Source organism: bacterium, from assembly GCA_021372615.1.
Taxonomy (GTDB): Bacteria; Armatimonadota; Zipacnadia; order Zipacnadales; family UBA11051; genus JAJFUB01.
Genome location: JAJFUB010000075.1, coordinates 1 through 57671, shown reverse-complemented (window position 1 = coordinate 57671; position 57671 = coordinate 1). Strand labels below are relative to the sequence as shown.

Below are 57671 nucleotides of genomic sequence, written 5' to 3'. Positions count from 1 at the left end.
TCGCGCTCAACTACAACCTGACGACCGGCTCCAGCCCGACCTACAGCGGCTACGGCTCCAGCCAGAAGATGTGGATCGTGCCCAACGACCTGTCCGACATACAGGCGCGCGTGGCGTACACGCTGAGCGACACCTCCGAGGTGTCCTTCACGGGGCAACTGGCGGACTACGTGGGCTCCTCCAACTACACCCGGCAGCAGATCGAGGTCGGCTACACCCACCGGCTGGCCAGTTTTGCTGACCTGACCTTTGCCTACCGCTATGCTCGCAACGTCAGCCAGGGCGCCACGGACCCGCGTTGGGGCGACATCAGTCTCACCCCCGGGGATGACAACTACCTGGTCAACACATTCATGCTCAAGCTCGACACCCAGTTCAACACCGGGGTGGGCGGCCGGGGCAGCGGCATGAGCGGCGGCAGTAGCAGCATGCGCAGCTTCACCGGGTACCGCGCCGGCACGAGCCTGACGAGCTTTGGCAGGAGCCGCTATGGCTCATCCCTGGGCTCGTCGCTCAGCAGCGGCTACCGGGACCCCTTCAGTAGCCTGGCCAGAGACCAGGCCACCAGCCAGCCGCAGGGCTACGAGGTGTTCGGGAGCGGGTTCAGCGGCAAGACCGGCTTCAACCAGGGCCTGGGCAACATCAGCGGCCAGCGCCAGCGGACCGAGGACGAGAGCGCCGGGCTGCCGAGCACGCTCGGCGAGGAGTTGCTGAGGGTGGAGGACTGGCAGGCTCTGGACGACCTGTATTCGACGTGGTGGTAGGAGCCGTCGCGTCTTCGGACCATGCCACCGGAGGCGCCGACGGACAATGCGGGCGGGGGCGTGAGCCTCAGCCCATGGGGGTACCGAGAGACCATGCATAGCAGACACCCACTGCTCATCGCTCTGATGGCGCTGTTGCTGGGCAGCGGAGCCGGCCATGCCGGCTTCCGCAACACGGACAACACGCGCTTCGCGACCCGCGCCAACGGGCCCATGGGCCCGATCGTCATTCCCCATCGGTCCGGGGTGACCAACCCCGCGGGCACCCAGGGCCTGCTGACGTACCGCCAGCACAACCCCAACCTGCTCCACCGCGCCGCAGTCACCTACAGCCACATCCAGGACCTGAACCTGACCAAGCACAAGGGGGAGGTGCGCTTCCCGCGGACCCTGGTTCATACGCTCGACGGCAAGCTCGTACAGACAGACCTCGCCAAGCGCCAAAGCGCCAGCTACACCAGCAGCAAGTCGTCGCGCCTGCGCGGCCGCCGTTCGGCCCGGTCGCTGTGGGCGACGGGGGCCACCGTCTCGACCGCCGCCATCGGCGACCCCGCCAACAACCTGACCTTCCAGTTCGAGGGGTGGACCAGCGCGGAGCAGGCTTCGCTCCAGAGCTACCTCACCACGGCCTACGCCAAGGCCAAGTCCATCTACGGGCCGCCGGCCTTCAGCAACACGGTCAAGATCATCCAGGACACCACGATCTCCGACATCCAGGGGGGCGTCTACGACACCAGCGCCAATGAGATCCGCCTCCCGGCCCTGACCGACAACTTCGCCGAAGACACCTACGTGCTGCTCATGCTGGTGCTCAACGCCTTCCACGATGACGCCATCTTCTACTACGACGCGTGGGAGCAAGGCTTCATCGGGGCGGCCGCCTACGTCATCCAGACCACGCCCGGGGTCTCCCCCGGCTACGACCCGATTGACCCGGGGCCCTTCTACTGCCTGTCGGTCTACGAAGCTGAGAACCAGGAGCAACTGGGCAACAACACCTTCTACCCGGCCTCCGGCGCCACCAACATGCTGGCCTGGCGCATCGCCATGGCGCGCGCGGCGTGGCTGAAGTGCTACATCGAGAACGAGGACTTCTTCAAGGACTTCAACACGGCGTACTACGCGGCCTATACCTCCGACCTCGCCGGTGACATCCCGTCGCTCAAGGAGATCGCCGCCAGCGTCGTGCCCACGGTGGAAGGCACGCCCTTCGTGGAGTGGTACGAGCAGCAGTACGTGCTGGATACCAGCGTGCAGGTGGGCAAAAAGCTCTACACCTGGAACGTCCCGCTGGAAGACAGCGTGGCGCTGATCTGCGAGCTGTACCAGACCTCCGGCGCCGGCGACGAGACGCCGCTGGGCGGCACGGCCGCCACGGTCTACTGGGACTACACCAACGGTGTTGAGCTGTACGCCGAAGAGGGCAACGCGATCGCCATCTCCTCCAGCGGCGCCACGCCCGGCGAAGGCTACCTCATCCCGACCTTCTACAATGTCGGCGGCGCCCAACGGATTACGGTGCAGATTGACGTCGAAGGGCTGCGGGGCGAGTACGCGTACCCCTACGCCAAACGGGGCTTTGACTCCAGCAGCAACAACCTCTACGGCGCGATCGTCGGCGACGGAACCGGTTCGGTGGACGTGACCGGCGGCGACGGCCTGGCGGGGGTGAGCGTGAACCGCGGCGTGTGGGGCAGCCGCATCACCAGTACCGACCTCAGCCCCATGCAGGTGGAGATCACCTTCACCAACGAGGCAGGGCAGTCGGTCACCGCCATCCGCAACATCGGCTGGGACTCGTACATGTGCCTCCTGCAGTCCGGCAGCCATGCCACGGCCAGCCACACGTTCGCCTACGATGTCAATGGCCTGTACCTGATGTCACTGCCGCTCAAGCCGCTGTCTTCCGACCTGACTCAGGTGCTGGGCGTGCCGCTGGAGAAGCTGCTGCTGGCCTGGTGGAACCCCCTGCTGGCCGGCGACAACAAGTGGGAGCTGTGGCCGCAGTTCGAGTTCCACAGCCCCGGGCAAGGCTACTGGTGGCGTGTCCCGGCCGACACGACGGTGAACCTGGAGGGTCTCCAGCCCGACACCGCGCAGACCTTTGAGATGGACGTGAAGGCCGGCTGGAACCTCGTGGGCTGCCCGCGGCTCTCGATTGTGACGCTGGACAGCCTGCAGGTGCGGCAGGGAGCCAACGACCCCGTCACCTGGGACGCGGCGGTGGCCGCGCATCTGGTGCAAGACGGAATCTATGCCTACGATCAGACGGTCGGCTACCAGCTAGCCGAAGCCTGCCAGCCCTGGGAGGCCTACTGGCTGCGGTGCCTGGTCTCCGACGGTGTCACGCTCATCTTCCCGGCCGTGACCGAATAGGAGACCCAGTGCCCACGCCTGCCCGATCATCTGCCAGGGACGCACTCATGATACGACGCTCCCTCATCCTGTGCCTGCTGGCCGCCCTTGTCCTGAGCGGCTGCTCCAGTGTGCCCACATCGTCCACGCCTACCTCGGCCGTCGTGGTGGTGGAGGCTGTGGACACCTCCACCGACGAGAACATCACTGTCGAGGCGACCGCCATCGTGGGCGGCGTGCGGGGCACCGTCACGGTCGAGGAGCAGAGCGTGGTCCTACGCGGCGTGCCGTTTGGCACCGGCTCCCCGCCTACCCAGCCGGTCACCGTCACCGCACCCGGCTATGCCACGATCACCGAGTGGATCCAACTCAGCATGACTGTGGTGACGTTCTACACGGCCCAACTGGACCCGGTGGACACGACCGAGACCGGGACGGTGCGTGGCACGGTCACCAGCTCCACGGGTGCGCCGATCACGTCGGCGCTGGTGAAGTTCACGCATGTCGCCACCGGCGGCACCACGCAGCTCTCCGGGTACACCGACAGCTCGGGCCAGTACGTCATCGGCGGCATCCCCATCGGCGTCAGCACCGTGACCGCCGAGGCGGACGGCTTCGTCACCTCGGGCTCCGTCGAGACCACGGTCGTGCAGGACGCCGGCGGCGGCGTGAGCCCGGATGTGAACCTGTCACTCATCCCCGGGACCGCGACCGTAGACGTGTCGGGGGTGGTGGTCAACACCTTCACCGATGCCAGGATCCCCGGGGCCCTGGTCCACTTCGGCGACGTGGCGGACGTGACCACCGACAGCACGGGCTCCTTCACGGTCAGCGCCGTGCCGGTGGGCACGCACGAGGTGACCGTCACGGCCGATGGCTACGACGACTACGAGACCAGCGTCAGTGTGCTGCCGGGCATGGCCAGGCTGCGTTTCACCATGTCGCCCGCCGCGCCAGACCCGCCGACCAGCCCGTACAACCTGATGGGCACAGTCACCCTCGTGGGCGCGGAGGACAACTCCGGGGCGGTCGTCACGGCGGTGGACACGGCTTCGGGCACGACCTGGGCCACCGTCACGACCCCGGCCTCCGGCGTGTACACCATGTTCCTGACACCCGGCGAGTACCGCATCACCGCCACCTACGGCGCCAAGTCGGTGCGGCGGACGGTGACGGTGCCCTACGGTGGGCGCATCCTCACCGGTGTGGACTTCGTGATAACGGTGGGATAGAGCGGACGGCACGAATGGGCGCCGGCGCAGCGTCGCCCAATTGCGGCCGGTCCCTATTCCCTAACGCCGGGCTTTTTGGTACACTTGTGCCATCCGCATCTCCGGAAGGGGAGATCCTAACTTGCGCTCTTACGTGGTCTTCATCGTCATGCTCACCTTCGCGCTGGCCCTGCTGAGTGGCTGCGGCGGCGGAGGCGCCCAGGCCGTGGTACGGATCGTAGGAACGCTGCTGGACAACGGTTCGCTCCAGCCGATCGAGGACGCTCGCGTCGTCGCCTCCGGGGTGAGTGGCACCACGGACGCCAACGGCGCCTTCGACGTAGCCGAGGTCCCGGCCGGGGGCAACGTGACGTTCGCGGCCGCGGGCTACCAGAACCTGGTGGTCACGCTGACCGGTCGGACCGGCGAGGTGGACCTGGGCGACTTGTACATGACGCCGACCGCCATCGCCGGCACGGGTACCGTCACCGGCACGGTATCGGAGGTGGGAGGCGAGGCGGCGGACGAGGCCACCGTGACCTCAGGCGACTGCACGGCTCTCACACGGGAGGATGGCTCCTACACACTCTACAATGTACCATCGGGTTACCAGAGGGTGCGTGCCCTCAGCCACGATCGCAGCACCCGGGCCACCGTGTACGTTACTGTGGTCGCCGGGGACGAGGCGACAGCGGACCTCCAACTTGGCATCTACCCACCCGACGAGCCCTGGTAGGGCCGGCGGACGCAGCGCTGCCGCAAAACGCTTGGGAAATCTGACGGGGCAGGCAGCCAGCCTGCCCCGCGCCGCCTGTGCAGGGCGAGGCGCACCCGGAACGCCACATGCACCGCTTCCGTGTCCCGATTGCTGTCGTCATCATCCTCCTGGCTGGCGTGGGCCTGGGCTACTGGGCGACGCTCTGGTGGAACTACTTCCATGCCCGCTCGGTCCAACCAGCAGGGCCCCCCTCAGCCGTGACGAATGCTCCCTCGCGTCCCCGCGAGGAGGTCGTCGTCCAGAACCCCACGCTGCGCCGCACCGAGCGCGGGCGGCTGGCGTGGCAGGTCCAACTGAATGAGCTGAAGATTGCCGCCGGTAGCCAGGCGGTCGCCGCTGCCGGCATGCGCGAAGCCCTGATCTACGACCAGAACGGGGCGCCGATCATCCGCCTGACGGCCCGCACCGCGCGGGGCAACACGGCCCAGCGCGACCTGGAGGTCGCCGGGGATGTGCGCGCCGTCTCCCAACGCGGGGCGCTCATCACCACCGAGAAAGTCCGCTGGGTGGAGAAGGAGCGGCGGCTCGTCTGCCCGCAGAAGGTCACCTTCCGCAGCGCCAACGCAGCGGTCACCACCGTGGGCCTGAGCTACTATGTGGACCAGGACCTGGTCAAGGCGCCCGGGGTGGTGCGCATGTATAGTGGCACGAACAAGCTGGTCGGGCGCGAACTCGTCTACAACGTCAAGACGCAGGATTTCCAGATGCGCAACGCCCAGGCGGTCTTCAATCCCGAGCAAGCGCGCCAACTCGTCGCTCCCGCGGGGGGACGGCCATGACAACACCGCGCCTGCGCCATCCTGCTTGGTTCCTCGCCGTCCTCGCCCTCCTCCTGGGGCCGAGCCTCGGCCCCGCCGAGAACCAGGTAGCCCCCGAGCCGACCCGGAGCGACAAGCCCAAGGCCGAGCCGAAGCCCGCGGCCAGCCAGCCCCAGAAGAAGAAGCAGGAGCGCCTGGTCGTCGAGTGGGTGGACGCGCTGAGTCGGGAGGGGGACATCTACCACCTGCGCGGCCATGTCGTCTTCGCGCGCGAGGACATGAAGCTGTACTGCGACGAAGCCGACTATGACGAGAAGGCCGACACCGCGCGGGCGCGCGGCCACCTGCGCATCACCGACCCCAACAGCGTCATCACGGGCGACTTGCTGGACGCGGATTTCGGCAAGGAGATCGCCGTCATCACCGGCAACGTCACCGTCGTTACCCAGAAGAAGATCAACAGCGCGCAGGGCAGGGCGCCCACACCGTCGCTGGAGAAGCCGGGCAAGGGCGGCGCCCGGGGCAAGAACGGCGGAGCCAATCCGGCCGCCGGCCAACTCGCCTCGGCCATTACCGACAAGTACAAGCGGACCAGCAAGGAGCCCGAGCATTTCGAGGACTACTGGGAGAAGAAGAGCACCACGACCTGCGAGCGGCTGGAGTACTACTACGCCGACGACGTCAAGAAGATGATCGCCACGCCGCGCGTCAAGACCGTGCAGGAGGACCGGACGGCGTGGGCCGACACCGCCGTCTATGAGGACCTCCCGCGCCTGCTCACCCTCACCGGCAATGTCGTGGTCACGACCGAGAAGGGTGACGAGATGCGGTGCGCCAAAGCGGTCATCTGGGTGGATGAGGACCGCTTCGAGGCGCAGGGCGTATCGGGGGTGACGCTGCGCAAGAAGAAGGGCGAGGAGAGCAAGCAGCCGGCGCCGCCAGCGAAGCCCCAGGAGCAGCCGGCGCCCCCGTCCCAGCCACAGTCCGCCCCGGCCCCGCCCCCTGCGAACGGTCGGTAGGTGTGCCGTCCCCATCACCCATGCGCTATCTCCGCCTGCTGCTGCTCGTGAGTGCGTCTCTGGCTCTGGCGCTGCCCGCCGGGGCGGCGCTCCGCGTCGGCCGCCTGAAGTACGGCGGCGGGGGCGACTGGTACGCCAACCCCTCCTCGGTTCCCAATCTCCTGAAGTTCGCCCGCGAGCAGACGACCCTCGACCTGCCCGAGCAACCCGACGTCGTCACCCTCGCCGATGACAAGCTGATGGACTACGCGCTCCTGTTCGCCACCGGGCACGGGAGGATCGCCTTCACTGCGGCGGAGGCGGCGCGGCTGCGGCGCTACTTGCTGTCGGGGGGCTTCCTGCATGTGGATGACAACTACGGCCTGGACGAGACCCTCCGCCCGGCGCTCAAGGCGGTCTTCCCCGACCAGGCCCTGACGGAGATCCCCTTCTCCCACCCGCTCTACCATGGCGTGTTCGACTTCCCCCAGGGGCTGCCGAAGATCCACGAGCACCATGGCGGTCCGCCGCATGGCTATGGGATCATCCATGAGAACCGCGTCGTGCTCTTCTACAGCTACAACACCGACTTGTCGGACGGGTGGGAGAGCCCCGAGGTGCACAACGATCCGCCCGACCGGCGCCTGGCGGCCCTGCGCATGGGCCTGAACCTCGTCGTCTATGCGTTGACCCACTGAGCCGGCCGTGGGGCCCGCCGCGCGCGGGCGAGGCCGCCCGCGCTACGGGACGATCGGGTACGCTGCCAGGGCGACACGCCAGATCGCGCCTGCGTCACACCAGCCGTCGGAAATGCTGCCCCCACAGGCCACCCTCGCAGCGTCGCTGCAGATCCCCCGCCGCCAGGCCCTGCTTGATGACCCCGAAAGCCTCGTCCGCCGCCTGCAGGTACGCGTCAATGTCCTCGGGCGTGTGCGAGTAGCTCAGGTACGCCCCCATCAGGCACAGGATGCCCCGCTTGACCAACTCCTGCAGGTACACTGTGGTCATGACGACGCGCTGATGCTCGTCGGGCTCGTCGAAGCCCATGTGCAGCACCGGCGGGAAGCCGTCGCAGTGGAAGGCCAATCCGTGCCGGGCCGCGAGCGCGCGGAGCCCCTCCTGCAGCCTCTCCCCCATCGCCCACAGGTGCGGGATGACGGGCCGGTCGCGCAGTTCCGTCAGTGTGGCCACGCCGGCCGCCAGACCGATCGTGTCGCTGAAGTACGTGCTGGAGATGAACATCGTGGCGGCGCTGGCCATGATGTCGCGCCGCCCGCAGACCGCCCCGAGGGGGATGCCGTTCGAGAGTGCCTTGGCGAAGGTGCACAGGTCGGGTGTGACGCCGAAGTACTCCTGCGCGCCCCCGAGCGCCAGTCGGAAGCCGGTCACGACCTCATCGAAGATCAGGACCGCCCCGTACTCGTCGGCCAGTGCCCGCACGCCCTCCAGGAAGCCCGGTGCGGGGCGCTTGCTGCGGGCGGCCTCCAGCATGATGCAGCCGACGCGCCCGCGGTTTTGCTCCAGGGCAGCCCGCAGGGAATCGAGGTTGTTGTACTCGAAGGGGATCGTCGTGCCCTGCAGGGCCTGCGGGACGCCGCGCGTGTCCAGCCCCGGCAGCAGGTGGCCGTTGAGCGTGTCCGGCCCGAGGAGATTGGCGGCCAGGTACCAGTCGTGCCAGCCGTGGTAGCCGCAGAACAGCACGACGTCGCGGCCTGTGTACCCACGGGCGATGCGGACGGCGGCCGCGTTCGTCTCGCCCCCGCACTTGAGGAACCGCACCATCTCGGCGCAGGGCACCAGGTCGATCAGCAGTTCCGCCAGCTCGATCTCGAGCGGGCTGTTGACAGTCAGGCAGTTCCCGCGTTGGGCCTGCGCGATGACGGCCTCGGTGACGGCGGGATAGGCATGGCCCAGGATGACCGGGCCGCAGCCCATGCCGAAGTCGAGGTACTCGTTGCCATCCACGTCCCACAGGTGCACGCCCTCGGCCCGCTCCAGGTACATGGGCGTCACGCCCGGCACGAAGCGGTCGGCGCGACGTGAGAAGAGCTGCGTGCCGCCGGGGAGTATCTCCAGCGCCCGGTCGTAGAGCGCGTTGGACTTGGGGACGCCGTGGTAGGCCATCATGGACCTCCAGAGGAAGGCCGCGTGGGCGCGCCATGGGACACGCGCGCCCACGCGAAGGGCTGGCGGCTACAGCTTCGCCAGCTTGGTCAGCATCTCCAGCACTTCCACCCGCACCTCGTCCATCACGCCACGGTCCTTGGCTACCGACCAGCTCAGGTTGTCGGCGGCGATGGTGGCCAGGACGCGGTCCGGGCCCTCCGTCAGCAGCTTCTGCGCCTCGCGCAGCAGCGGGCTCTTGACGCCCTTGTGCTCCAGCGCGGCGATACGGTTGCGCAGCATGACGAAGTACTCGACGTCCTGTACGCCCTCGCGGATGGCGGCCATGTGCTTGGCGTCGGTGACGCTGTCGGGCGTGAGGAAGAGCGGGCTGTACCCGGTCCGCTTCTGCATGTAGGCGTTCCAGGAGCTGCCGCCGCCCTCATCGCCGAAGGCCCAGTAGAAGGAGCCCTGGGCGCCCATCTTGATGTTCCACCAGAACTGGCTGCGGTGGTAAGTGATCGGGTCGAGCAGCTTGGCCGGCCCGGAGCACGAGTAGAACCACAGCTCCTTGCCGCTTTGCTTGAGGCCGGCGAAGAAGTCGCGGAAGGAGGGCGGCGCGCCCAGCAGCATCGGCAGGTTCGGGCACAGGATGTCCAGCTCCGGCCAGACCGTTGGGTCCACTTGGGTCGGGTCGCTGCTGGTCGGGTCCTCGAACAGCTTCACGCGCGGCTGGGCGGCGTTGATCGCCTGGGCCCACGTCTTGATGATCTCGTAGCCCTTCGGCTCGTGGGGCTCATCGTACAGGAGCAGCACGAGCTGCTCGGGCTTGAGCTCCTGGTCGCCCAGGTGCTTCACCCAGGCGGTGATCCACTCGCTCACCATGCGCGTGAAGCGGGGTGTCCCCATCTTCTCGCCGGCGAAGCTGTCACCTACCGACAGGAATACGGCGTACAGATTGGCGCCGGGCCACTTGGCGACCCATTCATCCCAGTTGGTGAACTGTGCCTCGGTGGTCAGGTTGCCGTCGGCATCGAACTTCACGTTGGCCGGCTGGACGGCGGAGTTGGCCCACGGGGTATCCACGTAGTTGGCGGTGAGCGTGCGGATCAGCGCCGCCTGGTTCCCCGGCGTGGCATCATAGGTGCCGGGTCCGTTGTTGTAGTCCCAGCCGCCGACATGGGTGCTGGGGCGGGCCGGGAAGTCGAACGGGTAGACCTGCAGCGTGAAGGGCATCGTGATCTGGCCCGCCATGCGGCTGCCGCTGACGGTCACCTTGCCTGTGTACTTGCCCGCCTTCAGGTCCAGCGAGTTGACGTTCAGCCAGACCTGCCGCGTCATGCCCGGCAACACGGTGATGCGGTAGCTGCCGTCAATCCTCTGGGCTTCGGGGAGCGCATCGGCGATGGGCTTGCGCTCCAGCGTGTCGGTGCAGGGCACCTCACGCACGCTGACATAGGCGGGGTTGTCGCCGCCCGGCAGGCCGGTGATCTGCAGGTCGAGGGTCATGCGGGCGGGCGAGGAGTTGGTCAGGTTGAAGGCCTCACCCCGGATCTCATTCCGCATCATCTGCACCCGCAGGTGCGGCGGCGCCTTCGGGTTGTCGGGCGGGACCGCGGTCGGCCCCAGCGGGTCCCAGCGGTTGCCCTGCCAGGCCGTCAGGAACGGCAGGCCCAGGGCCTTGTGCACCGATGCCTGCAGAGCATAGATGTGGGCGTGCAGATCGTTCAGCGGCAGGATGGTCTTGAAGTCCGCAGGCAGCTCCTCGGGCAGCTTCTCAATCTGCGCCGCCAGGGTGTCGGCCTGCTGCAGCAGGTTCTCCTTGGCCTCGGCGGTCAGGTTGGAGTGCTGGATCGCCTCGCGGGTATCTGCCAGGTCGGACCGCAGCCGCCAGACGACGGCCGTGTGCACGCGCTTGCTGGCGAAGATCACCATCGGGTCGTTCGTGATCTTGGTGTAAGGCAATTGCACGAAGGCTGCAGGGCCCTGGTAGACCTCGATCTCATCCACGAACGTGTACGGCATCTGGTCCACGTACAGCTTCACGTAGCGTCCGTGCGTCTTGAGGGCGTCGGTGGCGAAGCGGAAGGTGGAGTAGGGCTCGGTCGGGGGCGCGCCGTTCACCGTGCCGAGAGCGGCAAGATCGCCCGGCGAGGCCCACGTCTTGCCGTCATCGCTGACCAGCACGAGGATGCTGTTGGGCCAGGCGACGCCGGCCACGCCCGCAGCGGTGCTGAAGGACAGCCCGGCGATGGGCTGCACCTGCTGCAGGTCGAGGCTGATGATGACCGGGTTGGCGTGCTGCCAGCCCACGGTCGTCTTCTGGGTCCAGAAGTAGCCGACCGTGTAGACCCCGTCGGTGAGCTGCGTCTTGTCGCCGGGGTCGGTGCAGTAGCCGTAGTGGGGGGCCGGCGACAGTGTGTACGGCTTGTTCAGGGCGACATTCGGACCGGGCGGGGTGAAGGTGGCCTTGACGCCGACCGCGGTCGGGACCTCGCCGGGCAGGTAGACGTTGACACCGTCTATGGCGGCGGCCCCAGCGGCGGCGGGCTGGCTCTTGAGGGCCTGGGCATCGCCCCAAAGCTCCAGCGTGCCGCGGCTGGCGACGCCGCTGTTGAAGCGTGCGCTCACCGTCTGCCACGTCTTGGCGCCCGCGGAGACGACCATGGCCAACTGGCCGTCAGGCCCCATCAGGCGCACGACGGGCTTGAGGGCGCCGTCGCTCTTGAAGGAGGCGACGAGGACATAGTCGGTCTGGGGCTTGAGGGTGAGGCTCTGGGTGACCGGCCCGAGGGCCTGGCCGGCCTCACCCGCGTAGTGCAGGCAGTCCTTGTCGGTGCAGCCATCGTCGTTGACGGCGGCATACAGGGGCGCCACGGCGGGGGCGGCGGCCCAGTCGGCGGGCCAGCTATCCTTGCCGGCGGCGCGGTCCACGAACTCGGGGTTCTTTACGAGCCCCGCCGCACCGGCGAACGAGATCAGCAACGGCAGCAAGACAACGGCAACGAGCAGACGACGCATTCCCATCCGGCACCACTCCTAGCTTGGCGAAAGGCTGGGGCCTGTTCGCCAGGCACGGGTGCGAGACCTGCCGAAGGTGGGGCGGCATGGGAGTGCGTCCCGGAGGGGGACAACGGGGAGCGCGACGGGCCTCGCGACAGGCTACTCGGCCTCGCCCACCACGGCCTGTGCCAGGCTCACCACTTCGCCGATGGTGAAGGGCTTGCTCAGGATGGCGTAGGGCTTCTCCTCGCCGAGGGCTTCGAGGGCCACCTGCGTGGCGTAGCCGGTCATCAGCACGACCGGCAGGCCGGGAGCGTACTTCCTGGCCTCCTTCATGACCTCCACGCCCGTGACGCGGGGCATGGACAGGTCCACAAAGGCGAGAGCCGGGCGATGGAGGCGGATGTGCTCCACCGCGGCGCGGCCGTCGTTGGCCTCGACGGTCTCGTAGCCCACCGACTTCAGCACATCCACCAGTAGCCCGCGCATGGCGGCATCGTCGTCCACCACCAGCACGTGCTTGGCGGTCGGGGCTGCGGCGAGGGCGGGGGCGGGCGCGGCTTCCGGCTCCGCCTCGCCCTCGGGGACCTTGACTTGCAGGTCGAAGTCGCCGGTGGAGGGCTGCAGTGTCTCCACCAGGTCCGAGGCCTGGTCGCTCAGCTCGATAGACCGGGTCAGGGCTTCGCGCAGGTGCTCGGGGTCCTCGTATTGCGCGGCCATCTCGGCGTAGCCGCGGATGACGTTCAGGGTGTTCTTGAGCTGGTTGGTGACCTCGGCCGCCAGCGCCGGCTCCAGGGGACCCGCGGTGCGGCCGCGGCCCGCCGCGGCGGCCTCCAGGGCCTCCGTCTCCTCCACGTGGGCCGGACCGGCCACGGGCATCTCGAAGATCACGCGGCGGAAGTGCGAGCAGTCCGGCAGGCACTCCCAGCGCCCATGGTGCTCCTCGATGACCCGGAAGATCGGCAGATCGGCCAGCTCCCCAAACTGGGCCACTTCCTCGGGGGTCAGCGGCGCGGGCGGGGCGTCCGGGTCGGTCTTGTTGACCAGTTCGAGGGTGAAGACCACGGTGCCATTGCCGGAGCGGACGTCAATGACGAGCTTGTCCTCGTCCTTGCCGACGGCAATCAGGGCGCGGCAGAGCTGCAGCAGGCACTGGCCCAGGCGCGCGCGGTCGGCGTTGACCTCAGGCAGCCCCTGCTGGATGAAGATCTCCATGGCCAGGCTGCGCGCCCCGGGCTGGATCTCCAGCAGGCGGCGCGTGTTGGCGAGCAGGCTGGAGATGTCCACAAAGCCCAGGTCCAGGCCCTCTTCATGCTCCTCGCCCCCGTGGAGCATGTCCGCCAGCAGCGACTGGAGGGCCAGGGTGTGCTTCTCGATGAGTTCGATGGCCTGCCAGCGCTTGCGGTCATCCAGATACTCCGCCATGCCGTAGAGCGCCTCGGAGAGGGCGCGCAGGTTGGACAGGGGGGCCAGCTTGTCGCACGTCTGGCGGCGCGCGGACTTGGGGTCGGTGTTGAGGTCGCGGAGGTCCTTGCACACCAGCAGCCAGCCGCCGGTCTCGTCATCCACGCCGCAGGGGATGGTGGTGCACTCGACCAGGGGTAGGTCGGCTTCCGGGAAGCAGCCGATCCGGGTCTTGATGCCGCCCTCGCGGTGGCCGACATCGCCCAGCAGCCAGCTCAGGACGTTACTCCTGGCGACCAGGTCGCCGCGCCCGTGGCCGATGACTTCGTCCTCCTCCAGGGCGATCATGTTCAGCATCGTGACATTGATCAGCGAGGCTCGCTCCTGCGCGTTGAACAGGATGACGCCCTCGGTCAGGTGGCGCAGTAACTGGTCGTTGGCGTCCTTCTCGCGGTGCAGGACGGAGGACAGGGCGTAGGCGTACCAGGCCACCAGGACCAGCGCCATGAGGCGGGCGGAGAGGTACCAGATGTAGGAGAGGCCCAGGGTGGCCACGTCGCCCCACGAGGCGCCGATGTACAGGACAGTGGCCAGAGCGGTGAGCAGGGCCAGCTCCAGCCCGCGGAAGAAGGCGGCCGCGAAGATGAGGGAGACGACATAGAAGGCGAAGAAGGGGCTGTGCAGGCCGCCGGTGCCGCGGAGCAGCAGAGTGACGGCGGCGAGGTCAATGAGCGCCAGCGCCACGGCGCTGATCTGGAACTGCTGGACGCCCAGGTGGCGCGTCCGCATGCTGCTGAGCTGCGAGAGAACCAGGCCAACCACGAATAGTGCCACAGCCACGTAGACCGAGTACGCCGCCGCCGCGTCCTTGATGAGCTGGTGTCCTGTGACCAGGAACAGGAGCATGATGAGCACGACCGCCAGGCGGATCTTGTGCTCCTCACGCAGCAGGTTTCCCCCCTCCCGCACCAGACTCATAGACTGCTCGGACATGGTCATCGCCTCTCCTCAGCGCAGGCACGCGCCGCCCGCCACCTCAACGACAGATGCTGCCGACACCCCTCCGCCCCCTCTGCAGCAGCCCAGCATAGCCCATGTAGCTAAGCTTATGGTAAGCCGAGTTTCAAGACCGGGTCAACTCCAGCCCTCCCGCCTGCTAGTTCGACGGCGGCGGAGGGGGTGGCGTTCCCGGCGGCGGAGGCATCGTCGCCGGTGGCGGCGCGTATGTCGTCGGCGCAGGCGGCGGAGGGGTCGCGCCCGGCAGAGGGACAGACGGCGGCGGCACGTACGTCGCCCCCACCGGCGGGACGGTGCCCGGCCGCTGCCGCGGTGACGTGATACCCCGGATGGTGAGTACCAGGATCACCGCCACCACGATCGCGACGATCACCCAGAAGTACTGGACCGCGACGGTCGTCACCCCGACCACCACCAGCGACATGAAGAGGGCGCCGAAGGCCAACGCCCCGCTGAGACGCTGGCCCAGTAGAGGGACCCAGCCCACCAGGCTCATCAGGGGCCCGAAGAACGACAGCAGGCCCATCCACATGACCAGGACGGCCCCACCCTTGAGCACCCAGTACATGATCTTGTACTCCAGGCGCAGGGCGGCCGCCGTGCCGGCCTCGTCCAGGGCGCTGACCACGAAGCTCGAGCCACCGCTGCAGCTCTTGCCGGTGACCTGCCCGAGCACGATCAGCTCCTGGTCCGCGTCAATGACCTGGACCGTCAGCCGCTGGTCCCCGACCTGCGGGGTCTGGTCCAGGCGGTCCGTGCGAAAGTCCTTGTCGGAGGGGCGTCGCACGCCCTTGAAGACCGTCTTCTCACCGACAGCATTCGCCTTGTCGGCGACAATCTGGATGCCGCTGATGCTGAAGCTGGCCCACTGGCTCGCGCTGGACTTCGTCTCCCAGTCGTAGTCCACATGCCCCTCGGAGTCGCGGTCCGCCTCATACTGCTCCAGCGACCTGTGCCAATACAAGACCGGCTTGCCGTAGCGCTCCGACCGGATGAAGTCGCCCGTGGGGCGGCCCTTGAACTTGACGAGCTGGCCTCCTGCCGAGGCCGCGGCGGCGTCAGCGGTGACCATGGCTGTGCGCGCGAACACCACGCCGTGGTTCACCAGCTTGGCTTCGCCGTAGTACACCATGAAGAAGCTCAGAGGAATGAGGACAATGCCGAAGAGCATGCCGAAGACAGAGCCGCACCCGCCCGCGGCGGCTCGTCCGGGGTTCACGCCTACCCCGCCCAGGTTGACGTTGAAGCTCATGAGCGCCGCTCCCTGTCCTCAATCTCGACGTCGCCAGAATAGGCACGAACCAGCGTCTTAGTGGGAGATTCGCCGTGTACCGCCTTCATACCTCCTTAGGAGCCACGATTCCGCGCCCCCAAAGCAAAGAGCCGCAGGCTCGGGTGAGTCTGCGGCTCTGGCGATGGCAGCATGGTCTAGTCTTCGGCGCGCGCGTCCGGGAGCCAGCGCTCGAGCACCCAGGCGGGATCGGTGCGCGGGTGCAGGTCGCGGTTGGTGGACAGGTAGCCCACGAAGCGCCCGTGCCAGAAGAGGCGCGGCGGCGTGGAAGTAGTCGGGTCCCAGCAGCTCAGCTCACCCTTGCCCGCGCCATAGTCGCTGCGTGGGTTGAGGATGCTCGTGGACGAGTAGAAGCTGCCGTACTGGCCGTCGGAGTTGCAGATGGAATCCTTGTTCTTGCGGTCCGGGTCAATCACGCCGAGGTAGGTGCCGTCGGCAGCCCAGATCTCGGCCCCCACGATGCGCCCCAGCAATTGCGGGTCCGGCGGGTAGGCGGTATCGTAGTTGTCCCAGTCGCCCCGGCTCTCGTCCTCGTCCTCGGCCCAGTTCGGGTAGTCCCAGTACCGGGGGTAGTACCAGTCGTAGTAGTAGTAGAAGTTGGGGTAGTATCCCGGCATGCTCCAGTAGTGCGGGCGGTGGTAGCGGCTCGGGCCCAGGTTCCAGCTCGGCCTGTCCGGTCCCCACCAACCATGTCCGCCGCCGTCACCATGGCCCGGCCCACCGTGGCCCGGCCCACCGTGGCCCGGGCCTCCCGGGGGCGGGCCGCCATTGTTGTGGTCATCGTGTGTGGGCGGTTTGTCGCGGCCGGGCTTGTCGCCGTCGGGCTTATCCCGGCCAGGCTTGTCGCCGTCGGGCCTGTCACGGTCAGGCTTGTCGCCCGGTGAGGGCACAGACCAGCCCTCGCCGTTGGAGTGGGGCCCGTGCAAGTTGGTGGCGGGCCGCCTGCCCCCCCGCGGCCCTTGGGACTGCACCTCGGCCGCGCTGTAGGCCCGAGCGGGGTCGCGACGCGGCTGCGAGGCCCCCGCCCCCTGGGCCGCCGCCTGGTACGCCATCAGCGCCCCCAGCGCAGACACCAGCAGTGTGAGCCACGCGTTGCGTTTCATGGTGATCTCTTCTCCAGCGGCCTCGGCCGCGCTTCGTCAGGTGCTTCCCGTCGTCGGGCTCAGGTTCCGCGCTACCGTGAGGGCACGCGACCCGTCTCCGGTTACCACCGAAGTACGTATACTACATATGGTAGTAAATGTCAAGATACCACTTCGCTGGCGGGCGGCCAGATAGGCCGCGAGCCGCAGGTCGGAGGGCCTGCGGCTCGCGCGGGAGAGACAGGGACGACAGGGGTCTAGCGATAGTCCAGGTAGTTGTACGGCCGCAGCCACCGGGCCAGCCACATCGGCCCCACGCGCGGCGCCAGATCGGTGTTGACCGTCAGGTAGCCGATGAAGTCGCCATCTCGGTACAGCCGCGGGGGTGTCCAGGTGTCCGGGTCCCAGGGGCTGAGCGAGTTGTAGTAGGAGCCATACGGGCAGTTGTGGTTCCAGATGCTGCGCGGGGACCAGCGGTTGCCATACGGCCCGTCGGGGTTGGCGATGGACTCGTAGACGCTGTAGCCCGGGGCGATGACACCCAGGAAGGTGCCGTCGGCCGCCCATATCTCTGCTCCCTCAAACTGGTACTCGTACAACTGGGGCGACCGGTACAGGCGGCAGTCGTCGGTGCTGAAGATGTCAATGAACAGCCGGAAGTCCACGAAGTGTGAGTGGTGGAAGCGGTACGGGTGCTCGGGCCGATACCCGAAGTCGGGTCGTCCGCAGCGGAAGCGACGATCGTCATCATGGTGCCCGCCGTAGCCGCCAGGTCCATCGTGCCGGTCGCGGTCGAACCCGCCAGGGCCGTCGTGGCCGCCGGGCCCACCGGGACGGTCACGGTCAGGACCACCGGGTCCGTCGTGGCCGCCAGGCCCACCGGGCCGGTCACGGTCGGCGCTGCCGGGCCCAGAAGGCGGCGTGGAGGGCGGAGCGGAGCGGTTCCACCGGTCGGCGCCGCTGCTCGGTCCGGGGTTGCGCCAGGGCGGAGTCGGGGCCGTGCGCCCGCTCTGGGGCTTGTCGCCGCTCGGGCCGCCGCTCCAGGACGAGCCGCTCTGCGGCCGCTGCGGCTGCGAAGGCTGCGGCGGTGTGGGAGTGCTCCACGACCACTGGGAGCGGGACGGAGCCTGCGATCCGGCCTGAGGCCGGCCGCCGGACGATGAACTGCCGCCCCACGACCAACCGCTCTGCGGGCGGTCAGGCTGGGTCGGCTGCGGCCGTGAGGGGGCGCCCCACGACCAGGAGGGGGCCGACGGAGGCCGCGATCCGGCTTGGGGCTGGCTACCGGACGACGAGCCGCCACCCCACGACCAGGGCTGGCTCTGGTGCGTCTGCGGCCGGCTCGGTGCGGACGAGCCCGAAGGCGACCAGGACGGCGAGCCGCCCGAGGGCCGGGAGTGACTCGGCGACTGCGCCTGAGGCGACGGCTGCGGCTTGGGGGCTTCCCTCGGCCGCTCGCTCTGCTGTGAGCCCCGGTCTGACTGCTGCGACTGGGCGCTGGAGTTGTCCGAGCTGTTGCCGCCGTGCCGCGCGCCTCTGTCCCCTCCCCTCGCCCACACTGGCGCAGTCAGCGCCACGGTCACGATCAGAACTGCTGTCAACCAGAGGGTGCGCTTCATGTTGATCCCTTCTTCCCGTGGGAACGGCACCCGAGTTGCGGTTCCTTCATACCTACTATGCTGCATAGTACTAATCATAGTAGTACTTGTCAAGGGGTATTTTGGCGAAAGATGACGTGACGACGGGTCACCGGGGACTCAGCGCAGCGCGACCTTGCGGACGATGGCGGCCAGGTCGTTCACATCCTGCTCGGTGAAGAACTCGTTGACGTGGAGGTTGGCCATCTGCTCGAGGGCCCGGTCGGCCTCGGGGCAGTAGCCCGCCTCATAGCGGATCTCGTGGCCGCTGCCGTACTTCGGGCAGTCGAACGGGCAGCGCGAGTTGCCATAGATCTGCTGCCGGCGGATGTACTCGTACATGTAGATCGGGTAGCCGATGTAGCCGGTGGCGATCCCCGCCCCCTCGGCCCGTACGGCCTCGGCGAACCGCTCCTTGCTCATCCCCAGCGCCGCTGCGTCAATCCGCAGGGGGTAGCTCCAGTAGGTGTGCACGCCGCCGGGCTGGGTGATCGCTGGCGTGACGCCGGGCAGGCCCTGCAGTTGCCCGGTCAGCAGATCGCCCGCCCAGTTGCGGGCCGCGCAGATGCGGTCCATCTTCGGGAGCTGTCCCAGCCCCACCGCCGCCGTCAGTTCGGTCATGTGGTAGTTGAGACCGAAGAACAGGTAGCTGCGCGCTCCGTCGGCCGAATAGCGCGGCCAGCCCTTGTCGGCAAACAGCCGCGCCCGTTCGCCCAGTGCGTCATCGTTGGTGATCGTCAGTCCCCCGTCGCCGGTGGTGATGTGCTTGCTGGCCTGCAGGCTGAAGCACCCCAAATGCCCGATGGTCCCGCACCGCCGCCCCTTGTACATGGTCCCATAGGCCTGCGAGCAGTCCTCGATGACATAGAGGTCATGCTCGCGCGCGATCTCCATGATCGGGTCCATGTCGCACGGGTTGCCGAACAGGTGGACCAGGATGATCCCCCGCGTGCGGTCGGTGATGCGCTCGCGGATGGAGGCGGGCGACATGTTGTACGTGACGGGATCGATGTCGGCGAAGACGGGCAGGCAGTTCTGGGCGAGGATGGGGATGATGGTCCCCATGTCGGTGATGGGGGCGGTGATGAACTCATCGCACGGCTCGGGGTTGAGCGCCCCGACGGCGACATGGATGGCGGAGGTCCCGGACATCGAGGCGGTGCAGTGGGCCACGCCATAGTGCTCGGCAAAGCGCAACTCAAAGTCGCGGGTCATGTGCCCCTGGGTGCGGTTGAGCAGCTTGCTCTGGATGACTTCCTGCACCAGCCGCAGCTCCTCCTCCCCGATGTCCTTACCGGAGGGAAAGGGCGTGGTGCGCAGGGGCGTGCCGCCGTCGAGGGCGAGGGTGGTCATGGTCATCTCCGTAGCCCGCGGGCGTGATCGGATGGTCATCCCCACGGCATGGCGCTGGGGGGCGGGGGGTAGCCGCGGACGCGTCGTAGCCAGGACAGCAGCACCGGCGGTATGAACCGTTTCAGCGACTGCGCCGCGCCCGGGCCGGCCGGGTAGAACCAGCGCCGCCGCCAGGGCTCCAGCGCCCCCCGCAGACGCTCCACCTCGTCCTTCGGGACGGGTGTCTTCCAGCCCACCCCCGCCACCAGGTGCGGGAAGGCGTCCTCACCGGCCCACGTCACCAGCCGCGTCCCGAAGGGCTCCAGCAGGAACTCGAAGGCCTGCGGCGTGTAGCGCCAGTAGTCCGCCGGGTAGTTGTGCACCCGGAAGTTCATCGTCGAGGTCATCAGCACGACCCCACCGGGGGCCAGCACCCGGTGCACCTCCGCCAGCGCCTGCCAGGGACGCTGCACGTGCTCGAGCGTGTCGCACAGGATGGCCGTGCCGACGGAGCCGTCGGGCAGGTCCAGGGCGTGCAGGTCCAGCAGCACGTCCACGCCGGGCCCGGCGCACACATCCGAGCCCACGTAGGTCTGCCCCGGGAAGAACCCGCGCAGGTCGGCGAACTGCTCTTGCCCGGGCACCTGCAGGGCGCCGAACTCGTGGATCGGCGGCGGCAGCGCCACGGCGCCGGCGACCAGGCCGACGAACTCCTTGACCGTCTCACGCATCAGGCATCCTCCAGGGCAGGCCTCCAGTTCGTCACAGCTCAACCCGCGTAGTGCTCGGCCACCTTCCGTATCGCCCTGGCCGTCTCCTGCACGTCCCGGGCGGTCCACCACTCGTTGAGCTGCAGGCGCACCTGGGACTTCATGGCCTGCTGCACGCCCGGGTAGTTGGCCGGGGTGTAGTCCACCTTGCCCTGGTACAGCGGGCACGAGAACGAGCAGGCCCACGGGTCGGTGCGGCGCTCGGCAAACAGGGGCCAGTCCAGCACGTTGCGGTTGTCCAGCCAGCAGCCGACGCCCTCGGCCTGCAGCGCCCGGGCGAAGGTCGCCGTGTCGCACTGGATGACCTCCCGGTCCAGGCCGACCAGGTAGAACCAGTAGGTGCAGTGGGCCTGCGGCAGGACCCTGTGGGGGATGACACCCGGCACGCCGGACAACAGCTCCGTCAGTTTCGTGCCACGCGCGTGGCGCGTGTCGGTGATCTTTTTGATGCGCTTGGCCTGCTGCACGGCCACGGCAGCGGCCATGATGTTGAGGCGGTAGTTGTAGCCGACCATGAAGGGACTGCGGCCCCCGCCGGTGCGGTCGTAGCACTTGTCGGCGAACAGGTCGGCCAGGTCCGCCAGCTTGTCGCTGTTGGTGATGAGCATGCCGCCATCGCCGGCGGCCATGTGCTTGCTGTCGTTGAGCGAGAAGCACCCGAAGTCGCCGAAGGTGCCGCAGAGCCGGTCGCCGAGGGAGCACAGGTAGCTCTGGGCCAGGTCCTCGACCACGCTCAGCTTGTGCTTGCGGGCGATCTTCATCACGGCGGGCATGTCCACCGGGTTGCCGGCGAGATGGACCACCAGTATGCACCGGGTGCGCGGGGTGATCATCTTCTCGATGCTCGCCGGGGTCATGTTGCGCGACCATGGGTCCACATCGGCGAACACGGGCACCGCGTTCTGGGCCATGATGGCGATGAGCGTGCCCATGTCGGTGATGGGGCTGGTGATGATCTCATCGCCCCGGCCCAGGCCCAGGGCGCCGATGGCCGTGTGGATGGCGGCGGTGCCACTGGAGGTGGTGATGCAGTGCTTGGCGCCGTACATCGCCGCCCATTTCTCGCGCAGGGCCATGACCTCCGGCCCGCGCGCGAAGGGCAGCGTGCCACGGTCCAGGACGGCGCAGACGGCCTCCTTCTCCTGCGGGAGGTGCTTGGGCCCGGCGCCATAGGGTGTCGTCTTGGCCGGCCGGCCGCCGTCGAGAGCGAGCTGGGACTGGGTAGGCATGGTGGTCTCCTGTGCGCGGGAATCGGCTGTAGGTTCCCTCCGACGGCAGGCCGTCCCTCCTGAGCGTGCCAGGGGGGGTGTTGGCGAAGCCGACGCCGGGAGGCGTGAGTCTTGGCCGTCAGCTGGTGGCCTGGGGCACAGAGGTCTGGTGGGGCGCGAGTCGTGGCGTCCGCAGGACGCTCGGCGGTGCGCAGCACCGCCCCTCCGCCCGGCGTTTCAACGCCGGGAAGGAGCGCCACCCGCTCTGCTCAGAAGTGCCTTCCGTCCGCAGGACGGTTGGCCGCAGGCCCGGCGCGGGCGCAGACGTCCGCCGGGCGTTCCGCCGACCGTCCTGCGGACGGAACGGAACGACCGCAAGGAGAGACTAGGGGCGGACGGCGTCCCGGACGCTAAGCGTCCGGCTAGGGGGCGGTGCTGCGCACCGCCGACCGTCCTGCGGACGGAACGGCCGCCGTCGCACGCACTGCCAGCCGTCCTGCGGACGGAACGGCCACGATCTTGAGCGTCTTCAGCCGTCGTGCAGGCGGAACCGTCGCCATCCTTGGCACCACCGGCCGTCCTGCGGGCGGGAAGACTCCCGTGGCATCCGGCAGCGGCGCCGGCGACCGAAGACCACACCCGACGCCGGGAGGCGGTGGCCCTGTTGGTCGGGCCATGTTATACTGCGCGTACTCGTCCATGGACACCACACGGCGCACACAACTGGCCCTCGGCGCAATCTGGCTTCTGGCCCTGGCTCTGAACCTGACGTGCGCGGTGCTGCGCCCCGGCGGCAGCCCGGATACCGAGCGCTATGACCGCATCGGCTGGAACCTCGCTCTGGGAAATGGGTACTCCGCCAGCCTCCAGCCCCCCCACCAACCCGACGTCTTCCGCGCGCCGGGCTACCCGGCGTTCCTGGCCGCAGCCTACCGCGTGGTCGGGCATGACCTGCGGGCGGTGCGACTGCTCCAGGCGTTCCTGCTCAGCTTCATCGTGCCCCTGACATACTTCGTGGCCCGGGCGGCCTTCGACCGGCCGACGGCGCTGCTGAGCGCCCTCCTGGCGGCGCTGTACCCGTACTTCTGGGTCTACTCGGCGGCGGTGCTGTCGGACGGCCTGGCGGCCCTGCTGACGGCCGGGGCGATGGCCCTGCTCGTCCTCAGCCTCGAGGGGCGCGCCGGCTGGGCGTTGATCGCCGGGATTGGGTTGGGCATCCTGAGCCTGTTCAAGCCGGCCATGCTCCTGTTCCCGATCGTCGCAGCAGCGATCTACGCGGTGCGGGATCGTTGGTCACCGCCAGTGGTTGTTGTCACAGCCGGTGTCCTGCGGGGCCGGGGGGTCTGGATGGCGCGGGCGGTGGCGTGCCTGGCCGGGGCGATGCTCATCGTCTGCCCGTGGACGGCGCGCAACTACCGCGTCACGGGGCGGCTGCTGCCGGTGGCTTCAGGCGGGGGGCTGATGCTGTATGCGGGGGCCGTCGCGGGCGCCACAGACTATGACCTCAACGAGTTCCACCAGCGCGTCGAGCTGGGCGACTGGCGGATCCAGGCCGAGCAGCACGAGACCGATCCCTTCCGTGTGCTGGCCCTCGATGACCAGATGAAGGCGGACGGGCTGCGACTGATCGCGGCCCACCCGCTCGGCTACGTGCGCCACACAGTCACGGCGGCGTTCCGGGTGTGGATCAGCGCCTGGGTGTGGCGCGACGGTCGCTGGGCCCTGTCCTGGCCGCACGCACTACTCTCGGGCGGACTGCTGGTGGGAGCCCTGGCCGGGCTGATCGTGCAGCGGCGGCGCTGGCGTGAAGTGCTCATCCCCCTGACACTGGTCCTGTACATCTCCCTGGCCCACGCGCCGTTCACCACGGAAGCGCGGCAGAGCCTGCCGGGGCGCATCGGCCTCATGATGTTCGCTTCCGCCCTGGTCGTGGACGGCCTGCGCCGCCTACGCCGTCGCACCCGGCCCCTGCCGGAACCGGGTGATGAGACCGCACAGGAGCCCCCGGAGCGCCCCACATCACCTATGGGCGCGTCCACCCGTTCGTGCTATACTGCCTGTGATATGCCACTCCCCAGCGCTGCACGTCGCCATGCCGTCGGCGCGCTCGCCCGTGAGGGGGCGAGAGGCACATGAGGCCCACCGGCCGCGCCATGACCGGGCCGCTCGGCTTCATCGCAGCGGTCATCGCTGCCATCGGCATGTTCTTCATCGCCATGACACAGGGCCTGGCGATGGCCCTCGCCTTCGCCATCATGGTCGGCGCGCTGTTCTGGGCCTTCAACAGCGACGTAGGCGGGATCTACTGTCTGATCCTGGCGGCACTTTTTGAGGGCATCTACAAGAGCCTGTCGCCCAGCATGCTGACGATGCTGGTCAAGGACATCTTCCTGGTGATCCTGCTGCTCCGGTTGTTCTGGGTCAGTCAGCGCCAGCGGGATTTCACCTGGCTCCAGCAACCCTTCACCTCGGCAGCGGTGTGCTTCACGGCGTACTGCGTGGCCCTGATGTTCGCCCCCAGCACACGCAGCTTGCTGCTCGCCCTCGCCGGGCTGCGCGCGTGGCTGCTGTGGATGCCGACCTACTTCCCCTTCTACGCCTATTTCACGAACCTCAACAGAATCACGCACTTCCTGACCGTGCTCATCTACCTGATGCTGCCGGTGTCGATCTACGGCATCGTCCAGGGCAACATCGGCTACGAGCATACGCGGATCCTCCCCAACTTCTACCGTCTGGCGCAGTTCTACCAGAGCGACTATCACCCCGACAACGAGCAGAACGAGGGGCAGGGCAGCGCTGAGTTCGAATCCAGCTTCAACCCCATCATGAACGTGCGGGCCTGCTCGATCCACATTTCGCCGGGCAACTTCGGGGCCATGTGCGCCGTCATGGTGCTGCTCTCGGTGGGCTATGCCGGCTACACTGCCTCGGGCACGATGCGCGTGTGGGCGATCATCAGCGGCCTGGCGGCCGCGGGCGGACTGCTGGCCAGCGGTTCACGGGCGCCCATGGTGGGCCTCGGAGCCGGGATGCTGGCGATGACAATTGTGGCGCGCCGCCGGACTGCTCTGGTAGCGGGGCTGGTGCTCATTGCCGTCGTGTCCGTCTTCGTCCTGCGCGACATGACGGGGGGCGGAGCCCTGCGTCTCCAGAAGCGGATGTCGCTCCCCATTGTGCTCGAACGCGCCATGTTCCCGCTGGCGGTGGGCGTCGAGCAGGGCCTGGCCCATCCCTTCGGCAACGGCATCGCGACCGGCATCGGCATGGGCCGGGTGTTCTACAATGCCGGCCTGGAGACCGCCCAGGGCGTGCGCTGGGTGGAGAATGAGTTCGGGCGGGCGCTGGGGGAGCTCGGCTTCTTCGGCACTGCGGCGTGGCTGTTCATGATCGTCGGCATCCTGCGCCACTGCGTCAGGGCCATTCGCACCATCGGCGACGCGCGCGAGGGCTTCCTGGCGGCCGGCATGTTCGGGGGCATGATCAGCGTCTTCACGCAGCTCAGCGTCGGTTCAGCCCTCTACGGCGCCCACGGTGGGATGTACTACTGGATCTTCGCCGCCGCCACCCTGAGGATGGCGGACCACGTGGTGGCGGCACGGCGGAAGACGCAAGAGGAGCACGAGGAGACGGAGAGCCCCGGTGTCCTGCCGGCCACCGGCACGCTGGGAGCTGCGCCGCCGGCGCCCTCGTGGCGACAGCCGGGCCGGATCCTGCGGCCGGGACCAGCCCGTCCGGCGCGCCCGGTCCTGCGCGCTCCACAGCCCGGCACATACCGCCGCGCACCGGGGGCTCCGCCCGGGCCCCGTCCGGGCGAACAGAAGCATGAGCCGCCCGCCGGCTCCTGAACCCATGATCCCGGGGAGGACCTCCCGCACTGATGCGTAAGCTGATTGACGCCTACAAGTCGTGGCAGTATGGCGTGAGACACTCACGGGGGACGCGCCAGAAGCTGCGCGCGACCCTCTACTGGCTGGCGGAGAAGTCCCTGCGTTACCTCCCCCCGCGCACCTACTGGGACATGCTGGCACGCATTGATCCCTATCAGACCGTGGGCCTCACCAGCGACCCCGCGGAGCTGTACCAGCCGGACAACGAGATCCTACGGCAACTGCAGCAGCGTGCCCTGGTGGGGCCGGAGGTCGTGACGCTGCACATCGGGGCCGGGGTCGGGCGCGTGGAGTTCGCCATCGCCCCCCATGTCCGCAAGTGCTATGGCATTGACGTCTCCAGCGTGCTGCCGAAGGTGGCGCAGCGCAACCTGTCACGGTACGACAACGTCGAGTTCCGCACCGGCGACGGCCGCACCCTGGGCATCTTCCCCGATGCCACCTTCGATGTCATCTACTCGACCATCGCCTTCCAGCACATGCCCAAGGACGTCTTCCGGTCGTACCTGGCCGACACCCACCGGGCCCTCAAGCCCGGAGGCACGCTCTACTTCATGATCCCGGCGGCCGCGCGCTCCGAGAGCGTCGTGGCGGACGACCGCGATGCGCACACGATGCGCCGCTACACGCTCGACGAGCTGCGCCAGTCGGTGCGCGATGTGGCGCGCCTGCAGCTCGTGGAGATCATGAACGAGGAGCACGTGGGCGAGACCCCCGAGACCGAGGTGTGGGTGGTGGCGAGGAAGGCGGAATGATGAGCCCGGGGCGCAGGGGCCGTAGCAGTGCGCGGGTACTGTGGCCGGAGGCGGGGGCATGAGCAACCCGCAGCCGACCGTGGCCGTCCTCATCCTCAACTGGAACGGCCTGGACGATACGCTGGACTGCCTGCGCTCCCTGCGGGAGAGCACGACCCCGCGCCTGCAGGTCATCGTGTGGGACAACGGCTCGCGGGAGGACCCCGCCGCGGCGCTGGCGGCGTTCCCCGAAGTGACGCTGTTGCGGTCGCCGGAGAACCTGGGCTTCGCGGCCGGCTGCAACCGCGCGGCAGAGCACGCCCTGGCCGCCGGGGCCGACTTCCTGCTCTTCCTCAACAACGACACCCTCGTGCCGCCGGACATGATCGCGACGATGCTGCGGGCCCACGCGCAGACGCCGGGCGCAGGGCTCGTGGGTGTGCCCGAACGGTTGCATGACCACCCCGACGAGCCGCGCCGCCTGGGGGCCCGGTGGCTGCCGCTGTCGTGCCGGGTCAGGTGGGTGTACTTGGCCGACGGACAGCCGGCGTCCGCCTGCCTGCCGCTGGAGGTCATCTCCGGCTGCGCCATGCTCGTATCGCGCGAGACGGCGGCAGCGGTCGGTCTCTTTGACGAGGAGTTCTTCGCCTACTGGGAGGATGCCGACCTGTCGCTGCGCGTCCGGGCCGCGGGGCATGTGAACCTGTGCGCCACGGCCACCCATGTCATCCACCGCAGCGGACGCTCGACGGGACGCGAGCCCGGCTTCAGCAAGGCCCAACTCTATCTGGTCTGCCGCGGGCAGGCGCTGATGGTGCGCAAACATGCCCGCGGGCTGGGGCGCGTCACCGCGCCGTTGCGGCTGTGGCTAAGCGCCGTGGCCGCCGGTCTGACAGGCTTCGTCCGGCCGCGCCGTCGCACGCTGATGCTGGCCAAGCTGGCGGCGCTGGTGGACGGCTGGCACCGCCGCCCGGTGGACAAGTTCTGGCTCTCGTGAGACGCAACCTCAGGAGGGGGAGCCGGCGCCGGCGGCGAAGGGATGCCCAGCGAGAACGGTAGGCTACCCGACAGCCGCGCGCCGGCGCGGCCTTCGCTTCGTTCCCCAGAAGGCTCCCCTGATGGCTTCCGAACCCACACACCCGGCCGCACCGGAGGACGTTGCGACGTCGCGACCGCCACTGACGCGCGCGGTGCTCCTGTCGGTGCCCCTGGCGCTGGCGGGAGTGTGGTGGATCCACCAGGCCAGCCTCGTCCAGGCCCCCGGCCAGATCTATGCCCCGGTCTATCTCCTGAGCGTCCCCCCCGTCCCGGCTGTGATCTTCCTGTTCGTGCTGGCGGCGCTCAGTGCGGCTGTTGCCCGGCGGCGGGTGCGCGGGCTGGCAGCCCCCACTACGGGGCCGGTGCTGGAGGCGGCGAGCCCCGACGGCTCGGGCCATGGGCGGGATGGAAGCCCGCACTGCCAGCGAGGGCGGGGGTGGCTGGGGCCGCTCTCGTCACGCGAACTGATGGTCATCTACATCGTGCTGGTGGTGGCCATCCCCCCGACGACCTTCGGCATCATCGAGATGCTCCTGCCGTGGGTGACGTCGCCCAGCTACTTCGGCACGCCCCAGGACGGCCTGGACGAGCTGGCCGGGCGTTACTTCCCGAGCTGGATGTACCCCCACGACCCGGAAGCCATCCGCATGATGTTCGAAGGCTCCGAGACGGGGGCGGTCGCCTGGCGGCCGTGGCTCGCGCCGCTGGCGGGCTGGCTGGGCTTCATCATGCTGCTGTTCGCCACCAGCGTCTGCCTGATGACTCTCTTCCACCGCCAGTGGTCGGAGCATGAACGCCTGCGCTACCCGCTGCTGTTGCTGCCCCTGAGCGTCGCCGACCCCGGCGGACGCCATGCCGAGATCCGGGGTCTGTTCCGCAACCCCCTGACGTGGATCGCCATCGCCCTGGTCGCCATCCACCACGCGCTCAACGTCGCCCATGCCTACAACCCGGGCGTGCTGGCCCTCATGGACCGCTACCCGGTGGGCAAGATCTTCACCGAGAAGCCCTGGACGGCGTTCCGGGGGCTGACGTTCTTCCACCGGCCACAGATGGTGGGCTTCTCGTACTTCGTGTCGGTGGATGTGCTCTTCTCCGGGTGGTTCTTCTTCGTCTTCCAGATGTTCATCCAGATGATGGCCGACGTGCTGGGCTACCGGGCCGCCGCCGGCTTCCCCTATGCCCCCCAGCAGGGCTCCGGGGCGTTCGTAGCGCTGTTCTTCGCGCTGGTGTGGGTCGCGAAGGCGGAGCTGTGGGGGATGTTGCGGAAGGCGACGGCGGCCTACCCCGCCGCTGCGCGGCACCCCTCCCTGAAGGGAGGGGTAACGGCAACCGAGCCGCTGCCGCCGGCCTATGCCCTGTGGGGCGCGCTGGGGGGCTTCGCGCTGCTCATTGCCTGGTGTGTGGCGATGAAGATGTCGCTGGGGTTGGCCCTGGCGTACTTCGGGCTGCTCCTGGGCTGGGCCGTGGTCTATGCCCGTATCCGCGCCGAGGCCGGGGTGGCCAGCATGTGGGCCTTCCCCTTCGACCAACATCCGCAGCTCATCACCGCAGCGCTCGGCAACCGTGGGTTGATCCAGGGCTCGGACGCCACCCAATTGGTCATGCTCAGCATCTTCAGTTGGTTCAGCCGGGGCTACTTCCCCTCGATGGCCGGATGTGTCGTCGAGAGCGAGAAGCTGGCCCAGGAGACGGCGCTGCCCGCGCGGCTGACCCCGTGGCTCCTGGTCGGGGCCCTGCTCATCGGGATGCTGGGCGGCTACTATGTGACCCTCAAGTCATACTACGACGTCGGGGCGAACGTGCTGCACGGGGGCACGTCCAGCGGGGGCTACAATGTGCGCAGCGCCATGAGCGTATGGAACGGTGTGTCGGCGGCGATCCGCCAGCCGGGGCCTCCCAATACGCCGCAGGTGCTCGGCAGCGTGGCCGGGGGGCTCGTGACGCTGCTGCTGGTCGGTGCGCGCCGGGCCTGGCTGCGCTTCCCCTTCCATCCACTGGGTTACGCGATGGCCCTCAACTACGGGTATGCGCTGTGGGGGCCGTTCCTGGTGGCGTGGATCGTGAAGCTAGTCATTGACCGGCTGGGCGGCGCCGACTGGTACCGCAAGCTGATGCCGTTCTTCCTGGGCCTGGCCATTGGCGACCTTGTCGCCGGGGGCTTGCTGTGGATCGTGATGGCGATCTTTGGCCCCGACATCACGAATGGATACATGGTGCAGTTCGGCTGATGCTCTACCTCCTGCTGCTCATCATCACGTTCGCCGCCTTCAACCTCTCCTTCCGCCAGGCGCAGCGCCTGGGGCTGAACCTGCATCTCACCGGCGTCTTCCTGTACCTCGCCGGGGGCCTGATGTTCCTGGTGCTGTACCGCCTCGCCCCGGCGCCGCTGTCCCAGACCGTCATCCTGCTGGCCCTCGTCGCTGGAGTGCTGTTCACCGGCATGTATGTGCTGATGATCCCGACGATGTCCGATCGCGGCGTCTCGCTGATGACGGCCCTGCAGCAGCTCTCCGTCCTCGTGCCGATGGCCGCCTCCCTGCTGATCTACCACGAGCATCCCTCGACCATCGCCGCCGTCGGCGCGGGCCTGTGCCTGGTGGCCATGCCCTTCCTGGCGCTGGACCGCGGCGTGAGCGGCGCGGGGCTGACGGCGCGCAAGCTGACGATGTTCGTCGGCCTGATGGTCATCAACGGCGTGGCGCTGACGGCCGCCAAGGTGTTCGACGAGATGAAGGTGCCGGAGCAGCTCAACGGCTACATGAGCCTGCTGATGTTCACGGCGGCGGTAGTGTGCCTGCCCTTCGGGATCGTGTCGGTACGCCGAGGACCGCAGGTACGCTACGGCGCCACGACCGTGGGCTGGGGCGCGTACCTGGGGCTGCTGCTGGCGCTGGGACAGCTTTTCATGCTGCTGAGCCTGCGGCACTACCCCGGCGTTGTCGTCTACCCCCTGTGTCAGGCCTCGAACGTCTCGCTGGTGACGCTGGTGTCGCTGCTGGCCTGGCGCGAGCGCCCGGGCGCGCTCGGCTTCGTCGGCATTGCCCTGGCGGTGATCGCCATCGTGCTGGTGAACCTGTAACTCCCCCCTGACCCTCGCTCCCGCAGCCGCCAATGTTGCACGTCTTTACAAGACCTTGAGGGTACAGTCGCGGCGTGATGGGGAGAATACCCTCCGGGGGGAGGACTCGCGGGGGGCGGGGGGGAACGAACCGGTGCTTGGCCTGCGCCGTGCAGGCACGTCTTACCACATCGCCATGGGCACCTCCAGTTCGCACCGCTCCCCCAACACACCAGGGTGGGAGCGTGTGAGACAACTCTACCAGCAACCCAATCCTGATCCGCGAGAGGTCGCTTCGCGGATCACGTCTGCGCTGGACCAGGCGACGCGTCGCGACATGTCGGGCCCGGGCGTGGCCTGCTGCCTGAGCAGCTTGCTGCAAGCCTCGCGCCTGGCGGCAGAGGGCGGCCTGGCGGCCCTCGTGACCGTCGGCGACCGGCCGCCGCTGCTGGCGGCGTCGGAGGCCGTGCGCGAGCAGGCCGAGCGGGCCATCGCGCGCGAGGGCCATGCGTCCCGTTTCAGCGACCTGGGGCTCAACGCCCTGGCGACGGCCATGTTCGAGGCCGGAGCGGGGGGCTCACCGGAGCTATTCAGCATCACCGCCGACCAGGCCGCGGACGCCCTGGCCTCCTACCACACGGAACGTCGCCTCCACCGTCTCGCCCTGACGTTCGTGGGGCATGACTTCGATCACCTCTACCGCTATTTCGTGACGCGCGACACCAGCGACTTCGTCGGCGGGCCGGGGCTGCCGACGGTCGCGGAGGCCTCGCAGCTTCGCGATGCCGTGTCGCGGCACTGCCGGGAGACCGTCGCCGCCCTGGAGGCAGCGGCTCACGAGCAGGCCCTGGCCGTCGCCCTACGCCTGGATGACAGCCAGGCGCTCGCCAGCGTGCAGGACGTGCTTACTGACCTTACCGAGAGGGGCCTGCAGCGCCTGGCTGCAGTGGGGTAGCCGTGTCATCGAGGGTTCTCGCGATTCCCGGGTTGGCCACAACTCCGCCTGATTGGGCGGAGTCGGAACTGGTGTTGGCCTGGGATGGCCCCCGGCGGAACCTGCTGCGCAACCTGCACGGCCTGTACCAGTTCCTGCCCCGTCCTCCGTCCCCCCTGGCTGCGGATCTGCTCGACATCGCCACCACTGTGTACGGTGCGGACATTGGTGTGCCGCGCGGGCGCAATGAGGACTGGGTGCGTCGCCTCGAGTTGCTGGTGCCCGTACGCGAGCCGGACTTCTGGCAGGACCGGGCCGACGACCTGAGCTACCTGCTCTATGTCCTCACCCGCGACAGCTTCCGCTTCACCTTCGCCCCGCGCGCCGCCGACGCCGCCTCCGAGCCGACCGGCGCCGCTCCCTGCGACGCCGACGCCGTGTGCCTGCTCTCTGGTGGGATCGATTCGCTGGCCGGCGCCCTGATGCTGCAGCGGACAGGCCGCCGGCTGCTTCTGGTGTGCCACCAGTCCGGCAACCCGACGGTGCTGCAGGCGCAGGGGCATGTAGCGAAGCTGCTGGCCGACGCTGTGCCGGGGCACGCGGCGATGGGCTCGGTGCGTCTGCTGCCCAACGGGCGAGGCCCCGAGAGCCCGGCGACCGAACGCGAGCCGTCGCAGCGCTCCCGGGCGTTCCTCTTCACCTCCCTGGCACTGGCCGCGGCCGATGCGCTTGAGGTCAGTGAGGCCTACATCCCCGAGAACGGGATTCTGACGATGGCGCTGCCGCTGGCCGCGGCGCGCGTGGGGGGGCTGTCCACGCGCAGCACCCACCCGAAGGTCATCGCGCTCCTGAACGCCCTGGCGGCCCACTGCGGCCTGGCGGCCACGCTCACCAATCCCTTCCTCTACCAGACCAAGGCCGAGATCATCCGCGACTTCCTGCGCCCGTCGCTGTCGCCCTTCGACATCCAGAAGACCGTGAGCTGCTGGGCTGCCGGGCGCAGCAGCCGCCAGTGCGGGGGCTGCGTGGCCTGCCTGGTGCGACGGCTGGCGATGCTGGCCGCGGGCCTGCCCGATGAGGCCTATGAACTGGACGTGCTGGGCGACCCCGACAGCGCCCATGGCACCGATGCCTACGCCAACCTCGTGGACCTGCTGAGCCTCTGCGCCGACTTCCGCACCCAGTCGGACGCGCAACTGCTCTCCCGCTCGCCCGAACTCCTCGACAGCGCCACCTGCGGCGTGTCCCTCCCCGATACGCTGAGCCTGTACCGGCGCTTCGGGGATGAGGTCCGCCAGGTCGTGCAGGAGCACTTCCCGGCAGCCGCACGGCTGATGCGGTAGGGCGAGAGGTTGAGAGGGCGAGAGGCTGAGAGGATGACACGGCCCGCACGCGACACGAGGTGACGAGAGTGGCGCAGATCAGGCACCACAAGGAGATGCATGTGTGGCAGAACGCCATGGACGCCGCCATGGCGGTCTTCACGTTCACCCAGCGCCTGCCCCGCGATGAGCGCTACTCCCTGTCGGACCAGATCCGCCGCTCGTCTCGCTCCGTGGCCGCCAACATCGCCGAGTCCTGGTGCCGGCGTCGGTACAAGGCTGCGTTCATCGCCAAGCTGTACGACGCCGCGAGCGAGGTCGCGGAGACGCAGACATGGCTTGAATTCGCCCGCCGATGCGGCTATCTTAGCGATACGGATACACTCGCGCTGATGGAGAGCTATGATAGGGTGATGGGGCAACTGATGAACATGGTCAGCAACCCGGATCAGTGGTCCACGGCCTCAGTCCCCGCCACGGATGAGCCCGCCACGTAGACGGGCCGGCGTCACCCTCTCATCCTCTCAGCCTCTCGTCCTCTCTCAGCGACACTGACTCGGAGATCAACCATGACCGCACACCTGCCCCATGACGACATCCGCTGCCGCGTCCACCAGATCGTCAGCGAGACCCCTGTCCTCGACATCCACACCCACCTGTACAGCCCGCCCTTCGGGGACCTGCTGTTGTGGGGGCCGGATGAGCTTGTCACCTATCACTACCTCATCGCCGAGGTCTCACGCACGGACCGCGGCGTGTCGCCCGACCAGTTCTACGCCATGAGCAAGCCCGAGCAGGCCGCGCACATCTGGCAGCGCTGCTTCGTGGAGCATGGCCCGGTGTCGGAAGCGCGGCGGGGCGTGCTGACAGCCCTGACGGCGCTCGGGGCCGATGTGTCGGGCAAGGACTATGCCGCCATCCGCGCCCACTTCGCCGGGCGGACGGTCGAGGAGCACGTGGACGCCGTCTTCGCCGCCGCCAACTGCAGCGGCGTCGTGATGACCAACGATCCGCTCGACGACCTGGAGCGGCCGGTGTGGATGAATGGCTTTGCCGAGGACCCGCGCTTCAAGCCCGCCCTGCGGATTGACGGGCTGCTGGTGTTCCTCCAGAGGAATGTGGACCGACTCGCGAGCATGGGCTATGCCATCAGTACCGCACTGGACAAGACCGACCTCGCCAATGCCCGCCAGTTCCTCAGTAGCTGGATCAGCATGATGGCCCCCATGTACATGGCCGTCTCGCTGCCGGACACCTTCCGCTACCCGGAGGACTCGCTGACCGGCAAGCTCATCGCTGAGGCGGTGCTGCCCGTCTGCCGCGACATGCGCGTGCCGTTTGCGCTGATGATCGGCGTCAAGCGGCTCATCAACCCGTCGCTGAAGCTGGCGGGCGACGGCGTCGGCCGGGCCGATGTGGGCAGCGTCGCCCGCCTGTGTGAGGAGAACCCGGACGTCAACTTCCTGTGCACGCTGCTGTCGCTGGAGAACCAGCACGAGCTGGCCGTCACGGCCCGCAAGTTCCCGAACCTCATGCCCTTCGGTTGCTGGTGGTTCCTCAACGATCCGAGCATGATCGAGCAGATCACGCGGCTGCGCATGGAGCTGCTGGGCACGAGCTTCATTCCGCAGCATTCCGACTGCCGCATCCTTGACCAGCTCGTGTACAAGTGGGCGCACTCACGACCGATCATCGCCGACGTCCTGGCCGAGAAGTACGCCCTGGCGGCCCAGGCGGGCTGGCCGGTGACCGAGGCGGAGATCCGGCGCGATGTGCAGGACGTGCTGAGCGACAACTTCCTGCGGTTCGTCGGGGCGTAGAGCGACGTTCGCGCAGTGGTCGCCCGCTCGGAGCGGCCAGTCCCCCCCAGTAGCGCGGGCGGCCTCGCCCGCGCGGCCGGGGCGGGCAGGCGAGGCCGCCTGCCCTACGGGAGTACCGTTGCTGACTGCGCCGCGCGGCAGCAGAGCGGAACTGGCGACTCGCCCTGCGGGAAGGTGATCGCAGGGCGGCGGCGAAGGGGAGCGTGCGGGGTGACGCAATCGGGTGGCAGTCCGTCGAGGGCGACATGTCTGACGTTGATGCGACCACAGAGAACGAGGAGCTGGCCCGCCTGCTGGGCGGCGAGCTGTCCGAGGTGGCGAAGTTCGCGGCGCAACTGCTGGAGCGCACGGGCGCGTACTCGGTGCTCTGCCCGGCGTGCGGCTCCGGCGAGTGTAGCGCCTTCCTGGCCCGGCGCGGCTTTCGCGTCACGGCTTTCGACGTGTCCGCCCACACGTGCCGCCGCGTGACCCGGACTGCCGGGCTGCTCGGCGTGCAGGTCGAGAGCTTCAGCGACGACATCATCACCCCCCGGCGGGAACTGCGCCAGTTCGACGCCATCTTCTCCCACAACACCCTCCACCAGATGCGTCCCTCGCAGCGCCATGCGCTCCTGCGCAGCTTCTACCGCGCCCTGCGCATGGGCGGCATCCTGGTCGTCTCCGTCCTGTCCATGGAGGACGAGCGTTACGGCTACGGCCGGGAGATCGAGGAGGACACGTTCGACTCCGGGAGCGGCGACAGCATCCATTTCTACAGCGCGCCGGAGCTGCACACCGAGTTGAGCGAGTTCTTCGAGGTGACGCAGATCGAGGAGATGGAGGAGACCCACCGGACGTACGGCGGCAAGCAGCACTACCATCTGTTGGTGGCGACGGGGGTCAAGATGGACTGACTGGGGGTTGGGCACTGGGGACTGGGAACTGGGGACGACAGGACATACAGCAGGGCCGCCGGTGATTCCGGCGGCCCTGGTTCGTTCTAGGGGCAGGAGGGCCTCTGGGTTACCGGGTTAGCGGCACCAATACGCTCGCCCTGTTGCCCTCGGTGTCGGCGGCAGTGATGCGGAGCAGGTAGCGGCCTGACGGCACCCTGGTGCCCGTTCTGCTGCGCCCGGACCATGTCGAGGTGTGCGTGCCCCCCGCCTGGTACCCCACCGGGATGGTCGCCACAGTCCGGCCCGCGATGTTGTGTATGGAGATCTCTACCTCCGCCGCGGACGACAGGCAGTACCCGATCGCGACTCCATCGGGAACAGCACACGCCGACGCCGCGCTGATGACCAGCGTACACAGGCGGCGCTCCGCCGCGGCAATCCGCAAGTGCCGAACCGTCGTGCCCTCACCCGCGGTGAAGGCATAGCTGGCGCTCGTGCGCATGTTCACCGTCCGCCCGGCGTCCAGGTCGGACAGCGTCAGCCCCAGGCGGGCCGGCACCGACGACAAGTCCGGGAAGCGCACGCTCACGGGTGCCCCTGACACGCGGGTCTCGACGCAGACATCCCACGCTGCTTCGGCGCCGGTCGGCAGCAGGCTCACGGCCCGGTGCTCGCCCTCAGCATCCAGGATGTACAGGTCCACATCGCGTGTGGCCAGGGGCGGCGGTGCAGCGATCTGTAGCGCCGCCTCTCCGGCCGTCCGGCCGATGAAGCTCGCCCCGGTAGTGGCACTCCCCACACTGGCCAGCAGGCGCAGGCTCCAGGTCGCTGACGGCTGTGCTGCCGCGTGGGCCTCGGTCGCCGTCGCCGCTGCCAGGCTCACCTCGCCCGCGGCATTGGCCCACACCCACAGACCGCGCCAGGCCGGGATCTCGTGCGCCGCGTCAAGACCCGCCACGTCGCTGACCAGCTCGTAACCCGTGCCATCTGCGCTCTGCCGCCAGGCGAACGGCTCCAACAGCCCGTTGCCGACAACCTGACTCCAGGCCATGCTGGTCTGGTAGGGGTTGCCCAGCAAGTTCCAGCCGTACCAGACATCACAGGTTACGGGCCCGTTGACGGCAGGACCGGTCATCCTCAGCGTCTGCGGGGTGTCGTACTTGGCCCAGTACCCGTAGCCGGGGGTCACGTTGAAGGCCTGCCCCTGGTAGAGGTGGTATGTCTGGGTGGAGACGTCCCAGCCTGTCACACTGGTGGTGGCGAAGACCTGCGCGGCATCACGGCTGTGGGGTGCGAAGGGTAGACCCATGAGCCACGTGCCAGCGGCCTGCTCGTATGTGGGCCAGGATGGGACGGTCAGATTCTGCTGTACACCGAAGATGTAGTTGCCGCCGATGGTGGGATCGGGGTCCTCCCACAGCGTGGTGATCCGCCCCTCGCTGTTGCAGGCGGCGTCTATCAGCCCCTCCGTGGTCTCGGCAGCGGTCACGACGAGTTGCTCAGGCCCGAGAGGAACCATCTGCCGGTCCAGGAGCATGCGGTAGATGTTGGCGCCTCCGCGCCAGGTCAACATGTAGCACGTTCCGGTCCACGACAGGCTGCTGCTCGAGCCACGACCGAAGTCGTCCGTTATGTCGGCACGGGTGACCGGAACCTGCGCCTGCCGCGTGACCGTGCCACTCGTGGACACCACGAACACATCGAACCAGGTCCCGGGATCCCCTGCTGCGGTGCCGTGAGGGACGGCGATGGCATAGGACACCCCGTCGCTAGCGATGCTCGGTCGAGCGTAGTGGGGGCCGACGGTCCCGATGGCGATGGGGGTCGCATCGAGGATCTCGCCAGTCGCCCCCAACCTCATCGCCTTCAGCGGGAAGGTGAAAGGACTTGACTGGTCGGTGAAGACCACCAGGAACTGGGACCCGCAGGAGGCGACCGCCGGGGTGTAGCCATTCGACAAGTACATGCCCTTCCTGGAAACGTCCCCGGTCTGGTCCACGAACGAGCAGTAGGTACCCGGCATGTAGTACTTACTACCATAGACGGCAACGAGCCCTTCGCTCCCAGAGGCCACGCTGACCCCGTCAACATGCCCCGCAGTTGCGAGCGAAATCCGCCCTGGCTCGACGATGGTACCATCGGACCCTACCCGAACTGCCGCGATGGTCTGCGACAGATCGCGGGCTGCGCGTGCCCACACGACCCACCACTCCGACCCGCGAGCGCAGACGGCAGGGATCGTGGTGGTGTCGTCGCCGCCATCGACGTCGATCCCTCGCGGGTCCAAGACGGTCCCAGCGCCGCTGATGCGTCCGAAGTAACACCTGTTGTCGACCTGTGCATTCTTGCCGTCGTAGCGGTAGTCGCGCCACGCGGCGAGGTAGCTGTCACCATTGGCCGCGATGGCGACGTTGGTTTGCAGGATGGGATCGCGGTCGGTCACAACAAATCCCCCCGTCGGGGACACGGAGCCGCTGGCATCCACAAAGGCGCCATGCCTCTGCACACCTGCTTGGCCGTCGCCACTACCGACATCCCAAGTGCAGAACCACCTGGTTCCGTCAAAGATCAGACCACAGTGTTCGCCGTAGAACCAAGCGTCGTCCGATAGCAGCGTTGGCGCGCCGTAGGGCTGACCGTTCACGTCAAGGCGAGAGAGGTACAGCCGGCCTCGATAGGGCAGGGCGGCATCGTACGTGAACCAGACCACCGCGAACCCGTCGCTCCCCGTTCGCACCAAGGGGGATTCCCATGGGCCGCCCAGCGGATCGCCTTGCACGCCTACGAGCGTGGTTGCAGGCCCCAGGGAATGCCCCTCCGTGTCGAGCAGCATGACGCTTGTCGTCTGCGGCCACTCTGCCCCGGATACATGGGTCAGCGCGTACTTCCCGTGCCCGAAGCACATGGAAGTGTGCTCACAGGCGGCCGCATCGGCACCGAGGGGGAACCCGGCGGGGATCGCCGGATTGCCGTCACTCGTGATCTTCGTGCCATAGAGCCGTGGCGTTGCCTCTCGACTGTCAACCCAGGCAATGAAGGCCGCCGTGCCGTCGCTCGCCACTGAGGGGCGCGCCTGGTCGGCTTCGTTGGTGCAGAGACGGGTCCTCTGCACCACAGTCGGCTGGCCCAAGGCGTCGAGGACCGCGTAGTAGAGGCGCCCATGGCTAGTGTAGGCCTCATCATCCCAGGCCCGTACTTCGCGCCACACTGCCAGATAGCCGGCGCCGAAGGGGGCAACATCGAGGTCGTGGATGTTCACGCCAAACGGGTAGGTCAGGGCGACTGGGGTGCCGACGAGGGTGCCGTCGCTCGCGATTGTGACGGCACGTAGGACGGAGTCGTTCTCGGTGAAGAAACAGAGGGCACTGGCTCCGTTCTGCGCCACGGAGGCCAAGGTGTACGGGCTGTCGAGGTAGCCAACTGCTAGCATCTTCGGGACACGATCGACCACGGTCCCGCTGGGGTCTACGCGAACGACTTGCAGCCCATCCGGTCTCGGGCCAGAGTAAAAGCTGTGGAGCGAGAAGTCCAGCAACCGCCCGCCCAGCAGACAGAGACCGTTGATCCCCCATGGATCGCCGGGGTCGGCAACAATCCCGCACGGACGTGTCACATAGCACACCTCGAAACTGCCCGGGGGCGAGGCGGCAGCCACAGCCGGAGGGCCGCGGCGGTCTCGAGTACTCGCGGCACGAGGAAGCGACCGTCGAGGGACAGTGGGGATACGTGTCGTCAGGCTCGGCGATACGAGTGAGCTGGGCAGCACCCAACCGGGATGCACGTTCAACAGCTCTTTGACACGAGGGGACGGCGCCGCGCAAACCACAGACGCGGCGACTGCTAGCGAAAGCGCGATCATCTCAACCATAGTGGAGAAGGCGGAACCCGACCTCTTGCACACTGCGCTCATCTCCCTGTGTCGGAGCTCGAACACTCAGAGGAACAGCGGGCGTACTCTCTACATGGTCGTAATGCGCCGGAACTTGTCAGAGACCTGCCTCACATTGTGAGACTGTTGTATGATCTCGTCAACCGTGTCGTGACGGAGGAGGAACCGGATCCGTCGCTGCCCTCAGGATGACGACAGCTACCTCCGGCCGAACAGCCCCGCGCTGCCCTTCACTTCGCCGGCCTCGGTGCCGAACTGTGCGATCAGTTCGTCCGCGTGCTCGGCGACTTTGCGGAAGGCTGCCGCGTGCTCCTCAATGACCTGCGGGCGGTAGTGCTTGAACCACGGGACCCCGTAGCACCAGCCCTGCATCTGCTCGGTGATCGGCAGGCTGCCGGGGCCCTCGCGTACGTCGCGGCTTGCGTTCGCGATGCGCGTGGGCTTGCCGTGGCCGTAGATGTCCGCCTCGTTGTACAACGGGTGCAGGTGCAGCGCGAAGTTGCAGCCCGGGCTGGTGCCGCAGCCCTCGGCGCTGACCGCCTTGCAGAAGGTGGCGATGGGCAGGCCGTTCAGCTCCTCGGGCCGATACAGCCCATGGGCGGCGTACCAGCCGCCGCAGTGGCTGCCGGAGTCCGTGGGCGGGCGGTGGGCCCGCACGCCGGGCACGCCCTCCAGCAGGTCCCAGAAGTGGTTCATGGACTTGAGGATCTCCTCCATGCGGGCGCGGTAGTGCTTGAGCTGCACGCGGCCGACGGCGGAGGAGAGCTGGTGCATCCGGTACTTGTAGCCGCCCCAGGGCAACCCGGCGAAGTGCTTGAGCGTCGGGTCGGTCAGGTTGCCGGTGCGCTCGTAGTGGCCCCAGGCCTGGGCCCTCTCATACAGGGCGTCATCGTCGGTAATGAGGAACCCGCCCTCGCCGATGGGCAGGGCCTTGCCCGACATGGTGCTCATGGCGTTGATGTGGCCGAAGGTGCCACACAGCTTGCCCTTCCACACCGAGCCGTGGGCATGAGACACATCCTCGATGACCTTGAGGTTGTGCTTCTCGGCGATCGCCATGATCTTGTCCATGTCGCACGGGTAGCCGCAGTAGTGGACCGGGACGATGGCCTTGGTGCGGTCGGTGATGCGGTGCTCGATGTCGCCGGGGTCAATGCACATCGTGTCGCGCTCGACATCGGCGAAAACGACGGTGGCGCCCAGGGAGAAGGCGGGCAGGTTGGTGGCCCAGTAGGTCAGCGAGACGCTGATGATCTCATCGCCTACGCCCACGCCGGCGGCCCACATGGCGGCCTGCAGCGCGGCGGTGCCGGTGTTGCAGCCCAGCGCGTGCTTGACGCCGAACCACTCGGCGTACTCCTTCTCGAATTCGGCAGTCACGTCGGTTCCCGACATGGCCCCCCGACGCAAGACCTGCAGGCAAGCGTCCTCATCTTCCTGGGTGATGATCGGCCAGGTGAACATGTCTTCGACGGGCGTCTGTACGGCTTGGGGTCCGCCAAGGATGGCGAGGTCGGACATGGACGCTCTCTCCTCTGCAAGTCTAGTCGTAAAGCGCGCCTGGCAGCAGGCGCCAGGCGTCGCTCCTGCCCCTTCGGCAAGCGCCACGCGGACTCCTGCCTGCGGCGCTGCCCTCTCACCGCGGCACAGGGGGAGAGCAGCACACCGGCCGTTGTGACCCCGCGGTCGGGGCATGTGGACTTCAAGACGGGCTGTCTAGTCTTGAGCAAAACAGGAGAGTACTGTCCCTCTCGTTGTGCATTGCCGCTTGTACTATCACGCGACATCGCGCCCTGCCAGGCCATAGTAAGGGGGAGTACTGATGGGTCCTGCAGTTGACACCACGCCCGTAAGGGAAGAGCCGTTCGAGCCGGTGCTGGCCATGCGCCTGCTCGGTCAGATGTCACGGATTCGCATTGTCATCGTGTTCGTGCTGTTGCACGGCCTGCTGGCCGCCTCAGCCGGACCGATCTTCAGTCGCGCTGCCGCGTACGGGGGAGTGTCCATCGCGGCCCTACTCGCCATCGCCAGTTACTTCGTCTTCGACTGGCGGCGCGAGTTCGGCCGCGGGCGGCTGGACATGGCCGCCGCCGTCTTCATGGTCGGCGACGTGATGGCGCTGAGCTTCTACATCTACGGCATGGGGGGGATCTACTCCTACTTCTTCCCCCTGCTCCTGTGCGAGGTCGTGTTCGCGGCGTTCTTCTTCCACGGGCTCGAGATCGTGTTCGTGGTGGGGATCGTCTGCTGCTCGCTGACCCTCGCAGCCTTCAGCCAGCACCTGAGCCCCACTTCGCTGACGCAGGCGGGGATCGCCGTGACGGGCGTCATCGTGCTGGCCTGGCTGGCGCATGGTCTCGGGCTCGTCATGCAGCGGGAGCGGATCTTCAACCAGCGCGTCATCCGCCACCTGGGCCAACCCGTGTGCCTGCTGGCCAGCAGCGGCCGGCTGCTGCTCATCAACCCACAGCTCGAGCAGCTCGCCGGCACGACGGCCTCGCGCGTGGTCGGCAAGCACCTGAGCGAGGTGCGGGCGGACGAGGACGCCGGCCTGCTGCCCGTTCTGCTGGCGAACCTCGAGGCGCTGCTGGTCCATGAGGATGCCGACGGGCAGGACATTGAGGTCAAGAGCCCCGAGCCGGTCACGCTGCGTCGTAGTGTCGTGCCGTGCCCGTCGCCGACCGGAGCGCCGGTAGGCTGGGTGGTCCTGTGGCAGGACATCACGGACCTGGTGGAGAGCGTGAAGGCCCAGGAGATGGGCCTGTCGCTCGTGAGCCACGAGATGCGCTCCCCCATCACGTGCCTGCGCCTGTTGATTGACGTGCTCAGCAACATCACCGATACCGACGGCGAGCAGCGCGAGCGCGTGATCACTCACCTGATGGAGGAGACCGACCGCCTGTCGCGGCTGGTCGCCTCCGTGCTGGACCTGGCGCAGTTCGACAACCCCGACTTCCAGATGGAGCTGAGCGACCTGGAGCCCCTGGGGCTGGTCCGCCGAGTGGGCTCGCTCTTTGTCCTGAGGGGCGCCGAGGCCAAGGTGAACTTCACCTGCGAGTGCCCGGACGCTCTGCCCGGTATCCAGGCCCATGAGGATCGGCTGGAGCAGGTGCTGATCAACCTGTGCGAGAACGCGATCAACCACACCCCCGAGGGCGGCCAGGTGTCCCTGCACGCCCGCTCGACGCCGACGACGCTGATCCTCGAAGTCCGTGACACGGGTCTGGGCATCCCTGACAACATCAAGGAGCACATCTTCGACAAGTTCTACAGCGGGGGGACAGTGATCAGCGGTCCGGGGCGTCTGCGCGTGTCGGGCGGGCTCGGATTGGGGTTGGCGCTGACCAAGCGCATCGTGGAACTGCACGGCGGGACGATCGCCGTGGACAGCCGCCCGGGAGGCGGCACCACCTTCACCGTCAGCTTGCCGGCAGACCGGCGGCGGACCACCGCGAGTGACGAGGCCATCGCCGCGGCGGTGCTGGCGCGGCGAGCCGCCGCCGCTGTCACGCTCTAGCTGCAGACACACGAAGTCCCCGGCAGCAGCAGCCCGTTTGGCTGCTGCTGCCGGGGACTACTGTCTTCGGGAGCCCTGCTACAGCCCGAATATCCGCTTGGCGTTCAGCCCCATGATCAGCCGCTTCTCGTCGTCGGTGAGGCGGGACATGAGCATCCGCCCCATGCCCGGGCGCGGGTCAATGAACGGGTTGTCGGTGCCGAAGATGACCCGCTCGGCCCCGACCCGGCGCACGACCTCGGGCACGGCGTCGAAGGTGAGGCCCGACCCCGTCGTGTCCAGCATCACGTTCGGACACAGCTTCGCGATCGCGCAGTTGGTGTCAATGACGCTCCAGCCACTGAGGGCATGGCCGATGATGAACGTGACCCGGGGGAAGGTCTCCGCCAGGCCGTGCAGGGTCTCCTTGCCATTGACCGAACCCCCGGTCCAGTTGTGCGACAGGATCGGCAGGCTGTGCGCCTCGGCATACTCCAGCGCCGGGGTGTAGTGCTCGTGGCAGGCCGGGGCGGAATGGCAGGCCGGGTGGAACTTGAAGCCGATGATGCCGCCGTGGCTGTCCCAGTGCGCGATCTCAGCCTCGACCTCCGCGCGCGGGTAGTTGGGGTTGATCGTCACGAAGGGGCGCAGGCGCCCCGGGAACTCCGCGGCGGCCGCGTAGGCGTCGCGGTTGCCCTGCAGATAGCAGGGGCCGATGCAGATGTGCGGGGCGACGATCGTCACGTCAATGCCGACGAGGTCCATGGCGTGGACCATTGAGGCCGGCGTGCCCTGCTCGGGGATATGGAAGTTGTACCAGGTCCCCATGTGGGCGTGGGCGTCCACGATGAGTTCGTCCCTGAGTATCTCGCCGGTGAGGCAGGCGGTGCGGAAGTTGGTAGCCATGGTTCGTTTCTCCTGTGCAGACGTCCGGCGCGTGGGGCCGCGTGTCCCCACGCCGCGATTGCGCGCGTGAGGACACGCGCGCCCACGCGACAGCCTACCAGTCCTCGACCCCCAGCAGCTTCGCCAGCGTGTTGCCGGCGATCAGGCGCTTGCTGGCCTCGGGCAGCTCGGCATACATCACCTGGGCGATGGGGCCGCCGCCATCCAGCAGCGGCAGGCCGGTGCCGAACACGAGGCGCTCGGGCCCGAAGCGCCGGGCCACGTCCTCGATCCCCCGCATGATCTGGTAGGTGGCGATCTCCAGGTACAGGTTGTCGTGCTGCTCGAACAGCGGGTAGATGTACCGGTCTATCCGATATGAGGTCGCCAGCAGGATGACCGGGAGGGCGGAGTAGGTCTGCACAATGCGGGCCAGCTGGTCCCACTCCACCTGCGCCAGCTCAAGGAGGATCGGCACCTGGTAGTCGGCCAGGGCCGTCAGCAGCGGGCCGCAAGTCCAGTCGCTGAGCATGTACGAGTGGGCTTTGGGGTACAGCCGGGCCGCCCCGTTGCGACGCTTGAGGTCGGCCGCGAAGGCCGCCGGGCTGTCCATCTCCTGCGTGGCGTGGGGCAACGGCACCAGACAGGGGTGCATCCGGGCGCAGCCGTCCAGTTCTTCCAGGAGCTTGCGGTTGCCGCCCCCGGCGTCCCATTCGGGCGCCCAGGCGTGGTACACGAGGGCGCGCTCAACCCCCAGGTAGTCCATCTCGGCCAGTAGGCCGGGGACGTCCAGAATGTGCTCGGGACGGACGACTCCCGCCCGGCCTACGCGCATGTTACAGTCAAAGAAGCGTATGTTGCGACCGCTCGCGCCGCCTGCGTTAGCCATGGCGCGTCAACCTCCGATCCAGAATGCGGGGCTGTTCGCCATCGTGGACGAAATGCCTTCCCATCCTCGCCCCGGCGCATTACAATGTGGCTCAATTCGCACGGGAGGAACACCATGAAGAAGATTGTGGCCCTGCTGGGCAGCCCCCGTACGGGCAGCAACAGCGCCCTGATTGCCGAGAGGATCATTGCCAGCGCCAGCGCCCTGGGCGCGACCAGCGAGACTTTTGCGCTCTACAAGCTCAACTACAGCGGCTGCGTCGCCTGCATGGGCTGCAAGAAGTCGTCCGACGAGTGCGTGCTGCGCGATGACCTGACCCACGCGCTGCGGGCCATCCGCGAGGCCGACATCCTCATCCTCGCCACGCCGGTGTACTTCGGGCAGATCACCGGCCCGATGAAGAGCGCCATTGACCGAATGTACTCGTTTGTCCCGCCGGAGTACCTGTCGGGTGGCAGCAAGACGCGCCTGGCCCCCGGCAAGCACTGTGTGTTCATCACCACCCAGGGCGCGCCCGACCCGGCCGCCTTCGCTGACCTTACCGCCATCTACGAGATGTTCTTCGGCCCGGGCTGGTTCGGCTTCGAGACCCATGTCGTCCGCGGACTGGGCCTGTCGGTGCCGGGCGCGGCGGCGGAGAACGCAGAGCTGATGCAGCAGGCCGAGGAGCTGGGCCGCAAGCTCATGGCGTAGATGGCGCGTGGGAGGGTCTCGATGGACATCATCTGCGCCTCCATCTGCTATCGCGGCTACGAACCGGACGAAGTCGCCGCGACGCTGAAGTACGCCCCGGCGTGCGGCTATCGCTTCATGGAGATTCACGGGCCGATGGTGTGGTCTCTGGAGGCCGTCGCGCGCTTTGACGTGGACAGGCTCAAGCGTGAGGCGGCGGCCGCCGGGATGGTCTGCCGGGGGCTCTACCCGCCGGGCTGGGGCGGAGTGGACGCTGACGATGTGGCTGCTCGGGCGCGCGCCATCGCCCGGTGTGTCGAGTACGCCGAGGCCCTCGGCGGCACGCACATTTCCACGAGCGGGGCTGAGCAGCACGGTACGCCCGGGGCGCTGGACCGCGTCATCGACTGCGCCGGACAGGTGCTCGCGCTGGTGCGGCGGGATACGCCCATCACGCTGACGCTGGAGCCGCACCTGGGGAATGTGCTACAGGACTGGGGGGACTTCGAGCGAGTTCTCGAGGCCCTGCCTGATGAGCGTCTCGGCATCTGCGTGGACACCGGGCATTTCCATGCCGCCGGGGTCAATACGGTGGAGTTCATCCGCCACTTCGGGCCGCGCATCCACGCTGTCCACCTGAAGGACCACCTGGGCGCCGTATCGGTCGGCATCGGGCGTGGGGAGATTGACCTGCGAGCGGAGATCGCGGCGCTGGCGAGTGTGGGCTATGCCGGGGGCCTGACCGTCGAGCTGGAGGTCCAGGACCCACAGAACCTGCCACGCTACACGCAGGAAGCGTACCTGTACGTGAGCGGGCTGGTGGGGAGCAAGCTATGAGGGTCGGCTGCCAGACCTACACCTGGGAGATGCTCGGGGAGGACTGGCGGGGGCGCGTCACCGACATGCTGGACTGGGTCGCCGCCGCGGGCTACGAGGGCGTCGAGATCACCAACACGATGATCCGGGAGTTCCGCGACCAGCCCCGCGAGTTCCTGAGCGAGTTGGCCCGGCGCAACCTGCGTCTCGCCACGTTTGCCTACGCTTCCCCCAGCGGCTTCAGCGACCCCGACCGGGCCAGGAGCGATCTGGCCGGGGCCGACCACGCCATCCGCTTCCTGGCCCACTTCCCCGGCGTGCAGCTTGGGTTGGGGGGCGCGGCCAGTGGCGACCCGGTTGACCGCCGCAGCCGCCTGGACCATGCCCTTGCCCTGTACAACGAGATCGGGCGGCGGGCCCACGAGGCCGGCATCGTGGCCCATGTGCACCCGCATTCCCATCACGGCTCGCTGCTGGAGACGGCCGAGGAGTATGAGTACCTGCTGGATCGCCTCGACCCGACCTGCCTGCGGTTCGGCCCCGACACGGGCCACATCGTCCGCGGCGGGCAGGACCTGCTGACCTGCCTGCGCCGCTGTCTGCCGCGGGTGAGCCACCTGCACCTCAAGGACGCCGACGCCCAGGGGCGATGGCAGCCGCTGGGCCAGGGCATCTGTGACTTCCCGGCTGTCCTGGCGCTACTGACAGAGACGGGGTATGATGGTTGGGTGGTGTGCGAGGAGGAGTCGGACTCGGCCCGGCACAGCGGCGTGGCCGCCATTCGCCACAACCGGGAGTACCTGAAGACACTGGGCTACTAGCGTGGCGGCGCAGTTCATGGCGCCCCTGGCGCGATGGATCGCGCCACTACAGGAAAGGCACAGAGGCATGTCTGCAAGCGAAGGACCGCGCATCTCGTATCGAGGGCACCTGGACGAACTGCGCAACACCGTGCTGCGCATGGGTACGTTCGCCGAGGAGATGCTGATCCGCGCCATGACGGCTCTGGTCAATCAGGATGTGGCCCTGGCGCGCGAGGTCCATCGCAGCGATGATGTCGCCGATGACCTGGACTTCGAGATAGATCGCAAGTGCACGTCGCTCCTGGCGTCCCAACAGCCGATGGCCGGCGACCTGCGGGACATACTGGGCGCGCTCAAGATCGCGACGGATTTGGAGCGCATCGCCGACTACGCCAAGGACATCGCCAAGGTCGCCATCGCCGTGGGTGAGGAGCGATGGTTCAAGCCGCTGGCGGACATCCAGCGGATGGGCGAGGTGGCTGTCGAGCAGTTGCGGCAGGCGCTGCGGGCCTTCGCCGACCACGACCTGGACCTAGCCCGCGACGTCGCCCGTGGGGATGAGCAACTGGATGACCTGTGGCACGGGCTGTGGGCCGAGCTGCCGGAGCGGATGCAGGCCGAGCCGGCCGTCGTGCCGCAGGCCATGCGGCTGGTGCTGGTGGCGCGCTACCTGGAGCGCATCGGCGACCACACCGTCAATGTCATGGAGCGCCTGCAATACATGGATACGGGCCGCCGCGAGGCCCTGACGGACTGACCGGGCCCCGCCGTCGGCCCCCCCATCACCTCGAGGCCACAGCCATGCGGAGTGCACTTGTGCTGGCGTTGCTGTTGCTGGTCGTGGGCGCCGTCGGCGCCGGGGGCTCGTACTTCACCGCCAGTTCGGTGGGCACCTGGTACGCGCAGCTCCACAAGCCGGCCTACACGCCTCCGAGTTGGCTGTTCGCGCCCGTGTGGACGCTCCTGTATCTGTTCATGGCTGTGGCCATGTGGCTGGTCTGGCGGCAGGAGGAGGCCGAGGAGGTCGCTCAGGTGACCCCGCCACAGGTGATGTGGGTGGCGCAGCTCGTGCTGAACCTGGGCTGGTCGGTCATCTTCTTCGGCCTGCGCGAGCCGGGGCTGGCGCTCGTGGAGGTCATCCTGCTGTGGAGCGCCGTGCTGGCGACGACGTTCGTCTTCTTCCAGGTCTCCCGGTCCGCCGGGCTGCTCATGGCGCCCTACCTGCTCTGGCTGACCTTCGCCGCGGTCCTGAACTTCGGCATCTGGTATGGGAATTAGGGATTGGGGATTGGGGGTTGGGGATTGGGACCGGGGGGCGGGAGCCGGGGGAGGCGTCGTGGGGTGTCCGGCGGAGCGCGTAGCGCGGAGGCGGACGGGGCCCCGCGACCGTTGATGGAACTGATGACACTCGCCGTCACGGGGCGAGGCGATGGAGACAGCCATGTCCGAGGACGCAACTGCCGCACTGCATGAGGAGCTGGCCCGGCTGCGCGAAGAGCGCCAGGCCGTGCTCCTCGTCCACAACTACCAGAACCCTGAGGTCCAGGACGTTGCCGACTTCCTCGGCGATTCGCTGGGCCTGAGCCGCCAGGCCGCCGCGACCGACGCCGCCACCATCGTCTTCTGCGGCGTCCACTTCATGGCGCAGACAGCCAAGCTGCTGTCGCCGGACAAGGTCGTGCTCCTGCCCGAGATCGCGGCCGGCTGCCCCATGGCCGACATGATCACCCCGGAGTCGCTCCGCGCGTTCAAGGCCGAGCACCCCGGCCTGCCGGTGGTCGCGTACGTGAACACGACGGCCGAGGTGAAGGCCGAGTGCGACATCTGCTGCACGTCGGCCAATGCCGTGCAGGTCGTGCGGTCGCTGCCTGAGGACCGCCTCCTGTTCGTGCCCGATCAGTACCTGGCGCAGTGGGTGGCGCAGCAGGTGCCCGACAAGGAGATCATCCCCTACGGGGGCTTCTGCCCGACGCACGCGCGCATCAACCCCCGGGAACTGCAGGAGGCCAAGACGGCGCACCCGGAGGCCCTGACCATCGGCCACCCGGAATGCCCGCCGGATATCCTGGCCCTCTGTGACGCCGTGCGCTCCACTTCAGGCATGGTCAAGTTCGCCCGTGAGAGTCCCGCGCGGGAGTTCATCATCGCCACCGAGTGCGGCATGGTGTACCGCCTGCAGCAGGATATCCCCGGCAAGATCTTCCACGGCCTGGACAGCATCGTCTGCCCCAACATGAAGCGGACGACGCTGCAGAGCGTCGTGACGGCCCTGCGCGAGCTGCGCACCCAGATCGAGATCCCCGACGACATTGCCGCGGCCGCGCGGCGAGCCGTGCAGCGGATGGTGGAGATCGGGTAGCAGGCGGCGGGGGCCTGTAGGGCGGGGGCTCGTACCCCGCCCAGGCCCGACAGGAGTGTCGGGTGTACCTACGCCCGCCCAGGCCCGACAAGAGTGTCGGGCGTACCTGTGCCCCGCCGTACGCCCGACATTCCTGTCGGGCGCGCCTGGCGCGCTGAGTTGACTTGCACCGCTTCGCGCTGTTACCCTATGGCCCGGAGAGAGCACCCATGCGCGTCCTCATCACCGGGGCTCGGGGCATGCTGGGCACCGAGCTGTTGTTGCGCCGTCCGCCCGGATGGACGGTCATCGGCGTGGATATCGAGGATGGCGACCTGACCGACGCGGCCGCGGCGCTGCGGCTGATGTCGGCCCATGAGCCACAGGTCGTGATCCACTGCGCCGCCTGGGCCGACGTGGACGGCTGCACGCGCGACCCCGCCCGGGCGATGCTGCTGAACGCCGGCGCCACGGCGAATGTGACGGCGGCCTGCCGGCGGGTGGGTGCTCGACTCATCACGCTCAGCACCGACTACGTCTTTGCCGGCGATCTGGACCGCGCGTACGTCGAGGATGACACACCCCGACCGCTCAACCCGTATGGCGAGAGCAAGCTGGCCGGCGAGCGCGCCGCCGCGGCGCTGCCCGACCACCTGATCGTGCGGACCCAGTGGCTATACGGGCCGGCCGGCAAGAACTTCGTCGCCACGATCGTCCGCGCCGCCCGTACCCATGACAAGCTGCGGGTGGTGGCCGACGAGTGGGGCTCGCCGACGTACACCCGCGACCTGGCCGAGGGTCTCTGGCGGCTGGCGCCGACGGCGACGACCGGCATCGTGCATCTGACCAACAGTGGCGTCTGCTCCTGGCACGACCTGGCCGTCCGCGCCACGCGCCTGGCCGGTATCGCCGTGGAGATCGAGCCGATCTCCAGCAGTGAGTGGAACAGCCCGACCGTTCGGCCGCACTACTCCCCGCTCGACAATCGCCGCTGGCGCGAGTTGGGCTGGGAGCCGCTGCGACCGTGGACCGAGGCTGTCGAGGAATTCGTCCGCGAGCACCTGGCGGAGGCCCCGCCTCCGCACGAGGAGTCTGCACAGCCATGAGCGGCATGATCCGCAGTCGCGCGCCGGTGCGCATTGACTTCGCCGGGGGCTGGACCGATGTGCCGCCCTTCAGCGCCGAGGCCGGCGGCTTTGTCGTGAACGCCACCATCACGCGCTATGCCTACGCGGCCCTCACGCCGAGCCCCGACGGCGAGTACCGCCTCGAGTCGGGCGACTACGACACCTATGTCGAGGCGCGCGACATCCGCCAGATGGAGTACGACGGTAACCTGGACCTCCTGAAGGCCGCCGTGCGGCGCATGGACCTGTCCATCGGCGGCCACATCGTCACCCGCAGTGATGCGCCCCCGGGTTCCGGCACGGGCTCTTCGGCCTCGATGGGTGTCGCGCTGGTGGGGTTACTGGCGGAGGCCACCTGTAGGGCGGGGGCTTGTACCCCGCCGGGCGGGGTTCAAGCCCCCGCCCTACAGCGCGCCGAAATCGCGGCGCTGGCCAACAAGCTGGAAATCGAGGAGCTGCGCATCCAGGGCGGCAGGCAGGACCAGTACGCCGCGGCCCTCGGCGGCATCTCGTTCATGGGCTTCAAGGACCCCGAGGTGACCACCGAACGCCTCGCGGTGTCACGCGACTTCCTGTATGAGCTGGAAAAGCACCTGCTGCTGATCTACACGGGCAAGTCACGCCTGTCCGGCGACATCATCAGCCGCGTCATGGGCGCCTACCAGAGCGGCGATGGGCAGGTCCGCACCGCGCTGATGAACCTGCGCCAGGCAGCCCAGGACATGAAGGCCGCCTTCCTGGCCGAGGATCTGGAACGCGTCGGCGAGGTGCTGGACTTCAACTGGGAGAACCAGAAGCTCCTGTATCCGGAGATGACCACCCCCAAGACCGAGGCGCTGCTGACGGTGGCGCGGCCGGAGGGCGTGCTGGGGGCCAAGGCCTGCGGCGCCGGCGGTGGCGGCTGCATTCTGCTGCTGTGCGACCGCGACCGCGAGCATCACGTCCGCCGGGCCGTCACCGACCTGGGCGGCATACCGATTGACTTCAATTTCGATCACGACGGTCTGCAGACATGGCGGCCACAAGGGCGGGGCGCATGAACCACCTGGATCTCGGCGTAGACCATCCGTCGTTCTCGTTCACCTGCGACGGCCAGCCCTCCGCCGACGCCCTTGGCGGCTGGCAGCGCGAGACCCGTGAGCCTGCACGGGGTGTGCGCGAGGTCGTCTACACGTCCCCGGATGGCCTGGCGCTCACGGCCACCTATCGGCGCTTCGAGGGCAGCGAAGCCGTCGAGGTCCTGCTGCAACTCGAGCACAGGGGCGACGCCGACAGCGGCCTCGTGGCCGACCTGCTGCCCTTGGATGTGACGCTCCCGCTGCCCGAGAGCGCGGCAGCGACGCTGCTGCACGCCAAGGGCAGCCTCTGCCAGATGGACGACTTCGAGCCGCTGAGCACGGCTTTGCGCCCCGGCCCGCCGGTGACGCTGGAACCCCGCGGTGGCCGCTCGTCCAACGGCACGTTGCCCTTCATAAACCTGCAACTGCCCCAGGGCGGGATCGTCCTGGCCATCGGTTGGTCGGGGCAGTGGCGGGTCAGCCTCACGCGCGACGGCGCCGGCCTGCGCCTGACCGCCGGGATGGCGCACACGCACTTCCGGTTGCACCCCGGGGAGAGCGTCCGCACGCCCCGCCTCCTGCTCGTGCCCTGGCAGGGCGATGCGCCGGAGGCCGGGCAGAACGAGCTGCGGCAGCTCATTCTGCAGCACTACTCGCCGCTGGATCCCGACGGCCGTCCCTGCCTGCCGCCGCTGTCGCACAACACGATGATGACGTACTACACGGCCGGCACAACCAACGAGCACGAGATGCTGCAGATGCTGCGGCGCTGCGCCGAGCTGGGGCTGGAGGCCTTCTGGATCGACGCCTGTTGGTATGGGACCGTGGGCAACTCGAAGACCCCCGAGGACGGCTGGGCTGCCAACGCCGGCAACTGGTTCTACAACCGCCAGAACTTCCCCGACGGCCTGGCCCGCATCGGCGAGGCCGTGGCGGAAGAGGGCATGGACTTCGTCGTCTGGTTCGAGCCCGAGCGCGTCTACCGGGGCAGCATGGTCGAGCGCGAGCATCCCGAACACCTGCTGCGTCTCCCGGACAACCCGACGGGCCTGTTCAACCTCGGCGATCCCGCCGGGCTTGCCTACCTGACCGACCTGCTCTCCGGCTTCATCAGCGACGCGGGGATCACGATCTACCGTCAGGACTTCAACATGGATCCCCTGGCCTACTGGCAGGCCGCCGACGCGCCCGATCGGCAGGGCGTCGCCGAGATGAAGTACGTGGCGGGCCTGTACGAGCTGTGGGACGAGCTGCGCCGCCGCCATCCGGGGCTGCGCATTGATAACTGCTCCAGTGGTGGCCGCCGCATTGACCTGGAGACGATCCGCCGCTCCTACCCCCTGTGGCGCAGCGACTTCTCCGACGCCGGCGGCCCCAGCCACGGCCTGGCCCTGCCCATCGCCGATCAGGTCGTCAACGGCCTGGCGGCGTGGGTGCCGCTGCAAAGCGGCGCCGTGTGGTCTGCCGAGCCCTACCGTTGGCGCAGCGCCATCGCCACCGGCGCATCGCTGTATGGCGACATCCAGGGCGAGGGCTGGCCGGTTGAGCAGACGCGCCAGGCGCTGGCGGAGGCGAAGCGGCTGCGGCCCTTCATGCTGGCCGACTACTACCGGCTGAACGCCGTGACGACGGCGGCCCATGACTGGTCGGCCCACCAGTTCCACGACCCGCAGACCGACGCGGGTTACGCGCTGTTCTTCCGGCGGCACGAGAGCCGCTTCCCGACGCTGGAAGCGCAACTGCAGGGCCTGGACCCCGCGGCGACCTATGGGGTCGTCCGGCGCGAGGGCTATGAGGAGACCTCGCGCGAGACGATGTCCGGACAGGAACTCACCTCCCTGGTGGTCACGATCTGTGAGCGCCCGGGGACGCTGCTCGTCGAGTACGAGAAGACATCCCGATAGAGAGATGAAGGGAACTGGCATGAACTACGACGTCGCCAACATGGACCTGGCCGAGGCCGGGGCGCTGCGGGCCGACTGGGCCGAGCGTCAGATGGCCGTACTCCGGCTCATCCGCGAGCGCTTCGCGCAAAGCAAGCCGCTGGCCGGGCAGCGCATCGCCGCCTGCCTGCACGTCACGACTGAGACCGTCAACCTGATGAAGACGCTGGTGGCCGGAGGCGCGGAAGTGGCGCTGTGCGCCAGCAACCCCCTGAGCACACAGGACGACGCCGCCGCGCATCTCGTGGACTGCGGCGTCCCCGTCTTCGCCGTCCACGGCGAGGACAAGGACCTCTACTACAGCCACATCAATGCCGTGCTGGACATGCAGCCGACGCTCACGATTGATGACGGCGCCGACCTCATCAACACGCTGCACACGACGCGGACGGAGCTGATCGCGGGCCTCAAGGGCGGCATGGAGGAGACGACGACCGGCGTGATCCGCCTGCGCGCCATGGCGGCCGACGGCGCTCTGCGCTACCCGGTCATCGCCGTCAACGACGCCAACACTAAGCACCTGTTCGACAACTACTACGGCACCGGACAGTCCTCGATGGACGGCATTCTGCGGGCCACAAACATCCTGCTGGCCGGCAAGAACTTCGTCGTCTGCGGCTACGGCCAGTGCGGCAAGGGCGTGGCGGCCCGGGCCCACGGGATGGGCGCGCGCGTGATCGTCGTCGAGGTGGACCCGCTGGCGGCCCTGCAGGCCGTCATGGATGGCTACCAGGTCATGCCGATCATGGCCGCGGCCCGGGTTGGCGACATCTTCATCACCGTCACCGGCGACACGTCCGTCATCCGCCCCGAGCACTTCGAGGTAATGAAGGACGGCGCGATCCTGTGCAACTCGGGCCATTTCGATGTCGAGGTGGACCTCCAGGGGCTGGCGGCGATGGCCTCGGCCCCGCGTGAGATCCGGCACGAGTGCCGTGAGTACACGCTGGAGGATGGCCGGCGGCTGATCGTCCTGGGCGAGGGGCGCCTGGTGAACCTCGCCGCCGCCGAGGGCCACCCCGCGGCGGTCATGGACATGAGCTTCGCCAACCAGGCGCTCTGCGCCGAGTTCGTGGCCCGATGCGACTGCCTGGCCATTGACGTGCACTCCGTGCCGGGCGAGATTGACGCCGAGGTCGCCTTGCTCAAGCTCCGCTCGATGGGCATAGAGATTGACCAGCTCACCGCCGAGCAGGCCAAGTACCTGTCGAGCTGGCAGCACGGGACGTAGGCAGGACTCGCGACACTATCAGCGAAATGGGCCTGACCGCCTCACACGGTCAGGCCTGTTCGCTTCCCGCGTGTGAATGTGCCCATGGATACCAACACCCTCTGCTTTGCCCTAGCCCTGGTCGCCGCGTCCGCGCTCACCATCCTGGTGGATGCCTGGGAGCGCTGGCGCCTGGCACGCCCCGGCGGGCCCTATGCGGCCGCTGACTTCTGCGGCGTCATCGCCCTCGTCGGCCTAGCGGCGGGCCTGTGTGGCGGCGGCTCCGCCTCGGCTCCGCTGCCGATGCTCCTGGCCGTCGGCGCCGTCGTCTTCCTGGTCAGCGCCGTCACCGACCAGTGGCGCCCCTCGCGCGGCCTGCGCTTTGTGGCGGCTGTGGCGGGCGGGCTGGTGCTGTGCCACTATGGCGTTGGCGTCACGAGCATCAAGCTCCCCTTCAGCGCCGACTACGTGAACCTCGCCTGGCTGGGGCCGGTGTTGAGCGCCCTGTGGCTGGCAGTGACGGCCTCGCTGTTCGCCCGCGCCGGCACCATCCCCCGGGTCTCGCTCGGGGTGGCGGCGCTGGCTTCCGGCACACTGTATCTCGTCTGCCTCCTGCAGCCCGAGGTCACCGGCCCGGCCACGCGCCTGCTGACGCTGCTGTTGTTCGCCGTCACCTTGCCCATGGCGCTCCTGCCCCAGTACCTGACCCATCGCGGCGCCACGGCCGGCTTCTACCTGCTCGGCTTCCTCCTCGGCGCCGCTTCCATCATGGGGGCGCTGAAGCACACGGCGCTGCTGGTGGCGCTGCTGCCGCTCATGGTCATCGGCGTCCCGCTGTTCGCCACAGCCTATTCATGGCTCGCGGACCTCGTACGGGGGCCGCGTGGGCCGGGACATCCTGGACCGGCCAGTGGGCGGTCCTTGAAGTCCCGCCCCACGCAGCATCCGCACCTCCACGAGATTCTGCTGCAGCAGGGCTACTCGACGCGGCAGGTCGCCACGATCCTCCTGGCCGGGACGACCATTCTCTGTGCCCTGGCGCTGCTGCTGGTCGTGGCCATCGAGCTCAACTTCGCGCTCAAGCTCCTGCTGGTCCTGGTCGTGGCCCTTGGGGCGCTGGCGGCACTCTATGTGCTGCTGCGGATGATGAAGCCGGCCCGTCCCCCGCAGCAACCGGACGAGATACGTCTCCTGGGCGTGCGCGTGGACCGGGTCACGATGGCCGGGGCGATGGAACGGGTCGAGCAGTTCATGCGGCAGGACACGCCGCACATGATCGTGACCAGCGACGCCACGGGCCTGATGAGGGCCCAGGATGACGACGAGCTGCGGGCCATCGTCAACGCCGCCGATCTCGTCACCGCCGATGGCGCAGGCGTGATCCTGTCGGCCCGGCTGCTGAACATGCCGCTGGATGTGCGCGTGTCGGGCTGCGACATGGTCGGGGAGATCAGCAAGGTCGCGGCCCGCCTCGGGCGGTCGGTCTACCTGCTGGGAGCGGCCCCCGGCGTGGCCGACAAGGCCGCCGAGAACCTGCAGAAGATGGCCCCGGGGCTGGTCGTCGCGGGCTGCCGCGACGGCTACTTCAAGCCCGAGGACGAGGCCGCGCTCATCGCCGACATCGCCGCGGCGCATCCCGGCGCCCTGTTTGTGGCCCTGGGCATCCCCCGTCAGGAGAAGTGGATCAAGGCCCACATGCAGGAACTGGGGGTGCCGGTCTGCATCGGGATCGGCGGCAGCTTCGACGTCATTTCGGGTCTGAAGAAGCGCGCCCCGGTCTGGATGCAGCGCACCGGTCTGGAATGGTTCTATCGGGTGGCCAAGGAGCCCAGCCGCCTCCCGCGCCTGGTCGCCCTCCCGCGCATCGTGCTGATGACCTTCGCCTACCTGCTCCGCCCGCCGACACAGGGGCGCGACGATCCGGACGCCTAGTCACGGCCGCGCGCCGTCTGCCCCGAGCGCAGTCGCAGAAGGAGGTTGCACCTCACCGGCGACGAATTGCGCCGGTGGTTCCCTGCTGCACACGCTGATCGTGCTGCGGAAAGTGAGTTCCCTGTATGGCTGAAGTCCTGATCGTCGGCTCCATGGCGCTGGATACCATCGAGACCCCCTTTGGCAAGGTGGAGGAGATCGTGGGCGGGGCGGGGGTCTATGCCTCCATCGCCGCCAGCTTCTTCGCGCCCGTCAACCTCATCGGCGTGGTCGGTGACGACTACCCCCAGGCGTCGCTGGACTTCCTGGCCGACCGGGGCATCAGCCTCGACGGGGTCCAGGTCGTGCCCGGGGGCAAGACGTTCCGCTGGGCGGGGCGCTATGAGTACGACATGAGCGCCGCGGACACGCTGGACACACAACTGGGGGTGTTCGGCGACTTCGCCCCCGCCGTGCCCGAGAGCTACCATCACTCCCGCTACGTGTTCCTGGCCAACATCCTGCCCTCGGTGCAGTTAGCGGTGATTGAGCAAATCGGTGCGGGCTGCTTCGTAGTGGCGGATACGATGAACTTCTGGATCGAGCGCTCGCGCGAGGACCTCTACAAGGTGCTCGAGCGCGTGGACCTGATGCTGCTGAATGACGCCGAGATCCGGCAGCTTACCGGCCAGCCCAACCTGGCGCGCGCCGCCCAGGAAGTCCTGAGGATGGGCCCCAGCTACGTCGTGATCAAGAAGGGCGAGTACGGGGCAACGCTGGTGAGCGAGGCCGGCAGCTTCACGCTGCCGTGCTACCCGCTGCAGACGGTGCTCGACCCGACCGGCGCGGGCGACTCCTTCGCCGGCGGCTTCATCGGCTACCTGGCCTGGGCCGCCTCGTGCGAGGACCCGGACCTGCGCCGGGCTACCGCGATCGGCACAGTCATGGCCAGCCGCTGCGTGGAGAGCTTCGGTCTTGACAGCCTGGCCGGCACGACCACGCGCGACATCTACGATCGCTACTTCGCCCTCAAGCGCATGGTCGAGTTCCAGGAGCTGCCGGAGGGGCTGTAGAGGCCGTGGGAGCGCGGCTCTCCAGAGCCGCAGCCGTGCGTGCGGGCCGAGCCTGACGGTCGCGGTCGGTGACCGCTCCCACGACGTTCCTGTCTGTGTCTCGCGGTCGGTGACTGACGGTCGCGGTCGGTGACCGCTCCCACGACGTCCCTGTCTGTGTGCTGTGTGTGGGAGCG

At 68.2% G+C, this 57671-nt stretch carries 44 protein-coding genes (1 of these 44 running past the window's edge); 31 read left to right on the top strand and 13 right to left on the bottom strand.

Annotation, left to right across the window (positions count from 1 at the left end):
- The 7 genes from LLH23_11310 to LLH23_11280 all read left to right on the top strand — a co-directional run.
- Positions 1–764, top strand: partial view of a hypothetical protein gene (locus LLH23_11310; protein MCE5239070.1) — the final stretch only. It extends 2383 nt beyond the left edge of the window; the window shows 764 of its 3147 coding nt (coding positions 2384–3147); its start codon lies off the left edge, out of view; the stop codon is at positions 762–764.
- Positions 765–857: 93 nt separating this feature from the next.
- Complete coding sequence (locus LLH23_11305; GenBank protein MCE5239069.1) at positions 858–3140, top strand: hypothetical protein; 2283 nt, start codon at positions 858–860, stop codon at positions 3138–3140.
- A gap of 47 nt (positions 3141–3187) precedes the next feature.
- Entirely contained in the window at positions 3188–4351 is a 1164-nt protein-coding gene (locus tag LLH23_11300) for a carboxypeptidase regulatory-like domain-containing protein (protein ID MCE5239068.1), read from the top strand.
- 121 nt (positions 4352–4472) lie between these two features.
- Complete coding sequence (locus LLH23_11295; protein MCE5239067.1) at positions 4473–5066, top strand: carboxypeptidase-like regulatory domain-containing protein; 594 nt, start codon at positions 4473–4475, stop codon at positions 5064–5066.
- A 107-nt stretch (positions 5067–5173) separates the two neighbouring features.
- The gene (lptC, locus tag LLH23_11290) at positions 5174–5887 is read left to right on the top strand and encodes an LPS export ABC transporter periplasmic protein LptC (protein MCE5239066.1); all 714 of its coding nucleotides are present in this window, start codon (positions 5174–5176) and stop codon (positions 5885–5887) included.
- Positions 5884–6885 (top strand): hypothetical protein, encoded by a 1002-nt coding sequence (locus tag LLH23_11285; GenBank protein MCE5239065.1) that lies wholly within the window; start codon positions 5884–5886, stop codon positions 6883–6885. Before lptC ends, LLH23_11285 begins: the two co-directional genes overlap by 4 nt.
- 20 nt (positions 6886–6905) lie before the next feature.
- Positions 6906–7562 (top strand): DUF4159 domain-containing protein, encoded by a 657-nt coding sequence (locus LLH23_11280; protein MCE5239064.1) that lies wholly within the window; start codon positions 6906–6908, stop codon positions 7560–7562.
- A 94-nt stretch (positions 7563–7656) separates the two neighbouring features.
- On the opposite strand, the gene LLH23_11275 is transcribed toward LLH23_11280, so the two are convergent.
- The 9 genes from LLH23_11275 to LLH23_11235 all read right to left on the bottom strand — a co-directional run bounded on the left by LLH23_11275 (position 7657) and on the right by LLH23_11235 (position 21732).
- A complete protein-coding gene (locus tag LLH23_11275; protein ID MCE5239063.1) occupies positions 7657–8988 on the bottom strand; it encodes an aspartate aminotransferase family protein in 1332 nt (443 codons plus the stop codon).
- Between the two features lie 69 nt (positions 8989–9057).
- Positions 9058–11988, bottom strand: a complete 2931-nt coding sequence (locus tag LLH23_11270; GenBank protein MCE5239062.1) for a discoidin domain-containing protein — start codon at positions 11986–11988, stop codon at positions 9058–9060.
- A gap of 141 nt (positions 11989–12129) precedes the next feature.
- Positions 12130–14367, bottom strand: a complete 2238-nt coding sequence (locus LLH23_11265; protein MCE5239061.1) for a response regulator — start codon at positions 14365–14367, stop codon at positions 12130–12132.
- A gap of 163 nt (positions 14368–14530) precedes the next feature.
- Positions 14531–15643 carry a TMEM43 family protein gene (locus tag LLH23_11260; protein MCE5239060.1) on the bottom strand — a complete coding sequence of 371 codons (1113 nt, stop codon included), beginning with the start codon at positions 15641–15643 and terminating at the stop codon, positions 14531–14533.
- Between the two features lie 176 nt (positions 15644–15819).
- Positions 15820–16785, bottom strand: coding sequence for a hypothetical protein (locus tag LLH23_11255; protein ID MCE5239059.1), 966 nt, complete (start codon positions 16783–16785; stop codon positions 15820–15822).
- A gap of 236 nt (positions 16786–17021) precedes the next feature.
- Positions 17022–17429 carry a hypothetical protein gene (locus LLH23_11250; protein ID MCE5239058.1) on the bottom strand — a complete coding sequence of 136 codons (408 nt, stop codon included), beginning with the start codon at positions 17427–17429 and terminating at the stop codon, positions 17022–17024.
- Positions 17430–18521: 1092 nt separating this feature from the next.
- Positions 18522–19754: a DegT/DnrJ/EryC1/StrS family aminotransferase gene (locus LLH23_11245; protein ID MCE5239057.1), complete on the bottom strand. Its 1233-nt coding sequence runs from the start codon at positions 19752–19754 to the stop codon at positions 18522–18524.
- Positions 19755–19789: 35 nt separating this feature from the next.
- Positions 19790–20464, bottom strand: coding sequence for a class I SAM-dependent methyltransferase (locus LLH23_11240; GenBank protein MCE5239056.1), 675 nt, complete (start codon positions 20462–20464; stop codon positions 19790–19792).
- Positions 20465–20502: 38 nt separating this feature from the next.
- Positions 20503–21732, bottom strand: a complete 1230-nt coding sequence (locus tag LLH23_11235; GenBank protein ID MCE5239055.1) for a DegT/DnrJ/EryC1/StrS family aminotransferase — start codon at positions 21730–21732, stop codon at positions 20503–20505.
- 678 nt (positions 21733–22410) lie between these two features.
- Between LLH23_11235 and LLH23_11230 the strand changes: the two genes are divergently transcribed.
- The 11 genes from LLH23_11230 to LLH23_11180 all read left to right on the top strand — a co-directional run bounded on the left by LLH23_11230 (position 22411) and on the right by LLH23_11180 (position 35403).
- The gene (locus LLH23_11230) at positions 22411–23847 is read left to right on the top strand and encodes a glycosyltransferase family 39 protein (GenBank protein MCE5239054.1); all 1437 of its coding nucleotides are present in this window, start codon (positions 22411–22413) and stop codon (positions 23845–23847) included.
- On the top strand, positions 23844–25559 hold the full coding sequence (locus LLH23_11225) for a hypothetical protein (GenBank protein ID MCE5239053.1): 1716 nt from the start codon (positions 23844–23846) through the stop codon (positions 25557–25559). Before LLH23_11230 ends, LLH23_11225 begins: the two co-directional genes overlap by 4 nt.
- Positions 25560–25591: 32 nt before the next feature.
- Positions 25592–26356: a class I SAM-dependent methyltransferase gene (locus tag LLH23_11220; GenBank protein MCE5239052.1), complete on the top strand. Its 765-nt coding sequence runs from the start codon at positions 25592–25594 to the stop codon at positions 26354–26356.
- Between the two features lie 58 nt (positions 26357–26414).
- On the top strand, positions 26415–27332 hold the full coding sequence (locus tag LLH23_11215; GenBank protein MCE5239051.1) for a glycosyltransferase family 2 protein: 918 nt from the start codon (positions 26415–26417) through the stop codon (positions 27330–27332).
- 121 nt (positions 27333–27453) lie between these two features.
- The gene (locus LLH23_11210) at positions 27454–29604 is read left to right on the top strand and encodes a hypothetical protein (protein MCE5239050.1); all 2151 of its coding nucleotides are present in this window, start codon (positions 27454–27456) and stop codon (positions 29602–29604) included.
- Entirely contained in the window at positions 29604–30455 is an 852-nt protein-coding gene (locus LLH23_11205) for a hypothetical protein (protein MCE5239049.1), read from the top strand. The genes LLH23_11210 and LLH23_11205 overlap by 1 nt, the downstream gene beginning before the upstream one ends.
- Before the next feature lie 226 nt (positions 30456–30681).
- Positions 30682–31389 (top strand): hypothetical protein, encoded by a 708-nt coding sequence (locus LLH23_11200; GenBank protein MCE5239048.1) that lies wholly within the window; start codon positions 30682–30684, stop codon positions 31387–31389.
- Positions 31390–31460: 71 nt separating this feature from the next.
- Positions 31461–32711, top strand: a complete 1251-nt coding sequence (locus tag LLH23_11195) for a 7-cyano-7-deazaguanine synthase (GenBank protein ID MCE5239047.1) — start codon at positions 31461–31463, stop codon at positions 32709–32711.
- Between the two features lie 68 nt (positions 32712–32779).
- On the top strand, positions 32780–33187 hold the full coding sequence (locus LLH23_11190; protein ID MCE5239046.1) for a four helix bundle protein: 408 nt from the start codon (positions 32780–32782) through the stop codon (positions 33185–33187).
- Between the two features lie 72 nt (positions 33188–33259).
- Entirely contained in the window at positions 33260–34510 is a 1251-nt protein-coding gene (locus tag LLH23_11185) for a glucuronate isomerase (GenBank protein MCE5239045.1), read from the top strand.
- Positions 34511–34755: 245 nt separating this feature from the next.
- Positions 34756–35403 (top strand): class I SAM-dependent methyltransferase, encoded by a 648-nt coding sequence (locus LLH23_11180; GenBank protein ID MCE5239044.1) that lies wholly within the window; start codon positions 34756–34758, stop codon positions 35401–35403.
- Positions 35404–35512: 109 nt separating this feature from the next.
- Here LLH23_11180 and LLH23_11175 read toward each other — a convergent pair whose 3' ends face one another.
- The gene (locus tag LLH23_11175) at positions 35513–38815 is read right to left on the bottom strand and encodes a hypothetical protein (protein MCE5239043.1); all 3303 of its coding nucleotides are present in this window, start codon (positions 38813–38815) and stop codon (positions 35513–35515) included.
- 657 nt (positions 38816–39472) lie between these two features.
- Positions 39473–40795: a DegT/DnrJ/EryC1/StrS family aminotransferase gene (locus LLH23_11170; GenBank protein MCE5239042.1), complete on the bottom strand. Its 1323-nt coding sequence runs from the start codon at positions 40793–40795 to the stop codon at positions 39473–39475.
- A 301-nt stretch (positions 40796–41096) separates the two neighbouring features.
- Between LLH23_11170 and LLH23_11165 the strand changes: the two genes are divergently transcribed.
- The gene (locus LLH23_11165; protein MCE5239041.1) at positions 41097–42791 is read left to right on the top strand and encodes a PAS domain-containing protein; all 1695 of its coding nucleotides are present in this window, start codon (positions 41097–41099) and stop codon (positions 42789–42791) included.
- A gap of 78 nt (positions 42792–42869) precedes the next feature.
- On the opposite strand, the gene LLH23_11160 is transcribed toward LLH23_11165, so the two are convergent.
- Entirely contained in the window at positions 42870–43676 is an 807-nt protein-coding gene (locus LLH23_11160) for an amidohydrolase family protein (GenBank protein ID MCE5239040.1), read from the bottom strand.
- Between the two features lie 94 nt (positions 43677–43770).
- The gene (locus LLH23_11155; protein ID MCE5239039.1) at positions 43771–44544 is read right to left on the bottom strand and encodes a hypothetical protein; all 774 of its coding nucleotides are present in this window, start codon (positions 44542–44544) and stop codon (positions 43771–43773) included.
- Positions 44545–44658: 114 nt separating this feature from the next.
- On the opposite strand from LLH23_11155, the gene LLH23_11150 reads away from it, so the two are divergent.
- From LLH23_11150 to LLH23_11095, 12 genes are all read left to right on the top strand, one after another.
- Positions 44659–45237 (top strand): flavodoxin family protein, encoded by a 579-nt coding sequence (locus tag LLH23_11150; protein ID MCE5239038.1) that lies wholly within the window; start codon positions 44659–44661, stop codon positions 45235–45237.
- Between the two features lie 21 nt (positions 45238–45258).
- On the top strand, positions 45259–46053 hold the full coding sequence (locus LLH23_11145; protein MCE5239037.1) for a sugar phosphate isomerase/epimerase: 795 nt from the start codon (positions 45259–45261) through the stop codon (positions 46051–46053).
- Entirely contained in the window at positions 46050–46853 is an 804-nt protein-coding gene (locus tag LLH23_11140; GenBank protein MCE5239036.1) for a sugar phosphate isomerase/epimerase, read from the top strand. Before LLH23_11145 ends, LLH23_11140 begins: the two co-directional genes overlap by 4 nt.
- A 67-nt stretch (positions 46854–46920) precedes the next feature.
- Positions 46921–47592, top strand: a complete 672-nt coding sequence (gene phoU, locus LLH23_11135; protein ID MCE5239035.1) for a phosphate signaling complex protein PhoU — start codon at positions 46921–46923, stop codon at positions 47590–47592.
- A 44-nt stretch (positions 47593–47636) separates the two neighbouring features.
- Complete coding sequence (locus LLH23_11130; protein ID MCE5239034.1) at positions 47637–48113, top strand: tryptophan-rich sensory protein; 477 nt, start codon at positions 47637–47639, stop codon at positions 48111–48113.
- A 163-nt stretch (positions 48114–48276) separates the two neighbouring features.
- Positions 48277–49194 (top strand): quinolinate synthase NadA, encoded by a 918-nt coding sequence (gene nadA, locus LLH23_11125; GenBank protein MCE5239033.1) that lies wholly within the window; start codon positions 48277–48279, stop codon positions 49192–49194.
- A 209-nt stretch (positions 49195–49403) separates the two neighbouring features.
- Positions 49404–50279 (top strand): dTDP-4-dehydrorhamnose reductase, encoded by an 876-nt coding sequence (gene rfbD / locus LLH23_11120; protein ID MCE5239032.1) that lies wholly within the window; start codon positions 49404–49406, stop codon positions 50277–50279.
- Positions 50276–51340, top strand: coding sequence for a GHMP kinase (locus LLH23_11115; GenBank protein MCE5239031.1), 1065 nt, complete (start codon positions 50276–50278; stop codon positions 51338–51340). The genes rfbD and LLH23_11115 overlap by 4 nt, the downstream gene beginning before the upstream one ends.
- Positions 51337–53262 (top strand): alpha-galactosidase, encoded by a 1926-nt coding sequence (locus LLH23_11110; protein ID MCE5239030.1) that lies wholly within the window; start codon positions 51337–51339, stop codon positions 53260–53262. The genes LLH23_11115 and LLH23_11110 overlap by 4 nt, the downstream gene beginning before the upstream one ends.
- Before the next feature lie 19 nt (positions 53263–53281).
- Positions 53282–54532 carry an adenosylhomocysteinase gene (gene ahcY, locus LLH23_11105; protein ID MCE5239029.1) on the top strand — a complete coding sequence of 417 codons (1251 nt, stop codon included), beginning with the start codon at positions 53282–53284 and terminating at the stop codon, positions 54530–54532.
- Positions 54533–54616: 84 nt separating this feature from the next.
- On the top strand, positions 54617–56443 hold the full coding sequence (locus LLH23_11100; protein ID MCE5239028.1) for a WecB/TagA/CpsF family glycosyltransferase: 1827 nt from the start codon (positions 54617–54619) through the stop codon (positions 56441–56443).
- Between the two features lie 125 nt (positions 56444–56568).
- Entirely contained in the window at positions 56569–57495 is a 927-nt protein-coding gene (locus tag LLH23_11095) for a PfkB family carbohydrate kinase (protein MCE5239027.1), read from the top strand.
- The last annotated feature ends 176 nt before the right edge of the window (positions 57496–57671 follow it).

Coding starts and splice junctions, on each gene's coding strand:
- LLH23_11305 (MCE5239069.1), top strand. CDS start 858: ATGCATAGCAGACACCCACTGCTCATCGCTCTGATGGCGCTGTTGCTG.
- LLH23_11300 (MCE5239068.1), top strand. CDS start 3,188: ATGATACGACGCTCCCTCATCCTGTGCCTGCTGGCCGCCCTTGTCCTG.
- lptC (MCE5239066.1), top strand. CDS start 5,174: ATGCACCGCTTCCGTGTCCCGATTGCTGTCGTCATCATCCTCCTGGCT.
- LLH23_11285 (MCE5239065.1), top strand. CDS start 5,884: ATGACAACACCGCGCCTGCGCCATCCTGCTTGGTTCCTCGCCGTCCTC.
- LLH23_11280 (MCE5239064.1), top strand. CDS start 6,906: ATGCGCTATCTCCGCCTGCTGCTGCTCGTGAGTGCGTCTCTGGCTCTG.
- LLH23_11275 (MCE5239063.1), bottom strand. CDS start 8,988: ATGGCCTACCACGGCGTCCCCAAGTCCAACGCGCTCTACGACCGGGCG.
- LLH23_11270 (MCE5239062.1), bottom strand. CDS start 11,988: ATGCGTCGTCTGCTCGTTGCCGTTGTCTTGCTGCCGTTGCTGATCTCG.
- LLH23_11265 (MCE5239061.1), bottom strand. CDS start 14,367: ATGTCCGAGCAGTCTATGAGTCTGGTGCGGGAGGGGGGAAACCTGCTG.
- LLH23_11260 (MCE5239060.1), bottom strand. CDS start 15,643: ATGAGCTTCAACGTCAACCTGGGCGGGGTAGGCGTGAACCCCGGACGA.
- LLH23_11255 (MCE5239059.1), bottom strand. CDS start 16,785: ATGAAACGCAACGCGTGGCTCACACTGCTGGTGTCTGCGCTGGGGGCG.
- LLH23_11245 (MCE5239057.1), bottom strand. CDS start 19,754: ATGACCACCCTCGCCCTCGACGGCGGCACGCCCCTGCGCACCACGCCC.
- LLH23_11240 (MCE5239056.1), bottom strand. CDS start 20,464: ATGCGTGAGACGGTCAAGGAGTTCGTCGGCCTGGTCGCCGGCGCCGTG.
- LLH23_11235 (MCE5239055.1), bottom strand. CDS start 21,732: ATGCCTACCCAGTCCCAGCTCGCTCTCGACGGCGGCCGGCCGGCCAAG.
- LLH23_11230 (MCE5239054.1), top strand. CDS start 22,411: ATGGACACCACACGGCGCACACAACTGGCCCTCGGCGCAATCTGGCTT.
- LLH23_11225 (MCE5239053.1), top strand. CDS start 23,844: ATGAGGCCCACCGGCCGCGCCATGACCGGGCCGCTCGGCTTCATCGCA.
- LLH23_11220 (MCE5239052.1), top strand. CDS start 25,592: ATGCGTAAGCTGATTGACGCCTACAAGTCGTGGCAGTATGGCGTGAGA.
- LLH23_11215 (MCE5239051.1), top strand. CDS start 26,415: ATGAGCAACCCGCAGCCGACCGTGGCCGTCCTCATCCTCAACTGGAAC.
- LLH23_11210 (MCE5239050.1), top strand. CDS start 27,454: ATGGCTTCCGAACCCACACACCCGGCCGCACCGGAGGACGTTGCGACG.
- LLH23_11205 (MCE5239049.1), top strand. CDS start 29,604: ATGCTCTACCTCCTGCTGCTCATCATCACGTTCGCCGCCTTCAACCTC.
- LLH23_11185 (MCE5239045.1), top strand. CDS start 33,260: ATGACCGCACACCTGCCCCATGACGACATCCGCTGCCGCGTCCACCAG.
- LLH23_11180 (MCE5239044.1), top strand. CDS start 34,756: ATGTCTGACGTTGATGCGACCACAGAGAACGAGGAGCTGGCCCGCCTG.
- LLH23_11175 (MCE5239043.1), bottom strand. CDS start 38,815: ATGCTAGCAGTTGGCTACCTCGACAGCCCGTACACCTTGGCCTCCGTG.
- LLH23_11170 (MCE5239042.1), bottom strand. CDS start 40,795: ATGTCCGACCTCGCCATCCTTGGCGGACCCCAAGCCGTACAGACGCCC.
- LLH23_11165 (MCE5239041.1), top strand. CDS start 41,097: ATGGGTCCTGCAGTTGACACCACGCCCGTAAGGGAAGAGCCGTTCGAG.
- LLH23_11160 (MCE5239040.1), bottom strand. CDS start 43,676: ATGGCTACCAACTTCCGCACCGCCTGCCTCACCGGCGAGATACTCAGG.
- LLH23_11155 (MCE5239039.1), bottom strand. CDS start 44,544: ATGGCTAACGCAGGCGGCGCGAGCGGTCGCAACATACGCTTCTTTGAC.
- LLH23_11150 (MCE5239038.1), top strand. CDS start 44,659: ATGAAGAAGATTGTGGCCCTGCTGGGCAGCCCCCGTACGGGCAGCAAC.
- LLH23_11145 (MCE5239037.1), top strand. CDS start 45,259: ATGGACATCATCTGCGCCTCCATCTGCTATCGCGGCTACGAACCGGAC.
- LLH23_11140 (MCE5239036.1), top strand. CDS start 46,050: ATGAGGGTCGGCTGCCAGACCTACACCTGGGAGATGCTCGGGGAGGAC.
- phoU (MCE5239035.1), top strand. CDS start 46,921: ATGTCTGCAAGCGAAGGACCGCGCATCTCGTATCGAGGGCACCTGGAC.
- LLH23_11130 (MCE5239034.1), top strand. CDS start 47,637: ATGCGGAGTGCACTTGTGCTGGCGTTGCTGTTGCTGGTCGTGGGCGCC.
- nadA (MCE5239033.1), top strand. CDS start 48,277: ATGTCCGAGGACGCAACTGCCGCACTGCATGAGGAGCTGGCCCGGCTG.
- rfbD (MCE5239032.1), top strand. CDS start 49,404: ATGCGCGTCCTCATCACCGGGGCTCGGGGCATGCTGGGCACCGAGCTG.
- LLH23_11115 (MCE5239031.1), top strand. CDS start 50,276: ATGAGCGGCATGATCCGCAGTCGCGCGCCGGTGCGCATTGACTTCGCC.
- LLH23_11110 (MCE5239030.1), top strand. CDS start 51,337: ATGAACCACCTGGATCTCGGCGTAGACCATCCGTCGTTCTCGTTCACC.
- ahcY (MCE5239029.1), top strand. CDS start 53,282: ATGAACTACGACGTCGCCAACATGGACCTGGCCGAGGCCGGGGCGCTG.
- LLH23_11100 (MCE5239028.1), top strand. CDS start 54,617: ATGGATACCAACACCCTCTGCTTTGCCCTAGCCCTGGTCGCCGCGTCC.
- LLH23_11095 (MCE5239027.1), top strand. CDS start 56,569: ATGGCTGAAGTCCTGATCGTCGGCTCCATGGCGCTGGATACCATCGAG.